The 41,745-nt window shown below is 46.1% G+C and carries 58 protein-coding genes and 1 other annotated feature; all 58 genes read right to left on the bottom strand.

Going from position 1 to position 41,745, the window contains the following annotated elements; translation table 11 throughout:
* Positions 1–142: 142 nt before the first annotated feature.
* A complete protein-coding gene (gene rpsI, locus ABMB67_RS21145) occupies positions 143–535 on the bottom strand; it encodes a 30S ribosomal protein S9 (RefSeq protein ID WP_251195055.1) in 393 nt (130 codons plus the stop codon).
* Between the two features lie 20 nt (positions 536–555).
* Entirely contained in the window at positions 556–993 is a 438-nt protein-coding gene (gene rplM / locus ABMB67_RS21140) for a 50S ribosomal protein L13 (RefSeq protein ID WP_251195056.1), read from the bottom strand.
* A 157-nt stretch (positions 994–1,150) separates the two neighbouring features.
* Complete coding sequence (gene truA, locus ABMB67_RS21135) at positions 1,151–1,942, bottom strand: tRNA pseudouridine(38-40) synthase TruA (protein ID WP_251224384.1); 792 nt, start codon at positions 1,940–1,942, stop codon at positions 1,151–1,153.
* A 24-nt stretch (positions 1,943–1,966) separates the two neighbouring features.
* Positions 1,967–2,767, bottom strand: coding sequence for an energy-coupling factor transporter transmembrane component T family protein (locus ABMB67_RS21130; RefSeq protein WP_354573219.1), 801 nt, complete (start codon positions 2,765–2,767; stop codon positions 1,967–1,969).
* Positions 2,767–3,627: an energy-coupling factor transporter ATPase gene (locus ABMB67_RS21125; RefSeq protein ID WP_354573218.1), complete on the bottom strand. Its 861-nt coding sequence runs from the start codon at positions 3,625–3,627 to the stop codon at positions 2,767–2,769. Before ABMB67_RS21125 ends, ABMB67_RS21130 begins: the two co-directional genes overlap by 1 nt.
* Positions 3,603–4,439, bottom strand: coding sequence for an energy-coupling factor transporter ATPase (locus ABMB67_RS21120; RefSeq protein WP_354573217.1), 837 nt, complete (start codon positions 4,437–4,439; stop codon positions 3,603–3,605). Before ABMB67_RS21120 ends, ABMB67_RS21125 begins: the two co-directional genes overlap by 25 nt.
* 120 nt (positions 4,440–4,559) lie before the next feature.
* Positions 4,560–4,922, bottom strand: a complete 363-nt coding sequence (rplQ, locus tag ABMB67_RS21115; protein ID WP_251195061.1) for a 50S ribosomal protein L17 — start codon at positions 4,920–4,922, stop codon at positions 4,560–4,562.
* 71 nt (positions 4,923–4,993) lie between these two features.
* A complete protein-coding gene (locus ABMB67_RS21110; protein ID WP_251195062.1) occupies positions 4,994–5,938 on the bottom strand; it encodes a DNA-directed RNA polymerase subunit alpha in 945 nt (314 codons plus the stop codon).
* A 163-nt stretch (positions 5,939–6,101) separates the two neighbouring features.
* Positions 6,102–6,494, bottom strand: a complete 393-nt coding sequence (gene rpsK / locus ABMB67_RS21105) for a 30S ribosomal protein S11 (RefSeq protein WP_251195063.1) — start codon at positions 6,492–6,494, stop codon at positions 6,102–6,104.
* A gap of 20 nt (positions 6,495–6,514) precedes the next feature.
* The gene (gene rpsM, locus ABMB67_RS21100) at positions 6,515–6,880 is read right to left on the bottom strand and encodes a 30S ribosomal protein S13 (protein ID WP_251195064.1); all 366 of its coding nucleotides are present in this window, start codon (positions 6,878–6,880) and stop codon (positions 6,515–6,517) included.
* A 22-nt stretch (positions 6,881–6,902) separates the two neighbouring features.
* A complete protein-coding gene (gene rpmJ / locus ABMB67_RS21095) occupies positions 6,903–7,016 on the bottom strand; it encodes a 50S ribosomal protein L36 (RefSeq protein ID WP_003322638.1) in 114 nt (37 codons plus the stop codon).
* Between the two features lie 104 nt (positions 7,017–7,120).
* Positions 7,121–7,339, bottom strand: coding sequence for a translation initiation factor IF-1 (infA, locus tag ABMB67_RS21090; protein ID WP_010896341.1), 219 nt, complete (start codon positions 7,337–7,339; stop codon positions 7,121–7,123).
* A gap of 4 nt (positions 7,340–7,343) precedes the next feature.
* A complete protein-coding gene (locus tag ABMB67_RS21085; protein WP_251195065.1) occupies positions 7,344–7,652 on the bottom strand; it encodes a KOW domain-containing RNA-binding protein in 309 nt (102 codons plus the stop codon).
* A gap of 18 nt (positions 7,653–7,670) precedes the next feature.
* Positions 7,671–8,417, bottom strand: coding sequence for a type I methionyl aminopeptidase (gene map / locus ABMB67_RS21080; protein ID WP_251224388.1), 747 nt, complete (start codon positions 8,415–8,417; stop codon positions 7,671–7,673).
* Positions 8,414–9,067: an adenylate kinase gene (locus ABMB67_RS21075; RefSeq protein ID WP_251224389.1), complete on the bottom strand. Its 654-nt coding sequence runs from the start codon at positions 9,065–9,067 to the stop codon at positions 8,414–8,416. Before ABMB67_RS21075 ends, map begins: the two co-directional genes overlap by 4 nt.
* A 78-nt stretch (positions 9,068–9,145) precedes the next feature.
* On the bottom strand, positions 9,146–10,438 hold the full coding sequence (gene secY / locus ABMB67_RS21070) for a preprotein translocase subunit SecY (protein ID WP_251224390.1): 1,293 nt from the start codon (positions 10,436–10,438) through the stop codon (positions 9,146–9,148).
* The gene (gene rplO / locus ABMB67_RS21065; protein WP_251224391.1) at positions 10,438–10,878 is read right to left on the bottom strand and encodes a 50S ribosomal protein L15; all 441 of its coding nucleotides are present in this window, start codon (positions 10,876–10,878) and stop codon (positions 10,438–10,440) included. Before rplO ends, secY begins: the two co-directional genes overlap by 1 nt.
* 31 nt (positions 10,879–10,909) lie before the next feature.
* Positions 10,910–11,098 carry a 50S ribosomal protein L30 gene (gene rpmD / locus ABMB67_RS21060; RefSeq protein ID WP_251195070.1) on the bottom strand — a complete coding sequence of 63 codons (189 nt, stop codon included), beginning with the start codon at positions 11,096–11,098 and terminating at the stop codon, positions 10,910–10,912.
* Positions 11,099–11,111: 13 nt separating this feature from the next.
* Complete coding sequence (gene rpsE, locus ABMB67_RS21055; RefSeq protein ID WP_251224392.1) at positions 11,112–11,612, bottom strand: 30S ribosomal protein S5; 501 nt, start codon at positions 11,610–11,612, stop codon at positions 11,112–11,114.
* A 21-nt stretch (positions 11,613–11,633) separates the two neighbouring features.
* On the bottom strand, positions 11,634–11,996 hold the full coding sequence (rplR, locus tag ABMB67_RS21050) for a 50S ribosomal protein L18 (protein ID WP_251195072.1): 363 nt from the start codon (positions 11,994–11,996) through the stop codon (positions 11,634–11,636).
* 30 nt (positions 11,997–12,026) lie between these two features.
* Positions 12,027–12,563 (bottom strand): 50S ribosomal protein L6, encoded by a 537-nt coding sequence (gene rplF, locus ABMB67_RS21045; protein WP_251224393.1) that lies wholly within the window; start codon positions 12,561–12,563, stop codon positions 12,027–12,029.
* A 33-nt stretch (positions 12,564–12,596) separates the two neighbouring features.
* On the bottom strand, positions 12,597–12,995 hold the full coding sequence (gene rpsH, locus ABMB67_RS21040) for a 30S ribosomal protein S8 (protein ID WP_251224394.1): 399 nt from the start codon (positions 12,993–12,995) through the stop codon (positions 12,597–12,599).
* 29 nt (positions 12,996–13,024) lie between these two features.
* Complete coding sequence (locus ABMB67_RS21035) at positions 13,025–13,210, bottom strand: type Z 30S ribosomal protein S14 (RefSeq protein WP_012957149.1); 186 nt, start codon at positions 13,208–13,210, stop codon at positions 13,025–13,027.
* Positions 13,211–13,234: 24 nt separating this feature from the next.
* The gene (gene rplE, locus ABMB67_RS21030; RefSeq protein ID WP_251224395.1) at positions 13,235–13,774 is read right to left on the bottom strand and encodes a 50S ribosomal protein L5; all 540 of its coding nucleotides are present in this window, start codon (positions 13,772–13,774) and stop codon (positions 13,235–13,237) included.
* A 26-nt stretch (positions 13,775–13,800) separates the two neighbouring features.
* Positions 13,801–14,112, bottom strand: coding sequence for a 50S ribosomal protein L24 (gene rplX, locus ABMB67_RS21025; protein ID WP_251195118.1), 312 nt, complete (start codon positions 14,110–14,112; stop codon positions 13,801–13,803).
* A 48-nt stretch (positions 14,113–14,160) separates the two neighbouring features.
* On the bottom strand, positions 14,161–14,529 hold the full coding sequence (gene rplN / locus ABMB67_RS21020; protein ID WP_251195076.1) for a 50S ribosomal protein L14: 369 nt from the start codon (positions 14,527–14,529) through the stop codon (positions 14,161–14,163).
* 33 nt (positions 14,530–14,562) lie between these two features.
* Positions 14,563–14,823, bottom strand: coding sequence for a 30S ribosomal protein S17 (rpsQ, locus tag ABMB67_RS21015; RefSeq protein ID WP_251195077.1), 261 nt, complete (start codon positions 14,821–14,823; stop codon positions 14,563–14,565).
* Between the two features lie 18 nt (positions 14,824–14,841).
* A complete protein-coding gene (gene rpmC, locus ABMB67_RS21010) occupies positions 14,842–15,045 on the bottom strand; it encodes a 50S ribosomal protein L29 (protein ID WP_003322618.1) in 204 nt (67 codons plus the stop codon).
* A complete protein-coding gene (gene rplP / locus ABMB67_RS21005) occupies positions 15,035–15,469 on the bottom strand; it encodes a 50S ribosomal protein L16 (RefSeq protein WP_251224396.1) in 435 nt (144 codons plus the stop codon). Before rplP ends, rpmC begins: the two co-directional genes overlap by 11 nt.
* 2 nt (positions 15,470–15,471) lie before the next feature.
* Positions 15,472–16,131: a 30S ribosomal protein S3 gene (rpsC, locus tag ABMB67_RS21000; protein ID WP_251195079.1), complete on the bottom strand. Its 660-nt coding sequence runs from the start codon at positions 16,129–16,131 to the stop codon at positions 15,472–15,474.
* 3 nt (positions 16,132–16,134) lie between these two features.
* Complete coding sequence (gene rplV / locus ABMB67_RS20995) at positions 16,135–16,476, bottom strand: 50S ribosomal protein L22 (protein ID WP_251224397.1); 342 nt, start codon at positions 16,474–16,476, stop codon at positions 16,135–16,137.
* A 26-nt stretch (positions 16,477–16,502) separates the two neighbouring features.
* Positions 16,503–16,781 carry a 30S ribosomal protein S19 gene (gene rpsS / locus ABMB67_RS20990; protein ID WP_251224398.1) on the bottom strand — a complete coding sequence of 93 codons (279 nt, stop codon included), beginning with the start codon at positions 16,779–16,781 and terminating at the stop codon, positions 16,503–16,505.
* Between the two features lie 65 nt (positions 16,782–16,846).
* Positions 16,847–17,677 carry a 50S ribosomal protein L2 gene (gene rplB / locus ABMB67_RS20985; protein ID WP_251224399.1) on the bottom strand — a complete coding sequence of 277 codons (831 nt, stop codon included), beginning with the start codon at positions 17,675–17,677 and terminating at the stop codon, positions 16,847–16,849.
* 28 nt (positions 17,678–17,705) lie between these two features.
* Positions 17,706–17,996 (bottom strand): 50S ribosomal protein L23, encoded by a 291-nt coding sequence (gene rplW / locus ABMB67_RS20980; RefSeq protein WP_251195083.1) that lies wholly within the window; start codon positions 17,994–17,996, stop codon positions 17,706–17,708.
* Positions 17,996–18,619 carry a 50S ribosomal protein L4 gene (rplD, locus tag ABMB67_RS20975; RefSeq protein WP_251224400.1) on the bottom strand — a complete coding sequence of 208 codons (624 nt, stop codon included), beginning with the start codon at positions 18,617–18,619 and terminating at the stop codon, positions 17,996–17,998. Before rplD ends, rplW begins: the two co-directional genes overlap by 1 nt.
* 25 nt (positions 18,620–18,644) lie before the next feature.
* On the bottom strand, positions 18,645–19,274 hold the full coding sequence (gene rplC / locus ABMB67_RS20970; RefSeq protein ID WP_251224401.1) for a 50S ribosomal protein L3: 630 nt from the start codon (positions 19,272–19,274) through the stop codon (positions 18,645–18,647).
* An 82-nt stretch (positions 19,275–19,356) separates the two neighbouring features.
* A complete protein-coding gene (rpsJ, locus tag ABMB67_RS20965; protein WP_144451543.1) occupies positions 19,357–19,665 on the bottom strand; it encodes a 30S ribosomal protein S10 in 309 nt (102 codons plus the stop codon).
* A 313-nt stretch (positions 19,666–19,978) separates the two neighbouring features.
* Positions 19,979–21,169, bottom strand: coding sequence for an elongation factor Tu (tuf, locus tag ABMB67_RS20960; protein ID WP_251224402.1), 1,191 nt, complete (start codon positions 21,167–21,169; stop codon positions 19,979–19,981).
* Positions 21,170–21,299: 130 nt separating this feature from the next.
* Entirely contained in the window at positions 21,300–23,378 is a 2,079-nt protein-coding gene (gene fusA, locus ABMB67_RS20955) for an elongation factor G (RefSeq protein ID WP_251224403.1), read from the bottom strand.
* 45 nt (positions 23,379–23,423) lie between these two features.
* Positions 23,424–23,894 (bottom strand): 30S ribosomal protein S7, encoded by a 471-nt coding sequence (rpsG, locus tag ABMB67_RS20950; RefSeq protein WP_251224404.1) that lies wholly within the window; start codon positions 23,892–23,894, stop codon positions 23,424–23,426.
* A 41-nt stretch (positions 23,895–23,935) separates the two neighbouring features.
* The gene (rpsL, locus tag ABMB67_RS20945; protein WP_251195089.1) at positions 23,936–24,355 is read right to left on the bottom strand and encodes a 30S ribosomal protein S12; all 420 of its coding nucleotides are present in this window, start codon (positions 24,353–24,355) and stop codon (positions 23,936–23,938) included.
* Between the two features lie 109 nt (positions 24,356–24,464).
* Positions 24,465–24,713, bottom strand: coding sequence for a 50S ribosomal protein L7ae-like protein (locus tag ABMB67_RS20940; RefSeq protein ID WP_251195090.1), 249 nt, complete (start codon positions 24,711–24,713; stop codon positions 24,465–24,467).
* 92 nt (positions 24,714–24,805) lie between these two features.
* Positions 24,806–28,429 (bottom strand): DNA-directed RNA polymerase subunit beta', encoded by a 3,624-nt coding sequence (gene rpoC, locus ABMB67_RS20935; RefSeq protein WP_251224405.1) that lies wholly within the window; start codon positions 28,427–28,429, stop codon positions 24,806–24,808.
* A gap of 121 nt (positions 28,430–28,550) precedes the next feature.
* Positions 28,551–32,084 carry a DNA-directed RNA polymerase subunit beta gene (gene rpoB / locus ABMB67_RS20930; RefSeq protein WP_251195092.1) on the bottom strand — a complete coding sequence of 1,178 codons (3,534 nt, stop codon included), beginning with the start codon at positions 32,082–32,084 and terminating at the stop codon, positions 28,551–28,553.
* Between the two features lie 337 nt (positions 32,085–32,421).
* Positions 32,422–33,024 (bottom strand): class I SAM-dependent methyltransferase, encoded by a 603-nt coding sequence (locus tag ABMB67_RS20925; RefSeq protein WP_354573216.1) that lies wholly within the window; start codon positions 33,022–33,024, stop codon positions 32,422–32,424.
* A 95-nt stretch (positions 33,025–33,119) separates the two neighbouring features.
* Positions 33,120–33,482 (bottom strand): 50S ribosomal protein L7/L12, encoded by a 363-nt coding sequence (gene rplL / locus ABMB67_RS20920; RefSeq protein WP_251195094.1) that lies wholly within the window; start codon positions 33,480–33,482, stop codon positions 33,120–33,122.
* 88 nt (positions 33,483–33,570) lie between these two features.
* Complete coding sequence (rplJ, locus tag ABMB67_RS20915; protein ID WP_251195095.1) at positions 33,571–34,068, bottom strand: 50S ribosomal protein L10; 498 nt, start codon at positions 34,066–34,068, stop codon at positions 33,571–33,573.
* A gap of 35 nt (positions 34,069–34,103) precedes the next feature.
* Positions 34,104–34,240: a sequence feature (ribosomal protein L10 leader region), on the bottom strand.
* 63 nt (positions 34,241–34,303) lie between these two features.
* On the bottom strand, positions 34,304–34,999 hold the full coding sequence (gene rplA / locus ABMB67_RS20910; protein ID WP_251195096.1) for a 50S ribosomal protein L1: 696 nt from the start codon (positions 34,997–34,999) through the stop codon (positions 34,304–34,306).
* A gap of 96 nt (positions 35,000–35,095) precedes the next feature.
* Positions 35,096–35,521, bottom strand: coding sequence for a 50S ribosomal protein L11 (rplK, locus tag ABMB67_RS20905; RefSeq protein ID WP_026673483.1), 426 nt, complete (start codon positions 35,519–35,521; stop codon positions 35,096–35,098).
* 156 nt (positions 35,522–35,677) lie between these two features.
* Entirely contained in the window at positions 35,678–36,211 is a 534-nt protein-coding gene (gene nusG, locus ABMB67_RS20900) for a transcription termination/antitermination protein NusG (protein ID WP_251224407.1), read from the bottom strand.
* A 95-nt stretch (positions 36,212–36,306) separates the two neighbouring features.
* Positions 36,307–36,501, bottom strand: a complete 195-nt coding sequence (gene secE / locus ABMB67_RS20895) for a preprotein translocase subunit SecE (protein WP_251224408.1) — start codon at positions 36,499–36,501, stop codon at positions 36,307–36,309.
* A gap of 216 nt (positions 36,502–36,717) precedes the next feature.
* The gene (gene rpmG / locus ABMB67_RS20890) at positions 36,718–36,867 is read right to left on the bottom strand and encodes a 50S ribosomal protein L33 (RefSeq protein ID WP_251224409.1); all 150 of its coding nucleotides are present in this window, start codon (positions 36,865–36,867) and stop codon (positions 36,718–36,720) included.
* A 132-nt stretch (positions 36,868–36,999) separates the two neighbouring features.
* Entirely contained in the window at positions 37,000–37,656 is a 657-nt protein-coding gene (gene sigH / locus ABMB67_RS20885; protein ID WP_251195100.1) for an RNA polymerase sporulation sigma factor SigH, read from the bottom strand.
* A gap of 79 nt (positions 37,657–37,735) precedes the next feature.
* Positions 37,736–38,245, bottom strand: a complete 510-nt coding sequence (locus tag ABMB67_RS20880) for an NYN domain-containing protein (RefSeq protein WP_354573215.1) — start codon at positions 38,243–38,245, stop codon at positions 37,736–37,738.
* A gap of 1 nt (position 38,246) precedes the next feature.
* Positions 38,247–38,996 (bottom strand): 23S rRNA (guanosine(2251)-2'-O)-methyltransferase RlmB, encoded by a 750-nt coding sequence (rlmB, locus tag ABMB67_RS20875; protein WP_251224411.1) that lies wholly within the window; start codon positions 38,994–38,996, stop codon positions 38,247–38,249.
* Positions 38,993–39,427 carry a Mini-ribonuclease 3 gene (locus ABMB67_RS20870; RefSeq protein WP_251224424.1) on the bottom strand — a complete coding sequence of 145 codons (435 nt, stop codon included), beginning with the start codon at positions 39,425–39,427 and terminating at the stop codon, positions 38,993–38,995. Before ABMB67_RS20870 ends, rlmB begins: the two co-directional genes overlap by 4 nt.
* 2 nt (positions 39,428–39,429) lie before the next feature.
* Entirely contained in the window at positions 39,430–40,827 is a 1,398-nt protein-coding gene (gene cysS, locus ABMB67_RS20865; protein ID WP_354573214.1) for a cysteine--tRNA ligase, read from the bottom strand.
* Between the two features lie 38 nt (positions 40,828–40,865).
* Positions 40,866–41,513 carry a serine O-acetyltransferase gene (cysE, locus tag ABMB67_RS20860; protein ID WP_251224425.1) on the bottom strand — a complete coding sequence of 216 codons (648 nt, stop codon included), beginning with the start codon at positions 41,511–41,513 and terminating at the stop codon, positions 40,866–40,868.
* Positions 41,514–41,745 lie beyond the last annotated feature (232 nt).

Genomic DNA, 41,745 nt, shown 5'->3' with positions numbered 1-41,745 from the left:
TGGACACCCTTGCTCTTGGCTAATGGTTGGCAACTGCCAGCCCCCATAGCGGACTTTCACCGCCTAGCTACGCGCCATGCGTGGCGCACTAAAAACAAACCCCCAACCATAAGCAGTTGGGGGTTTTGCAAGACGTAAAAACTTAACGCTTTGAGAACTGAGGTGCACGACGTGCTGCTTTAAGACCGTATTTCTTACGTTCTTTCATACGTGCATCACGAGTTAGGAAGCCAGCGCTTTTAAGCACCGGACGGTTGTCAGGATCTACTTCAAGTAGTGCGCGTGCCACGCCATGACGGATAGCGCCCGCTTGTCCTGTGTAGCCTCCACCTTCAACGTTTACGTGAACGTCATATTGACCTTCAACGCCAGTTTCAACAAGTGGCTGCTTTACGATAAGCTTTAATGTTTCAAGATTGAAATATTCGTCCATTTCACGACCATTAATAACGATACGACCGTCACCTGGCAGTAGGCGTACACGAGCAACAGAGTGCTTGCGGCGACCTGTACCGTAATATTGTACTTGTGCCAAAATTAATACCCTCCTATCAATTAACCGCGAAGTTCGTAAACTTCTGGTTTCTGAGCTTGATGTTTGTGTTCGCTGCCTGCGTATACGTGCAGCTTCATCCCTTGCGCGCGACCAAGAGTGTTCTTTGGAAGCATCCCTTTGATAGCAAGCTCAAGCATACGCTCTGGCTTGTTCGCACGCATATCGCCTGCTGTTGTCTTTTTCAGACCACCAGGGTGGTTTGAATGACGATAGTAGATCTTGTCATTTAATTTGTTACCTGTTAATTCGATTTTCTCAGCGTTAATGATGATCACGTGGTCACCAGTATCAACGTGTGGTGTGAACGTAGGCTTGTGCTTTCCGCGAAGGATAGAAGCTACTTCTGAAGCAAGACGACCAAGCGTTTGACCTTCAGCGTCTACTACATACCACTTACGCTCAACTTCGTTTGGCTTTGCCATATATGTTGTACGCATGAATTTCCCTCCTAAAAAGAACCATTGCTTTCATGTTTTATCAAATCAAGTTAACCATAGTCTCATGTAACATTCCGAAACCCGGGGCTAGTGGGTTTTTGAAATTACCATCTAACATCATATAACATTAAAAACCCATTGTCAACAACTTGTTACACTAGGCGTCGTTGTCATTTGACGCTGCTCCGTTATTTTGAAAAATCGGCTGCTCATAGAAGACCTGCCACAGAAACAAGCCGTGGCCCGGCGCTGTTTTTCCAGCTGCCGCCCTGTTGCGCGCATCGCGGATGCGGGCGATGTCTTCAGGCGCCCTTCTTCCCCCGCCAACTTCAAGCAACGTTCCAACAATGATCCGCACCATATTATGGAGGAAGCCGTCTCCGATTAAGTCGAAAATAATTTCATCACCTTGCCGGTTGACCTGCAAGGTATGTAATGTCCTCACCTTGCTTTTCACATCAGCGTTTGTCACGCAAAAAGATGAGAAGTCATGGGTGCCAAGCAAATGCGCGGCACCGGCGCGAATCAAATCAAGATCCATCTCATAGGGGACAAAAAACGCAAGATTGCGGCGAAAGACGTCCCGCTCCTTCCGATTCAGCACCCGGTAGCGATAATGCTTCCTAACTGAATCATAGCGGGTATGAAAGTCATCCGCCACACAGGCTGCTTCGACGATCCGGATATCGTTAGGCAGGCAGCCGTTCAGCGCCTGCGGCCAGCGCGCCGGATCAATGGAAAGCGGCGTGTCAAAATGAATCACCTGCCCCCGGGCGTGCACGCCGGTGTCAGTTCGCCCCGATGGGTGGATGCGAATAAACTCTCCTTTATGAATAATCGAAAGCGCCCGTTCGATTTCCCCTTGAATCGTCCGCTGGTTTTCCTGAACCTGAAAGCCGTAAAAAGCACTGCCATCGTATTCCACTAAAAGAGCGACTCTATTCAGCATGACGGTCACCTCCTCTCCTCGGTATTATAGAAGTCGTAGCGCGAGCACCGCAGCGCTCAGCCCAAGGCATAGAGCGACCGCCAAGGAATCCCGCCAGTTCCAGGCAAGAAGGCGGTATTTCGTCCGTCCTTCCCCGCCACGATAGCCTCTGGCCTCCATCGCCAACGCCAGGTCCTCCGCCCGTTTAAACGCGCTTATAAACAACGGTACGAGCAGCGGAACAAATGCCATTAACCGCTGGCGCCATGGCCCGCTCGTAAAGTCAACGCCGCGCGCCATTTGCGCCTTCATAATCTTTTCCGTCTCCTGCATAAAAGTCGGAATAAAGCGCAGCGCAATCGACATCATTAGAGCAAGCTCATGGGCAGGCAGCCTGACTTTTTTTAACGGACTGAGCAAATACTCCAGCCCGTCTGTTATATCAATCGGCTTCGTCGTCAGCGTAATCAGAGACGTAAAGACAATCAATGTTAACAGCCGCAATGCCATAAAAGCGGCCTGGCGTACGCCGTGCTCATAAATTGAAAAGGGGCCGGCCGTCCATAGCACCTCGCCCTCCCGCGTTAACAGGAGGTGAAAGAACACAGTAAACAGGACGAGCAGAAAGATCGGCTTCATCCCCCGATAAATAAAGGACAGGGGGACATTTGATAAAAAGATAAGGATGAGGGCAAAAGCAATCATCAATCCCCCGGCCACCCAGTTATCAACCAGAAAAATTATAATGACGAGAATCGCGACACTCACCAGCTTCGAGCGGGGATCAAGCCGGTGAAGAAGGGAGGCTACACCAACGTATTGACCGATAATGATATTTTGCAGCATTAGTCGCCCTCCACAAGTCTCGCCACGTAATCAGCCGCTCGCTCCAGCTCATAATATTTTGGGATGTCAGCGAGGGCAAAGCGTTGCTTGATTTGTTCAAGAAACCGGACCGGGGCCGGAAGATCGAGTCCAATCTCACGCAATCTCTCCGCCTGTTCAAAAATAATCTCGCGTCCCCCGGCCATTTCGACCTTGCCCTCATGCAGCACAATAATCTGATCGGCATACCGGGCCGCATCCTCCATATGATGCGTCACCAACACCGTCGTCGTCTGCTGCTGGTGATGATAGTCGACAAAAAGTCGCATGATCTGTTCATGCCCCTCAGGATCAAGGCTGGCCGCCGGCTCGTCCAGTACGAGCACCTTCGGCTGTGAAGCGAGCACGCCGGCAATCGCCACCCGCCGCATTTGCCCCCCGCTCAGTTCAAATGGGGAGGCCGTTAAAATCTCCTCGGGTAAACCGACCTGAGGCAGCAGCTCTTTTGCCCGCTTCAGCGCCCGTTCAAACGGTACGCCGAAGTTCATCGGACCGAAGCAAATATCTTTGGCAACTGTTTCTTCAAACAGCTGATGCTCAGGATATTGAAAAACAAGTCCGACCTGCTGACGCAAAGCTCTGATATCGACCTTTTTCTTTTCCGTCTTCAGCTCGTAAGGCCCGATCTGAACCGTCCCCTTCGTCGGCCGAAGCAGCCCGTTAATATGCTGAATAAGCGTTGACTTTCCTGAACCGGTATGGCCGATGACAGCTGTAAAAGAGCCTGAAGGGATTCTGATCGTACAATCCTGAAGCGCGACCTTTTCAAAGGGGGTTCCTTCCATATAACGATGCTCTACTTCGTTGAAGACAATCTCCATAATTCAGTAATCAACTCCTCTTCCCGCAAGCATGCCGTATGAAAGGATAGACCACGCTTTTCAAGCTGCCGCTGCATCTCCACCGCAAACGGAACCCGCAGACCGGCCTGGCGAACAAGCTCAGCGTTGGCAAATACCTGTTCAGGTGTGCCTTCCGCCAGCTTCTCCCCTCCGGCAAGCAGCAGGAGCCTGCTCGCCAACAACGCTTCCTCCATATCATGAGTAATGGAAATAATCGTTGAACCGCGCTGATGAAGCATGCTCATCGTTGCCAGCACTTCTTTTCTGCCGAGCGGGTCAAGCATCGAGGTCGCCTCATCAAAGACGATGATCTCCGGCTCCATTGCCATAATTCCGGCAATGGCCGCCCGCTGCTTTTGTCCGCCGGACAGACGGTGCGGCTCCATCTCTAAAAAGCGCTCAATTCCAATCAGGGCAGCATATTTCTCGATCCGTCTCTCCATTTCCGTTCGATCGAGTCCGATGTTTTCGAGACCAAAGGCGAGGTCGTCCCGGACCGTCGTCGCGACAAATTGATGGTCGGGATTTTGAAAGACCATTCCGACTTTCCGGCGGATCGTCCAGATCGCGTCTTCTTCCCCGGTTGATAGCCCTTCGACAAACACTTCCCCGCTCGTCGGCCGCAGCAGTCCATTGAGCAGACGTCCAAAAGTCGACTTGCCTGAGCCATTGCGTCCGAGGACCGTCAGCCACTCGCCACGTTCAATCTTCATCGTCAATTTTTTCAGGGCAACATGTTCGGTCTTCGGGTATTGATAGGAGACATCTGCTAAGGCGATCAGTTCAGACATAAGCCCCTCCTTTTCTAAAAACAGTAACCATTGCGACAAACAAAAAAGGGCTCAGAGTCGGAGCAGGCGTGCCCAGATCTGAATTGCCCTTTGTCGTCTCATCTATTCACTCATATCTGATTATACGAGTTCAATAATCACCATTGGTGCACCGTCTCCACGACGAGGTCCAACTTTAAGGATGCGAGTGTAACCACCTTGACGCTCCTCATAACGAGCTGCGATATCAGAGAACAGCTTTTGGATTGCGTCTTGTCCAGACTCTTCATCCGCTACTTCCCGACGAATGAAAGCCGCAGCCTGACGACGTGCGTGCAAGTCACCGCGCTTTCCAAGTGTGATCATTTTCTCAACGATTGAACGAAGCTCCTTCGCCTTAGCTTCTGTCGTTTCGATACGCTCATTGATAATAAGATCAGTCGCCAAATCACGGAATAAAGCTTTACGGTGTGCACTTGTGCGACCTAATTTTGCGTATGCCATGTTCATTCCCTCCTTTATAACAGTTCTTTACATCATTAGCGATTTCCAGAAACAAACTTGATCAATTTAGACTAGTCTTCTTTACGGAGGCCTAGCCCAAGCTCACCAAGCTTCTCTTGTACTTCCTCTAATGACTTCCGACCAAGGTTACGAACCTTCATCATGTCTTCTTCTGTCTTTTGCGTCAATTCCTGTACCGTATTAATACCGGCACGCTTCAGACAATTGTAAGAACGCACAGAAAGATCGAGTTCTTCGATCGTCATTTCCAGAACCTTTTCCTTCTGATCTTCTTCTTTTTCAACCATGATTTCCGCATTCTGCGCTTGGTCTGTTAATCCTACGAATATATTTAAATGCTCTGTTAAGATTTTGGCCCCTAATGAAACAGCTTCTTCAGGGCGAATGCTTCCGTCAGTCCAGACATCAAGGGTTAGTTTGTCGTAGTTGGTCACTTGACCGACGCGGGTATTCTCAACTTGATAGTTTACACGTGACACCGGCGTATAAATGGAATCAATAGGAAGAACGCCAATCGGCTGATCGTCATTCTTATTTCCTTCAGCTAAGACATATCCGCGACCGCGCTTCGCAGTCAGGCGCATGTGCAAACGGGCTCCCTTTGCGAGCGTAGCAATATGAAGATCCGGATTCAAGACCTCGACATCACTATCATGAGTCAAGTCATTCGCTGTTACTACACCTTCCCCCTGAACATCAATTTCAAGGGTCTTCTCTTCATCTGAATAGATCTTAAGGGCAAGCTTCTTCAAATTCAAAATGATTGTTGTCACGTCCTCTACAACACCTTCAATTGTAGAAAATTCATGAAGAACAGAATCGATTTGAACAGATGTCACAGCAGCACCTGGCAAAGAAGAGAGAAGAATGCGACGTAAGGAGTTTCCTAACGTGGTTCCATATCCACGCTCTAGTGGTTCCACAACAAATTTACCATACTTTGCGTCTTCACTTATCTCAACCGCTTCAATATTTGGCTTTTCGATTTCAATCATTAAACAAACCCTCCTTCAAAACGTCGAACTCCGGTAGACTGCAAGGATTGCCGACTGATCGACCCAGCAGGCAAATCCTGAGCTTATCACCTTTTTGTCAACAAGACACATCTCTTAGTCCATTATTGACAGTTTAGGGAAATCTATACAATGATTGATTCCATTACACTCTACGACGTTTTGGTGGACGGCATCCGTTATGCGGAACAGGAGTAACATCTTTGATCATGTTTACTTCAAGTCCAATCGCTTGTAGGGAACGGATAGCAGCTTCACGGCCGGCACCTGGTCCTTTAACTGATACTTCAACTGTTTTCATACCATGCTCCATTGCTGTTTTTGCAGCGGATTCAGCAGCCATTTGTGCTGCGAATGGAGTTGATTTACGAGAACCTTTAAATCCTAATGCACCAGCGCTTGCCCATGAAATAGCGTTACCGTGGACATCCGTAATTGTCACAATCGTATTGTTAAATGTAGAACGAATGTGAGCAATTCCGGCCTCTACATTTTTACGTTGACGACGTTTTGGACGAGTATTCGTTTTCTTAGCCATTTTTTATGCGACCTCCTTTACTACTTTTTCTTGTTTGCTACTGTACGACGAGGACCTTTACGCGTACGAGCATTGTTCTTAGAATTTTGACCACGAACAGGTAAACCACGACGGTGGCGGATGCCACGATATGAACCAATCTCAATTAGGCGCTTAATGTTAAGGGAAACTTCACGACGAAGGTCACCTTCAACCTTAAACTCTTCAATTGCTTCACGGATACGTCCTAATTCCTCTTCCGTAAGATCACGCACTCGTGTATCTTCAGACACACCTGCGTTTGCCAGAACTTCAGCAGCTTTTGATTTCCCGATTCCATAGACATACGTTAGTGCAATCACTATACGCTTATCACGTGGAATATCGACACCTGCAATACGAGCCATGTGCAGAGCACCTCCTTATAAATTATCCTTGCTTTTGCTTATGTTTTGGGTTTTCACAAATGACCATAACCGTCCCTTTACGACGGATGACTTTACACTTTTCACAAATAGGCTTGACTGATGGTCTAACCTTCATTTTCGTTTACCTCCTTATAGTACGGAGTGCACTGATTAAACATGTAATCAGGTCAAAGCAAAACAATCAACGATTATCTTGCTAGTCGCTCTCGCAACGTTTTTTTATTTGTATCGATATGTGATTCGTCCACGAGTCAGATCATAAGGTGATAATTCAACCGTCACCTTGTCGCCTGGCAGAATCCGAATGAAGTGCATGCGGATTTTACCGGATACGTGAGCGAGAATCTTATGACCATTTTCGAGTTCAACACGAAACATTGCATTGGGAAGGGGTTCAATGACCGTTCCTTCCACTTCAATAACATCCTCTTTCGCCATAGGTTTACTCTCCTTCCTTCAGCAAATCAGTGTGTTTTTCGAGAAAACTAGCAAGGGCATAACGTAGCTTTCCATTAGTAACACGTCCTGTTTCTATAAAGCTATTGCGAACTTCCTCAGCAATGTAATCAATAAGCTCAACATGATTGATGTTCTTTCTTTTTGAGCGGTCAACTTTGCGCTTGTCGCCATCGGCAATCCCTATAAAACGGTCATCGACCAGTTCAATGATGACACCGAACTGTCCCTGGTCACGTCCTTTGAGGATCTGTACAATTTGACCGAGCTCGGGACTCGGACCTGAGTCTTTCATGATTCCCATCACCTACATCTAAGCTTTTGTCAAGATTTCAAAACCTGATTCCGTTATTGCAATGGTATGCTCAAAGTGGGCACAATTCTTTCCGTCGACTGTCACAACCGTCCAGTCATCAGAAAGCGTGCGTACATAGCGTGACCCGGCATTGATCATTGGTTCTATCGCCAAAACCATGCCTGGTTTCAGCCGCGGGCCTTTGCCGGGTGGACCATAATGAGGAATTTGCGGGTCCTCATGCAAGTCTTGCCCAACTCCATGGCCGACATACTCGCGAACGATCGAATATCCTAATGGCTCGGCATATGTTTGGATCGCGTGAGAAATATCTGAGAGCCTGCCGCCAGGCTTTGCTTCCTCAAGCCCTTTATAGAGGGCCGTCTCCGTCACATCCAGTAACTCCTGATCCTTTGCGCTGATTTCGCCAACTGCATAGGTCCAAGCAGAATCACCGTGATAGCCATTATAATATGCGCCAATGTCAACGCTGATGACATCTCCTTCTTTAAGCACTCGCTTACCAGGAATGCCGTGCACCAATTCCTCATTTACTGAAGCACAGATACTGCCTGTAAATCCATTATAGCCTTTGAATGAGGGAGTTGCACCATGCGTACGAATCAACTTTTCTGCAATCTCATCCAGTTCCTTTGTTGATATGCCAGGTTGAATATGTTCCTTTAAAGCTTGATGCGTTAAGGCAACAATCTTTCCAGCTTCCCGCATGATCTCGATTTCTCGTTCCGTCTTACAAATGATCATGCACGAAGTCCTTTCAAGAGGCCATCAATATCAGCAAATACTTTATCAATGTCTTGATCCCCATTTATATTGCGCAAATAGCCTTTTTCGCTATAGAAGTCAAAAAGCGGCTTTGCTTGCTTCTGGTTTACTTCAAGACGTTTCTTAACTGTTTCAGGCTTGTCGTCATCCCGCTGGATTAAGTCACTGCCGTCGATGTCACATTTCCCTTCCACTTTAGGCGGATTGAAAATAACATGATAAGTCCGGCCCGAACTCGGTGACACGCGACGCCCTGTCAACCGATCCATGAGAAGCTGCTCCGGAACATCAATATTGAGCACATAATCCAGCTTACGCCCCATTGAGTCAAGCAGTTCTTCCAGTGCTTCCGCCTGGGCGACCGTACGTGGAAACCCATCAAGGAGAAATCCTTTTTGGCAATCATCCATAGAAAGACGTTCCCGTACAATACCAATCGTCACTTCATCAGGAACAAGCTCTCCTGCATCCATAAATGACTTTGCTTTGACCCCAAGCTCTGTTTCACCTTTAATCGCTGCGCGAAACATATCCCCAGTCGAAATATGAGGGATCTCATATTTCGAAACAATCCGCTCAGCTTGCGTGCCTTTCCCGGCACCAGGCAATCCCATCAAAATAAGGTTCATTCCCTAATCCCCTCCATCGTTCCGAATTAACACACAGAAGGCGAACGGGAAGATCACATACCTTCCCTGCTCCCCTTACTACTTAATAAATCCTTTATACGAACGTTTAATGAGCTGACTCTCGATTTGTTTCATCGTGTCTAATGCTACACCAACCACGATTAATAATCCAGTACCCCCAATTTGGATGGCTGGAGGTAAATCCATGAAACGAGTAAAGAAAACTGGAATTATGGAAACAGATGTTAAGAAGAGCGCCCCAACAAACGTTAACCGATAGAGGATTCGTGTTAGGTAAATCTGCGTTGTCTTACCCGGACGAATACCTGGAATATAGCCACCTTGCTTTTTAAGGTTCTCTGCCATTTGCTCTGGATTAACTTGAATAAACGTATAAAAGTACGTAAACCCAATAATTAAAAGTGCGTATACAACCATTCCCACTGGATGAGTATAATCAAACACCCTTATAATCCAAGCGGCAATCTCATTATCCGTTCCAAAAAAACCAGCTACAGTTGGCGGGAAGATAAACAGAGAAAGAGCAAAGATGACAGGAATAACCCCTGCAGCATTAACTTTCAAAGGTAAATGCGTTGATTGTCCACCAACTGGACTACGACCTACCAGACGCTTCGCATATTGAACCGGAACCTTTCTCAAGGCCTGTTGGATAAAGATAACACCAACGATGATCGCCAATACAGCAAGCGCCAGTAAAAGGACAGTGACAATGCTTAAAAACAGCTGTTCTCCTGCACTTTCAAGTTGCGTAGCGTAGATCTGGTTAATCCCGTTCGGAATCCCTGCGGCAATACCGGCAAAGATAATGATCGAGATCCCATTTCCGACACCTTTTGCTGTAATTTGCTCACCAAGCCACATAAGAAAAGCGGTACCGGCTGTCAACACTAAGGCGATAAACAGGTACGTAGGAATACTTGGATTTGGAATTAACCCAGTAAAGATTGTGTTAAAACCAACTGACATTGCTAAAGCTTGAAAGAAACCTAAAACGATCGTTCCATAACGGGTAAACTGAGCTAATTTACGTCGTCCAGCTTCCCCCTGCTTTGCCCACTCAGCAAACTTAGGTACGACATCCATTTGTAACAACTGCACAACAATCGAAGCAGTGATGTATGGCATGATACCCATTGCGAAAATAGAGAAGTTCCCCAACGCTCCACCACCAAACGTATTTAGAAACCCAAATGCATTTGCTTGGTCCATAAAATCAAGAGCGTCGCGGTTCGAACCTGGAATTGGAATAAAGCTCCCGATTCGAAACACAATGAGCATAAGGAGGGTGAAGATAACCTTACGGCGCAAATCACCCACTCGCATAATGTTGGAGATCGTCCGGAACATTAAATCACCTCAGTTTTTCCGCCAGCAGCTTCGATAGCTTCTACTGCAGAAGCAGAGAACTTATGTGCTTTTACAGTCAAGCTCTTTTCAACCTTACCATTTCCAAGGATCTTAATACCGTGCTTTACGTTTTTCACTGTTCCAGATTCAATCAGAAGTTCCGGAGTTACCTCAGTATTCGCATCGAAACGGTTTAATGTTTCAAGGTTAACTACGGTGTACTCTTTCCGAGTTGGATTAGTGAACCCGCGCTTCGGCAGACGACGGTATAGCGGATTTTGACCACCCTCGAAACCAGGACGAACACCGCCACCAGAACGAGCGTTTTGACCTTTATGTCCTTTTCCCGCCGTTTTTCCGTTACCAGAACCAATACCGCGACCTACACGGTTACGTACTTTACGAGATCCCTCTGCAGGTTTCAACTCATGAAGTTTCATGTCGACACCTCCTCATTTATGAAATAATCAATTATGCTTCAATTTCTTTTACTGTTAAAAGGTGAGATACCTTATTTACCATACCGCGAATCGCAGCGTTATCTTCCTGAACAACAGTTTGGTGCATTTTGCGCAAGCCAAGTGTCTTCACAGTAACGCGTTGGTTCTCAGGGCGTCCGATAAGACTACGAGTGAGGGTAATTTCTAATTTCTTAGCCATTTGCTTTCCCTCCTTATCCTAAAAGCTCTTCTACGGATTTGCCGCGAAGTTTCGCAACTTCTTCAGCACGCTTTAAGCCTTTAAGTCCTTCCATTGTTGCACGGACCATATTGATTGGGTTGTTTGAACCCAATGATTTAGAAAGAATATCGCCGATACCAGCCAATTCAAGCACCGCACGCACTGGACCTCCGGCAATAACTCCTGTACCTTCCGATGCATTCTTTAAGAAAACACGTCCAGCACCAAAGTGGCCAATCGTTTCATGTGGAATTGTTGTGCCAACGACCGGCACTTCAATTAAATTCTTCTTTGCATCTTCAATAGCCTTGCGGATCGCTTCCGGTACTTCTTGCGCTTTACCCATACCGAATCCGACATGACCATTTTTATCGCCAACAACAACCAAGGCAGCAAAGCGGAAACGACGTCCACCTTTAACGACCTTTGCTACACGGTTGACTGCTACTACTTTTTCTTCAAGTTCCAATGTATTAGGGTCAATACGACGCATTCATTTTCCCTCCTTTATTCTTTAGAATTGCAGACCAGCTTCACGTGCTGCATCTGCGAGAGTGGCTACACGGCCGTGGTATAAATATCCGCCACGGTCAAAGACCACAACTTTATGTCCATTTTCAATCGCACGTTTTGCGACGAGCTCGCCAACTAGCTTCGCTGCTTCCGTCTTTGCTACATTTTCCGCATCAATTTCTTTATCAAGAGTTGAAGCAGATGCAAGCGTTACGCCATTTACATCATCAATCAACTGAGCATAAATGTGCTTTGACGAACGGAATACATTAAGACGAGGACGTTCAGGCGTTCCTGTGATCGTGCGACGCACATGGGCATGTCGCTTCTTACGTGCCACGTTCTTATTAGCCTTCGTAATCATTGAACGTCATTCCTTTCCGTAGGTTAGTGATTATTTACCAGTTTTACCTTCTTTACGACGAACATATTCGCCTTCATAGCGAATACCCTTGCCTTTATACGGTTCAGGTAAACGTACAGAACGAATGTTAGATGCTAGTGCCCCAACGCGTTCTTTATCAATTCCTTTAACGATTACTTTCGTGTTAGAAGGAACTTCAATTTCCAGTCCCGCTTCAGGAACGATTTCCACTGGATGAGAGTATCCAACATTAAGTACGAGTTTCTGACCTGACTTAGAAGCACGGTAACCGACACCGATAAGTTCAAGTGCACGCTCATATCCCTTTGTTACACCTTCAACCATGTTATTAATTAAGCTACGAGTTGTACCGTGAAGAGCACGGTGCTCCTTCTGATCAGATGGACGCTCAACTGTAACCTGATTTTCTTCAATGTTGATCTTCATTTCAGGATGAAGCTCACGCTTAAGCTCACCTTTAGGACCTTTTACCGTCATTAGCTGGCCATCAAGCGTTACAGTCACTCCACCTGGAATTTCAACTGGCTTTTTACCAATTCGAGACATTCTCATACACCTCCGTTCATTTCAAGGATTCTATTACCAAACGTAAGCTAATACTTCGCCACCAACTTGCTGGTTACGCGCATCCTTGTCTGTCATTATACCTTTTGATGTAGAAACTAACGCAATTCCAAGACCTCCAAGTACACGTGGAAGCTCGTTTGCTTTTGCATAAACACGAAGTCCAGGCTTACTAATACGCTTAAGACCAGTGATTACACGCTCATTTGTTGAACCATATTTCAAGAAAATACGGATCACACCTTGCTTATTATCTTCAATATATTCGTAGTCACGGATAAAGCCCTCGCGCTTTAGAATATCTGCAATTTCTTTCTTTACCTTTGAAGCAGGTAGCTCAAGCTTCTCGTGGCGAACAGTGTTCGCATTACGAATACGAGTAAGCATATCTGCAATAGGATCTGTCATGACCATTTATATTTACCTCCTTCCCGTTCTTGGGATTACCAACTAGCTTTTTTCACGCCAGGAATCTGCCCTTTATGAGCAAGTTCTCTGAAGCAAATTCTGCAAAGTTTAAACTTACGTAATACTGAATGAGGACGACCGCAACGTTCACAACGTGTATATTCTTGAACTTTATACTTTTGTGTGCGCTTTTGCTTTGCAATCATTGATTTCTTTGCCAACGTGTTCCCTCCTCTTCGATTCGATTATTTTTGGAATGGCATTCCCATTTGTGTTAAAAGTTCACGAGCCTCTTCGTCTGTTTTCGCTGTCGTTACTAATACAACGTCCATACCACGAACTTTATCGACTTTATCGTAATCAATTTCAGGGAAAATTAATTGCTCCTTCACACCTAGTGTGTAGTTACCGCGACCGTCAAAAGCTTTCTTCGAAACACCGCGGAAGTCACGTACACGAGGTAATGAAATAGAAATTAATTTATCTAGGAAATCATACATACGCTCACCACGAAGTGTTACCTTCGCACCGATTGGCATACCCTCACGTAGTTTGAAACCTGCAATTGATTTTTTCGCCTTTGTAATAACTGGCTTTTGTCCCGTAATCTCAGTTAATTCTTCAACAGCTTTATCCAAAGCCTTTGCATTTGAAACAGCGTCACCTACACCCATGTTCACAACAATCTTTTCGAGTTTAGGAACCGCCATGACAGATGAATAGTTGAACTTCTCAACCAAAGAAGGAACGATTTCACTTGTATACTTCTCTTTTAAACGATTCATACGATTGACCTCCTTTCACACTCTGACTACTTATCTAACGCTTCGCCAGACTTCTTAGCAATACGTACCTTTTTTCCGTTCTCCACTTTATAACCTACACGAGTAGGTTCACCAGACTTAGGGTCGATAGGCATAACGTTTGAAGAATGAATTGGCGCTTCTTGATTTAAAATTCCGCCTTGCGGGTTATCTTGAGAAGGCTTGGCGTGTTTTTTCACGATATTCACACCTTCAACAAGGACACGGTTCTTCTTAGGGAACGCTTCAAGGATCACGCCTTGTTTACCTTTGTCTTTTCCAGAGATGACCTTTACAGTGTCACCTTTTTTGACATGCATCTTCGCCATGTTCGCACCTCCTTGACAGGGCCTTTCAATAATCTTCTATTAAAGAACTTCCGGAGCAAGTGATACAATCTTCATGAATTGATTATCACGAAGCTCACGCGCTACTGGTCCAAAAATACGAGTACCACGAGGGCTCTTGTCGTCACGGATAATAACCGCTGCATTTTCATCAAACTTGATGTATGAGCCGTCATTGCGACGAGCACCGCTCTTTGTACGGACGATAACTGCTTTAACAACGTCACCCTTCTTGACAACGCCTCCTGGTGTTGCTTGTTTCACCGAGCAAACAATTACATCACCAATATTAGCAGTTTTACGACCAGAACCACCTAAAACTTTAATACAAAGCACTTCACGCGCTCCAGAGTTATCAGCAACTTTTAAACGGGATTCTTGTTGAATCATTCGAACTTACCTCCCTTCAACACAAGGATTCTATTAGATGATTACCGCTTCTTCTACAATTTCGATCAAGCGGAAACGTTTATCTTTTGAAAGTGGACGAGTTTCCATAATTTCTACGATATCGCCAATTTTCGCTTTGTTCTCTTCATCATGCGCTTTGAACTTCTTCGAGTACTTTACGCGCTTACCGTAGAGACGATCTTTCTTATAAGTTTCGACAAGAACAGTGATTGTCTTATCCATCTTATCAGAAACAACGCGTCCTCTGTAGACCTTACGATGGTTGCGTTCCATTTAAGCAAACCTCCTTTTTTAGCCGTTGTTAATTCCAAGCTCACGTTCACGCAAAACTGTCTTTGCACGAGCAATTGCTTTACGAACTTCACGAATGCGGGCCGGATTATCCAATTGACCAGTCGCTAATTGAAAGCGAAGGTTGAACAACTCTTCTTTCAATGACTTTGTCTTTTGCTCAATTTCAGCAGTGGTTAAGTTACGAATATCATTAGCTTTCATTTGCGTCACCACCCACTTCATCGCGTTTTACGAACTTACATTTAACCGGTAATTTATGAGAAGCAAGACGTAACGCTTCACGAGCAACCTCTTCAGAAACACCAGCGATTTCAAACATAATTTTACCAGGCTTGACAACAGCTACCCATCCTTCAGGAGCACCTTTACCAGAACCCATCCGAACCTCTAGAGGCTTTGCCGTGTATGGCTTAGAAGGGAAAATCTTGATCCAAACCTTACCACCACGCTTCATATAACGAGTCATTGCAATACGAGCCGCTTCGATTTGACGGTTCGTAATCCAAGATGCCTCAAGAGCTTGTAAGCCATACTCACCGAAATGAACTTCAGTACCGCCTTTTGCACGTCCGCGCATGTTTCCACGGTGCTCACGACGATATTTAACACGTTTTGGCATTAACATGATTAGTTGCCTCCTTCCTCTTTGTTCGTTCCTTTCGTTGGAAGGACTTCACCACGATAAATCCAGATCTTAACACCTAACTTACCGTATGTTGTATCAGCTTCAGCTGTACCGTAGTCAATATCAGCACGAAGCGTGTGAAGTGGAACAGTTCCTTCATTGTAGTGTTCAGCACGAGCGATATCAGCGCCACCAAGACGACCGGATACTTGAGTTTTAATACCCTTAGCACCAGCACGCATTGTGCGTTGAATTGCCTGCTTCATTGCACGACGGAATGAGATACGATTTTCTAATTGACGTGCAATATTTTCTGCAACAAGCTTAGCATCAAGATCAGCTTGCTTAATTTCAAAAATATTAATGTGTACCCGCTTGCCAGTTAAATCATTAAGGGCTTTACGTAACGCTTCAACTTCCGAACCGCCTTTTCCGATCACCATACCTGGCTTAGCAGTAGAAATTGTAATGTTTACGCGGTTAGCCGCACGTTCGATTTCTACTTTAGACACAGATGCGTCTTTTAAACGTTTTTCAATGTACTCACGAATTTTGATGTCTTCGTGCAGTAAGTCTGCATAATCTTTATCAGCGAACCATTTTGACTCCCAGTCACGAATGACACCAACTCGAAGTCCGACAGGGTTGATTTTTTGACCCACGCGTTATCCCTCCTTCTTTTCAGTTACCACTAGTGTAATGTGGCTAGTACGCTTGTTAATACGACTCGCACGTCCCATCGCACGTGGACGGAAACGTTTAAGTGTAATACCTTCATTTACGTACGCTTCACTAATTACAAGATTGTTTGGCTCCATTTCATAGTTGTGTTCCGCATTCGCAATTGCAGAATTTAAAAGCTTTTCTACAACAGGAGAAGCAGCTTTCGGAGTGTGGCGAAGAATCGCAATCGCCTCACCAACCTGCTTACCACGAATCAAGTCAACAACTAGACGTACTTTGCGAGGAGCAATACGTACTTGTTTTGCTACGGCTTTAGCTTGCATGGGATTGACCTCCTCTCTACCTTACATTAACGTCTTGTTTTCTTATCATCAGCTGCGTGACCTTTGTACGTACGAGTTGGCGCAAACTCACCAAGCTTATGACCAACCATGTCCTCAGATACGTAAACAGGCACGTGCTTGCGGCCATCATAAACAGCGATTGTATGACCGATAAACTCAGGGAAAATCGTTGAACGACGAGACCATGTCTTAATGACTCTCTTGTCATCCTTTTCATTCATTGCTTCGACTTTCTTCATTAAATGATCATCGACAAAAGGTCCCTTTTTCAAACTACGACCCATGAGAAAACCTCCCTTCGCGATTAGCGCTACGGTTCTAACTGCTTAGAACCGCAGGTTAATCCCGTTTATTTTTTACGACGACGTACAATATACTTATCAGACGCCTTGTTCTTCTTACGAGTTTTGTAACCAAGAGTTGGTTTACCCCAAGGAGACATTGGTGACTTACGTCCGATAGGAGCTCTACCTTCCCCACCACCGTGTGGGTGATCGTTCGGGTTCATAACAGATCCACGAACAGTAGGACGCTTGCCTAACCAACGTGAACGACCTGCTTTACCAATGTTAACAAGCTCATGCTCAAGGTTTCCAACTTGACCGATTGTTGCGCGGCATGTTGAAAGAATGTAGCGAGTTTCGCCAGACTTCAGACGTACTAATACATAGTCGCCTTCCTTACCAAGCAACTGGGCTTGCGCGCCGGCAGAACGGGCAATCTGTCCACCCTTACCAGGCTTTAGCTCAATGTTATGAATCACAGTACCGACAGGGATGTTCTGAAGCGGTAATGCATTCCCTACTTTAATATCTGCATTCGGTCCAGACTCAATTGTTGTACCGACTGTAAGACCTTTTGGTGCAAGAATATAGCGCTTTTCACCATCTGCATAGTTAATTAGTGCGATATTTGCTGAACGGTTTGGATCATATTCGATCGTAGCAACGCGTCCTGGAATTCCATCTTTTGTGCGTTTAAAGTCAATAACGCGGTATTGACGCTTATGTCCGCCACCTTGGTGACGTACAGTTAGTTTACCTTGGTTGTTGCGTCCGCCTTTTTTGTGTAAAGGGGCAAGCAACGACTTTTCCGGTTTATCCGTTGTGATTTCTGCAAAATCTAATACAGACATACCACGACGACCGGCACTGGTTGGTTTATACTTCTTAATCGCCATCTTTTAGTTCCCTCCTTCTCTAATAGGTTTAAACACCTTCAAAGAATTCAAGTTCTTTGCTGTCAGGTGTTAAGGTAACAATCGCCTTCTTGCGACGAGCTGTAAAGCCTGTGTAACGGCCAAAACGCTTTGACTTACCTTTATAATTCATTGTGTTTACTTTTTCAACTTTCACTTCAAAGATCTCTTCAATCGCATCTTTGATCTGTGTTTTGTTTGCACGAACGTCTACTTCAAACGTATACTTCTTATCACCCATTAGGTCAGTTGAACGTTCAGTAATCACGGGGCGCTTAATGATATCACGAGCGTTTGACATTATGCAAGCACCTCCTCTACCTTTTCAACGGCCTCTTTCGTGATGACTAGCTTATCATGCTTAAGTACATCGAGTACGCTAACGCCGTCTGCTGTAACAAATGTCACACCAGGCAGATTACGCGCAGAAAGAGCAACCGCTTCATTATAATCAGCTGTTACAACCAGCGCTTTGCTATCTACAGAAAGACCGGCAAGAACAGCAGCCATTTCCTTTGTCTTTGGTGCATCAAATGCTAAGTTCTCAAGCACAACAATTTCCTCCGACTGTACCTTTGATGATAGAGCCGATTTAATTGCCAGGCGGCGAACTTTTTTAGGCAGCTTGTAGCTGTAGCTGCGAGGTGTTGGTCCGAATACGACTCCACCACCTACCCATTGCGGTGAACGGATTGAGCCTTGACGCGCACGGCCAGTTCCCTTTTGGCGCCATGGCTTACGACCACCACCACGAACTTCAGAGCGTCCTTTTGTTTTATGCGTTCCTTGGCGTAATGATGCCTGCTGCATCACGACAGCTTCGTGAAGCACACTTTCGTTTGGTTCAATTCCAAAAACCGATTCTGCTAACTCGATATCTCCTACTTGTGAACCTGATTGGTTAAATAATGCTACTTTCGGCATGATGTGTCCTCCTTTCTTTCAATCTTTATTTTACTTTGATCGCGCTTTGTACAGACACATAGCTCTTTTTAGCTCCAGGAACATTTCCTTTTACTAATAGAAGATTACGTTCTGCATCGACTTTTACGATCTCAAGATTTTGAACTGTAACTGTTTCTCCACCCATACGTCCTGGAAGCATTTTTCCTTTGAATACGCGGTTTGGAGCTACAGGTCCCATTGAACCTGGGCGACGGTGGTAACGAGAACCATGTGACATCGGGCCACGGGACTGGTTGTGACGCTTAATCGCACCTTGGAAACCTTTCCCTTTTGATGTTCCTGTTACATCTACTACATCGCCAGCAGCGAAAGTATCTACCTTAACTTCTTGACCAACTTCAAATTCGTCAAGATTTACGTTACGGATTTCCTTGATGAAGCGCTTAGGGGCCGTGTTTGCTTTAGCAGCATGGCCTTGAGCTGGTTTGTTTGCATTTGCCTTCTTTTGGTCAGCAAACCCGATTTGGATTGCTTCATAACCATCCGAGTCAACAGTTTTCTTTTGAAGAACGACGTTTGGTTCCGCCTCGATTACTGTTACAGGGATGACTTCACCATTTTCAGCGAAGACTTGAGTCATACCAATTTTTCTACCTAAGATTCCTTTGGACATCCGTTACACCTCCTAGTATAATTTCATATTTTGTTTGCCATTTTCATATCATATAAATGAAGAATCTTTTCTTCATTACGGTTTAAAGTTTGATTTCGATATCGACGCCTGATGGTAAATCCAAACGCATTAACGCATCCACAGTTTGTGGTGTTGGATTGACAATATCAATCAAGCGCTTATGTGTACGCATTTCAAACTGCTCACGAGAATCTTTATACTTGTGAACCGCACGTAAAATTGTGTAGACAGATTTTTCAGTTGGAAGCGGGATTGGACCCGAAACACTTGCACCTGAACGTTTTGCCGTGTCAACAATTTTCTCTGCAGATTGATCAAGGACTCTGTGATCATAAGCTTTCAAACGAATGCGAATCTTTTGCTTTGCCATTATAGCCCCTCCTTTATCGTCCATTTTTAGAAACAGACATACTCCGCGAAAATTTCCTACACCCTGCCATGGCAAAGGGGCCTGGTGTGTCAGCAACCTTTCGCATCATCGCTGTCAATGACTAACATTCAACATTATACTGATACATTGCGAACAATGCAAGCCTAATGCCTATCTTAGCCACACTCATACTATTATATAGATAACCATAACGGATTTCAAGCCTTTTTTGCCCCAGTACTGAAATTCAATAAAATACCAGCGAAAAAAATAAGAGGCTGTCACCGGGACAGCCTCTTACTGATAAAACGAATTACTTTTGGATTGAAGCAACAACGCCGGCACCAACAGTACGTCCACCCTCACGGATAGAGAACTTCGTACCTTCTTCGATCGCGATTGGCGCGATAAGCTCAACCGTCATTTCGATGTTGTCACCAGGCATTACCATCTCAACGCCTTCTGGAAGTTGAACAATTCCAGTTACGTCAGTTGTACGGAAGTAGAACTGAGGACGGTAGTTTGAGAAGAATGGAGTGTGACGTCCACCTTCTTCTTTAGAAAGAACATAAACTTCAGCTTTGAAGTTCGTGTGTGGAGTGATTGTACCTGGCTTAGCAAGTACTTGTCCGCGTTGAACTTCATCACGGGCTACACCACGAAGTAATGCACCAATGTTGTCGCCAGCTTCTGCATAGTCAAGAAGCTTACGGAACATTTCTACTCCAGTACAAGTAGTAGATTTAGGCTCTTCAGTGATACCGATGATTTCAATTGTGTCACCAACGTTTAATTGACCACGCTCAACACGGCCAGTTGCAACTGTACCACGACCAGTGATTGAGAATACATCCTCAACTGGCATCATGAATGGCTTTTCTTTATCACGCTCAGGAGTTGGGATATAGCTATCAACCGCATCCATTAGCTCGATAATTTTTTCTTCCCAAGCAGCGTCTCCCTCAAGAGCTTTAAGAGCAGACCCGCGGATAACTGGTACATCATCACCAGGGAAGTCATATTCAGATAGAAGATCACGAACTTCCATTTCTACTAGCTCAAGAAGTTCTTCGTCATCTACCATGTCACACTTGTTTAAGAAAACAACAAGATAAGGTACACCTACTTGACGAGATAATAGAATGTGCTCACGAGTTTGTGGCATTGGACCATCAGCAGCAGATACTACTAGAATTCCGCCGTCCATTTGCGCAGCACCAGTGATCATGTTCTTAACGTAGTCAGCGTGTCCTGGGCAGTCTACGTGTGCATAGTGACGAGAATCAGTTTCGTACTCAACGTGTGCAGTTGAGATTGTAATTCCACGCTCGCGCTCTTCTGGAGCACCATCAATTGCGTCATATGCCATTGCAGTACCTTTACCAGAACGCTTAGCAAGTACAGTTGTAATTGCAGCTGTTAACGTTGTTTTACCATGGTCAACGTGTCCAATTGTACCAATATTGGCATGTGTTTTGGAGCGGTCAAATTTTTCCTTAGCCATGATTCATTTCCTCCCTTAATTGAACAAAGTTAATTGAATTTTTATGGGTTGAAAGGTGCTTTACCCATCGATAAATATCACCTTTCTTAGCTTACAACAAAATATTACACGAAACAATTAGAAAGAAAAATTATTCTCCTGTTTGTTTCTTAATAATTTCTTCGGCAACACTCTTAGGCACTTCCTCGTAGTGATCGAAGAACATTGTGTATGTTCCGCGGCCTTGTGTACGAGAACGTAATGAAGTTGCATAACCGAACATTTCAGCTAATGGAACAAACGCTTTAACGATTTGAGCGTTTCCGCGAGCTTCCATACCGTCAACACGTCCACGGCGAGCTGTAACGTCACCCATTACATCACCCATGTACTCTTCAGGTACAACAACTTCAACCTTCATAAGCGGCTCAAGAAGAACTGGATTACATTTTGATTTTGCGTTTTTCACAGCCATTGATGCAGCGATCTTAAACGCCATCTCACTTGAGTCGACATCATGGTAAGAACCATCATAAAGCTTCGCTTTTACATCAATTACCGGATAACCGGCAAGCATTCCGTTTTGCAATGCTTCCTCTACACCCTGCTCAACAGAACTAATGTATTCACGAGGAACCGATCCACCGACGACTGCATTTTCGAATTCGAAGCCAGCGCCTTCTTCATTCGGGCTGAATTCAATCCAAACGTGACCGAATTGGCCGCGTCCACCAGATTGACGGACAAACTTACCTTCAACCTGTGCAGATTGGCGAATTGTTTCACGGTAAGATACTTGAGGAGCACCTACATTCGCTTCAACTTTAAACTCACGCTTCATCCGGTCAACGATAATATCAAGGTGAAGCTCACCCATACCAGAAATAATCGTTTGACCTGTTTCTTCGTTTGTTTCCGTACGGAACGTTGGATCCTCTTCAGCTAGCTTCGCTAATGCCATACCCATCTTATCTTGGTCAGCCTTTGACTTAGGCTCAACAGACAAGGAGATAACAGGCTCAGGGAATTGCATGGATTCAAGAATAACAAGATTCTTTTCATCACATAGCGTATCACCAGTTGTTGTATCTTTCAAACCAACAGCAGCCGCAATATCCCCGGCGTATACTGTTGAGATTTCCTCACGAGAGTTCGCATGCATTTGCAGAATACGACCGACGCGCTCACGCTTGTCTTTCGTCGAGTTCTTTACATAAGAACCGGAATTAAGAGTACCTGAGTAGACGCGGAAGAATGTCAGCTTACCAACGTAAGGGTCAGTCATAACCTTAAACGCAAGCGCAGAGAAAGGCGCTTCGTCGCTGGATTCACGAGTTACTTCTTCGTCAGAATCAGGCACAACTCCTTTAATCGCAGGAACATCTACAGGTGATGGAAGGTAATCAAGAACCGCATCCAGCATTAGCTGAACACCTTTGTTCTTAAATGCCGATCCACAAAGCACCGGATAAAATTCAACGTTAACCGTACCTTTACGAATAGCGGCTTTGATTTCATCCTTAGTAAGCTCTTCACCTTCTAAGTATTTCATCATTAATTCTTCATCAAGCTCAGCAACAGCTTCAACTAATGATTCGTGAAGCTCTTGAGCTTTGTCCTTGTACTCATCAGGAATTTCTCTTGCATCAGTACGTGTACCAAGGTCATCTTCATAGAAGTATGCAACCATGTCAACAAGATCAATAATTCCATCGAACTGATCTTCAGCGCCAATCGGCAATTGAATCGGATGGGCGTTTGCTTGAAGACGGTCACGAAGCGTTCCTACTGAGTAAAGAAAGTCTGCACCTGTTTTGTCCATTTTGTTAATGAAAACAATACGCGGTACACCATATGTTGTGGCTTGACGCCAAACTGTTTCAGTTTGCGGCTCAACCCCAGATTGAGCATCAAGTACTGCGACAGCTCCATCCAATACACGTAAAGAACGTTCTACTTCAACTGTAAAGTCTACGTGTCCAGGCGTATCGATGATGTTGATCCGATGACCTTTCCAAGCAGCTGTTGTCGCAGCAGATGTGATCGTGATCCCACGTTCTTGCTCCTGCTCCATCCAGTCCATTTGGGAAGCACCTTCATGCGTTTCACCAATCTTATGGATACGTCCAGTATAAAAAAGTACACGTTCAGTTGTTGTTGTTTTACCGGCATCAATGTGAGCCATGATGCCGATATTACGTGTATCTTTTAAGGAGAACTCTCTTGCCATAGGGTATTTCTCCTTCCTCTTTCGAACATTTTATTTAATAGAATCTTACCAACGATAGTGAGCAAACGCTTTGTTCGCTTCCGCCATCTTATGCGTATCTTCACGCTTCTTAACAGCTGCACCTGTGTTGTTCGCAGCATCAAGAATTTCGTTAGCTAAACGCTCTTCCATCGTTTTTTCTCCACGAAGGCGAGAGTAGTTTACTAACCAGCGAAGTCCTAATGTCGTACGACGCTCAGGCTTTACTTCGATCGGCACTTGGTAGTTTGCACCACCGACACGACGAGCTTTAACTTCAAGAACAGGCATAATGTTCTTAAGCGCTTGATCAAACACTTCCATTGGATCGTTTCCACTGCGCTCTTTCACTAGTTCAAACGCATTATATAGAATCGTTTGCGCGATACCACGCTTTCCATCAACCATAATACGGTTAATTAAACGAGTGACAAGCTTAGAATTATAAATAGGATCTGGTAATACATCGCGACGGGCGACTGGTCCTTTACGAGGCATTGTTTCCCCTCCTTTCAACATTTAAACCGAATTTTTTTAGATTACTTTTTTTCCTTTGGACGCTTCGTACCGTATTTAGAACGGCCTTGCATGCGGTTTTGAACTCCCGCAGTATCAAGAGCGCCACGAACGATATGGTAACGTACCCCCGGTAAATCTTTTACACGTCCACCACGGATAAGAACGACACTGTGCTCTTGCAAGTTGTGTCCGATACCCGGAATGTAAGCTGTTACCTCAATTTGGTTCGTTAAACGAACACGCGCATATTTACGAAGAGCTGAGTTCGGCTTCTTCGGTGTCATCGTACCAACACGCGTACAAACACCGCGCTTTTGTGGAGATGAAAGATCTGTCTGCACCTTCTTGAAGCTGTTAAAGCCTTTGTTAAGTGCTGGAGAGTCAGACTTCTTCACTTTAGCGACGCGTCCTTTACGAATTAACTGATTAATTGTAGGCATGTTATTTTCCTCCTCTCTCTCAATTATTAAGACCACCGATCCTGGTGGTTCATCGCTAGGCAAAAGGAAAATTTTTGCCAGACGGCTTGCGCCGAATGGCAAAAATCGATCACTTTTTTAAAGCGACAGCAGCTGCGCTGACTTCAATGCCGCAAGCTTTTCCAAGCTTCTTCATCGAGTCAACATATACAAGTGGTATATTCTTGGTTTTCGCTAATGCTTCAACTTTGTAAATTACTCGGTACTCCGCATCAATCGCGATTATGACCTCAGAAACAATACCCTCATCAAGCGCCTTAAGCGTTTGTTTCGTACCTATAATTAGGTCATCAGCCTGTAAAACTTTTTCATAAGACATAAATCATCCTCCAAAGCAACAGGTAGTATCTTAGGCACACTTTGATATCTTATCATCCTCATATGCCACTGTCAACATCTCTTGAAATAAATTTATTCGTGAGTGAGAACCTCATCAGCAAGCGGAGCTTCTACCTCTTCCGCCGCCTGTTCATCATACTTCGAATAAATGTTCAAATCACGATAGCGCGCCATTCCCGTTCCTGCCGGGACAAGCTTACCGATGATGACATTTTCCTTCAGGCCGAGAAGCTCATCGCGCTTCCCTTTGATCGCGGCATCTGTCAACACGCGCGTCGTCTCCTGGAAGGAAGCGGCTGATAGGAATGAATCGGTTTCGAGTGATGCTTTTGTGATCCCGAGTAAAACCGGCTTGCCTGTCGCCGGACGCTTCTTCTCTAACAGCACTTTCTTGTTTTCATCATTAAACTGTTGAATTTCGATAAGGGAACCTGGAAGCACGGTTGTTTCACCGGCATCGACAACACGAACTTTACGAAGCATCTGTCTAACCATAACTTCAACGTGCTTATCGCCAATTTCTACCCCTTGCATCCGGTATACTTTCTGCACTTCACGCAGCAAGTACTCCTGAACATCGTTCATTCCTTTAACCTTCAACAATTCTTTCGGATCAATTGAACCTTCTGTAAGCGGCTGCCCGGACTCGATGATGTCACCGACAGCAACTTTGAGCCGCGCCCCATATGGAATCGTATAGTTCTTCGTCTCCATTTCACTTTTAATCGTGACTTCGCGCTTATCGCCATCTTTAAAGTCGATAACTTCACCGTCAATTTCCGAGATGACTGCCTGCCCTTTCGGATTACGCGCTTCAAAAATCTCCTGAATACGCGGTAAACCTTGGGTAATATCATCCCCGGCTACCCCACCGGTATGGAACGTACGCATTGTAAGCTGTGTACCCGGCTCCCCGATCGATTGGGCAGCGATAATACCAACTGCTTCCCCAACTTCGACGTCGCTTCCTGTCGCCAGGTTACGACCGTAGCACTTCTTACAAACGCCGTGACGCGTGTCGCATGTAAAGACGGAACGAATCATCACTTCTTCAATACCCGCATCCACAATCTGCTTCGCGATATCCTCAACGATCAGCTCATTCTTTCGAATTAAGACTTCTCCTGTTTCCGGATGCTTGAGCGTCTTAAAGGCAACACGCCCGACAAGACGGTCGTACAAGCCTTCAATCACTTCATTACCTTCCTTGATCGCTTTCACTTCTAATCCGCGGTCTGTGCCACAGTCATCTTCACGAACGATGACATCCTGGGCCACATCGACAAGACGGCGAGTCAGATAACCTGAATCGGCTGTCTTCAGGGCTGTATCAGCAAGACCTTTCCGCGCACCATGCGTCGAAATAAAGTACTCCAATACAGTTAGCCCTTCACGGAAGCTTGATTTGATCGGAAGCTCGATAATCCGGCCTGACGGGTTGGCCATCAAGCCGCGCATTCCGGCAAGCTGAGTGAAGTTCGAGGCGTTACCACGAGCTCCGGAATCACTCATCATAAAGATCGGGTTGCTTGTATCAAGCGTACCCATCAGCTTATTCTGAATGACATCCTTCGCTTCACTCCAGACAGAAATGACGCGATCATAACGCTCTTCTTCCGTGATCAAACCACGTCTGAATTGCTTGAGAATCTTTTCGACCTTCTGTTCTGCCTCTTCTAAAATTTCCTTTTTCTCGGCAAGAACGACAATGTCGGCTACCCCAACGGTAATACCCGCTTTCGTCGAGTATTTAAAGCCAAGGTCCTTCATTCGGTCAAGCATTTTTGATGTTTCTGCAATCGCGAATTTCTTAAATACTTCCGCAATAATATTACCGAGGAAGCCCTTCTTAAATGGCGGAACGAGCTCACTATTTGCAAAGTGCTCCTTCACATTAGCTGAGCTTGAAATAAGATATTTATCCGGCGTTGCAATTTCCAGGTTCGACATTGTCGGCTCATTCATATAAGGGAATGACTCCGGCAAGATCTCATTAAAAATTAGCTTCCCGACAGTTGTAAGCAGCAGCTTATCTGTCTGATCCTCACGGAACGTTGTCTTTCCAAGGGAGGCTACCGGAATCGCAACACGGCTGTGCAAATGCACATATCCGTTCTGATATGCAATCAATGCTTCATTTGTATCTTTAAAGATCGATCCTTCACCAAGCGCGCCTTTACGCTCAAGCGTTAAGTAGTAGTTACCAAGAACCATATCCTGAGACGGGGTAACAACCGGCTTTCCGTCCTTCGGATTCAAAATGTTCTGCGCGGCAAGCATTAAAATCCGTGCTTCGGCTTGCGCTTCAGCTGAAAGCGGAACGTGGACGGCCATTTGGTCACCGTCAAAGTCCGCATTGTATGCTGTACATACGAGTGGATGCAGCTTGATCGCGCGCCCTTCGACAAGGATTGGTTCAAACGCCTGAATACCGAGTCTGTGCAGCGTAGGGGCACGGTTTAACAGCACCGGATGCTCGCGGATGACTTCCTCAAGCACATCCCACACTTCCGGCTGAATCCGTTCGACCTTGCGTTTTGCGCTCTTGATGTTATGCGCAAGCCCTTTGCTGACAAGCTCCTTCATCACAAATGGCTTGAACAGCTCTAACGCCATTTCTTTCGGCAGGCCGCACTGATACATCTTCAAGTTCGGCCCTACAACAATAACGGAACGACCTGAATAGTCAACACGCTTCCCTAGCAGGTTTTGACGGAAGCGACCTTGCTTCCCTTTCAGCATATGGGAAAGTGATTTTAACGGACGGTTCCCCGGCCCCGTTACAGGACGGCCGCGGCGACCGTTATCAATCAACGCATCGACAGCCTCCTGAAGCATACGCTTCTCATTTTGAACGATAATGTTAGGCGCTCCTAAATCAAGCAGACGCTTCAGACGGTTGTTCCGGTTAATCACACGACGGTATAAATCATTTAAGTCAGATGTAGCAAAACGTCCCCCGTCAAGCTGAACCATCGGGCGAAGCTCAGGTGGAATGACAGGAAGAACATCTAAGACCATCCAGGATGGTTCATTGCCGGAGTTCCGGAAAGCTTCCAACACTTCAAGACGCTTGATCGCCCGTGTCCGACGCTGTCCTTGAGCGGTAATAAGCTCTTCCTTCAGCAGTCCGACTTCCTTTTCAAGATCGATATCAGCGAGCAGCTTGCGAATCGCCTCCGCCCCCATTTGGGCTGTGAAAGAGCGACCGTACTTATCACGATACGTCCGGAATTCCTTCTCGGAAAGCAGCTGTTTCTTCTCTAATGGCGTATCGCCGGGATCTGTGACGACGTAAGAAGCAAAGTAAATAATTTCTTCTAACGAACGAGGCGACATATCAAGCACTAGACCCATCCGGCTAGGGATGCCTTTGAAGTACCAAATATGCGAGACAGGTGCGGCAAGCTCGATATGACCCATACGTTCACGACGAACCTTGGCACGTGTCACTTCAACGCCACAGCGGTCACAGACGACCCCTTTATAGCGGACGCGCTTGTATTTACCGCAATGGCACTCCCAGTCCTTTTGCGGTCCAAAAATACGCTCGCAGAAAAGACCATCCTTTTCCGGCTTTAATGTACGGTAGTTAATGGTTTCAGGCTTTTTAACTTCCCCTCTTGACCAAGAACGAATTTTGTTCGGTGAAGCGAGGCCGATTTTCATATATTCAAAGTTATTTACATCTAACAAGGGGCTTACCTCCCTTTTGTTTTCCATGACTTATTCAACCAAGTAATGTCTGTAACGATCCAAGAGGACAGAAAGCTGGAGGGAACCAGCTTACACCAGCTCCCAACCGCTTCATTTCGAGCTATACTTTTGATTCGAAGTTAAGATTCAGCTTTTCGCTCGTCTGATCCTCTTCGTCATCAAGCTCCCTCATTTCAATTTCTTCTTCATTGCTCGATAGCATCTTCACGTCCATGCCAAGCGATTGAAGCTCCTTAATCAGAACCTTAAACGATTCCGGCACTCCAGGCTCAGGCACATTTTCCCCTTTGACGATCGCTTCGTATGTTTTCACACGTCCGACGACATCATCGGATTTAACGGTAAGAATTTCCTGCAGCGTATAAGCCGCGCCGTATGCTTCGAGCGCCCATACTTCCATTTCTCCAAAACGCTGTCCGCCAAACTGAGCCTTTCCGCCCAGCGGCTGCTGCGTAACAAGAGAGTAAGGTCCCGTCGAACGGGCATGGAGCTTATCATCGACCATGTGGGCAAGCTTGATCATATACATGATCCCGACCGATACACGATTATCAAACGGCTCACCTGTCCGTCCGTCGTAAAGCACCGTTTTCCCGTCACGGGCAAGACCGGCTTCTTCAAGCGTATCCCACACATCATCCTCAGTCGCTCCGTCAAAAACCGGAGAAGCAACGTGAATGCCCAGCTTACGCGCCGCCATTCCGAGGTGAAGCTCAAGCACCTGACCGATGTTCATCCGCGAAGGTACCCCAAGCGGGTTCAACATGATATCGATCGGTGTTCCGTCTGGGAGATAAGGCATATCCTCTTCCGGAAGAATACGGGAGATAACCCCTTTGTTTCCGTGACGACCGGCCATTTTATCGCCTTCATGAATTTTACGCTTCTGAACAATATAGACACGGACTAGCTGATTGACACCCGGAGGAAGCTCGTCGCCATCCTCACGGTTGAAGATCTTAACATCAAGAACAATTCCGTCCCCGCCGTGAGGGGCACGCAATGACGTATCACGAACCTCGCGCGCTTTCTCACCGAAAATCGCATGGAGCAACCGCTCTTCAGCCGTAAGCTCCGTCACTCCTTTAGGCGTTACTTTACCGACGAGGATGTCACCATCCTTCACTTCGGCCCCGACGCGGATAATGCCGCGTTCATCAAGGTTTTTCAGCGCATCTTCCCCAACGTTCGGGATGTCACGCGTAATCTCTTCAGGCCCAAGCTTTGTATCACGGGCTTCTGATTCATATTCTTCAATATGAACCGATGTATACACATCGTCTTTCACAAGACGCTCGCTTAAAATAATCGCATCCTCATAGTTATATCCATCCCAAGTCATGAAGCCGACAAGGACATTCCGTCCAAGCGCCATTTCGCCTTTTTCCATCGAAGGGCCGTCAGCGAGAATTTCACGCTTCTCGACTACGTCACCTTCAGAGACGATCGGACGCTGGTTGTAGCTTGTTCCCTGGTTTGAGCGGACGAACTTTTGCAGGCGGTACTTGTCAAGATCACCCTTGACTTCCTTGCCATCGACTTCTTCAAGACGACGGACCCAAATTTCCTTCGCTGTTACACGTTCAACGATACCTTTCGTCTTTGAGACAATCGCCGCACCCGAATCCTTCGCTGACACGTGCTCCATCCCCGTTCCGACGATCGGCGCTTCCGGTACAAGCAATGGAACTGCCTGACGCTGCATGTTCGCCCCCATCAGTGCACGGTTCGAGTCATCGTTTTCCAAGAAAGGAATACATGATGTCGCAGCTGATACGACCTGCTTCGGTGATACATCCATGTAATCAAGACGCTCACGTGGCACGACCGTGTTTTCTCCCCGGAAACGGGCAATAATATTCTCATCGACAAACGATCCATCTTCAGCAAGACGGGCATTCGCCTGAGCGACAACATAGTTGTCCTCTTCATCCGCTGTTAAATAATCGATTTGTGAAGTCACCTTCCCTGTATCAGGGTCAACACGGCGATACGGTGTTTCCATAAAGCCGAATTCATTGACCTTCGCATAGGAAGAAAGCGAGTTAATCAGCCCGATGTTCGGACCTTCCGGCGTTTCAATCGGACACATCCGCCCGTAGTGGGAGTAATGAACGTCACGAACTTCAAATCCGGCACGCTCTCTCGTTAAACCACCCGGTCCAAGCGCCGAAAGACGGCGTTTATGCGTCAATTCAGCTAATGGGTTCGTCTGGTCCATAAATTGCGAGAGCTGTGAGCTGCCAAAAAACTCTTTAATGGAGGCAATCACTGGACGAATATTAATCAACGCTTGCGGCGTAATCATATTAGGGTCCTGAATTGACATCCGTTCACGCACGACGCGCTCCATCCGCGATAAGCCGATACGGAACTGATTTTGTAAAAGTTCACCGACAGAACGAAGACGGCGATTGCCGAGGTGATCAATATCATCTGTATCACCAACACCGTGCAGCAAATTGAAGAAATAGTTAATAGAAGCAATGATATCAGCCGGTGTAATATGCTTTACATCGCGCTCGACCATTGCGTTTCCAATAACGCGGATCGTTTTTTCCCCGTCGTGGTCCTCCGGCGAATAAATAAGGATCGATTGCAATTCAATTTCGGCATCCTCGACAACGCCGCCTGAAGCACGGACATGTCTGAAGCCGACATTGTTTTCAAGATAAGGCAAAATACGATCCAATGTCCGGCGGTCAAGAAGAGTTCCCTCTTCGGCAATCACTTCTCCCGTTTCCGGATCTACTAATGTTTCAGCTAAGCGCTGGTTAAACAAACGGTTTTTTATATGAAGTTTCTTATTAATCTTATAGCGGCCCACATTGGCTAAATCATAGCGCTTCGGATCAAAAAAGCGTGATTCCAACAGGCTTTTCGCATTGTCAACGGTAGGCGGCTCCCCGGGACGAAGACGCTCGTAAATTTCCAGAAGCGCTTTTTCCGTACCGTCCGTATTATCCTTTTCAAGCGAATTACGAAGGTACTCATCTTCTCCGAGTAAATCAATGATCTCTTGATCAGATCCAAAACCTAACGCACGCAAAAGAACCGTCACAGGGATTTTTCTGGTGCGGTCTATACGAACATAAACGATATCTTTGGCATCTGTCTCAAGCTCCAGCCATGCCCCGCGATTCGGGATGACCGTAGCCGTAAAGCCTTTTTTACCGTTTTTATCCGTTTTTTCACTGTAATAGACACTAGGTGAACGAACAAGCTGAGAAACAATTACACGCTCGGCTCCATTGATCACAAACGTTCCTGTCTCTGTCATCAATGGGAAATCTCCCATGAAGACCTCTTGCTCTTTTACTTCCCCAGTTTCCTTGTTAATGAGACGAACCTTAACCCGAAGTGGCGCTGCATAGGTCACATCGCGTTCCTTTGATTCATCAACCGGGTACTTTGGCTCTCCTAGACTATAGTCTATAAACTCTAAAACCAAGTTCCCCGTGAAATCTTGGATTGGAGAAATATCCTGGAACATTTCTCTCAGGCCCTCATCAAGAAACCATTGGTAGGAGGCTGTTTGAATTTCAATTAAATTCGGCAGCTCCAACACTTCATTAATTCTTGCATAGCTTCTCCGCTGGCGGTGGCGTCCATACTGAACTAGTTGACCTGTCAACTGATTCACCCCTCAAATCTCGCGTTATAGTATCTAAAAATGCATCACCCCCGCCCCTCGTCACGAGGCACAAGACTAGATGACGCACCTTTATAGATTGAGCAAAACCTTTAAAACCGTGCAAGGCAGCAGAAGAATGTCGTAACTTTCTATCTAACCACCAAAAAGAAAACGGGTTTTCGGTAACCAATTTTCTTATTCGACCATTCGATTATTTCAGTATAACCACTTTTCCACACCATTATTCAACAATTCCCACTTGACATTTGCCAAAATGGCGTTCTAAAAATAGGTAGTTATACGCATTAAATAACAATACCACAAAAGCAAGGCTCGGTCAAACTTTTTTTGCTTTTATAATAAAGTAACCTTTTTTCTTCTCAACGACGTCTACTTGGGCAAAGAGAGTCTCTAATTTTTCTAGCGCCGATGGAGCCCCCTGCTTTTTTTGAATAACCACCCATAATTCTCCGCCCGGTTGCAGATGCTGAACCGCCTGCTCGAAAATAAGATGAACGATTTTCTTGCCAGCCCGGATTGGCGGATTCGTAACGATCGCAGCAAAGTCCCGCTTTTCCACCCGGCTAAAGCCATCGCTTTCGTAAACGAGGCAGTTGGCAATCCGGTTTTCCTCACCGTTTTTTTTCGCCAACGCAAGTGCTCTCTCATTCACATCAATCATATGAACCATTCGGCTTTCATCTTCTTTGGCAAGCGTCAAACCGATCGGCCCATACCCGCAGCCGACATCGAGAAGATCTCCAGCCTGCTCCGGAAAGGAAAATGTCTCTATTAACAGCTTACTGCCAAAGTCAACTTCTCGTTTCGAGAACACTCCACTGTCCGAGGCGAAATGCAGCTTATGGCCGCGAAGCTCAAAGCTCCACTTTCGTTCCGCGCTTTCGACAGAAGGGTTTTTTGCGTAATAATGTTCCGACATCCTTCCTTACTCCTTTCTAAATAAGAAAAACGCCACAGGCGTCTTTTCTGTGAAAAAAAGGACCCGCCTGCTGCGAGCCCTTTTCCCACTATCAATTACTTAAGTTCAACAGAAGCGCCTGCTTCTTCAAGCTTAGCTTTCATTTCTTCAGCTTCTTCTTTCGCTACGCCTTCTTTAATTGGAGCTGGAGCACCGTCAACAAGTGCTTTTGCTTCCTTAAGACCAAGGCCAGTGATTTCACGTACAGCCTTGATAACGTTGATTTTAGATCCGCCAGCAGATTCTAAAATAACGTCGAATTCAGATTGCTCAGCACCGCCAGCGTCTCCGCCGCCTGCAGCTACAGCAACTGGAGCAGCAGCTGTTACTCCGAATTCTTCTTCGATTGCCTTAACAAGGTCATTTAGTTCTAAAACTGTCATTTCTTTAATCGCTTCAATGATTTGATCTTTACTCATGATAAATCCTCCCTATTTCGTTTTTTTAAAGTATCTTACTAGCTCACGTATCTGAAACCCAGCGTAGTGCCGGGCGGGTCAACATACATTAAGCGCCTTGCTCTTCCTTCTGATCCGCAACGGCTTTTGTCGCCAATGCAAAGTTGCGCATTGGAGCTTGAAGCACGCTGAGAAGCATAGATAGAAGTCCTTCGCGTGATGGTAGCTCAGCAAGAGCCTTGATTTCTTCCACGCTTGTGATGCGGCCTTCGATGACACCAGCTTTGATTTCAAGAGCTTCGTGTTCTTTCGCAAAGCTGTTAAGAACCTTCGCAGGAGCAACAACATCTTCATCGCTAAATGCGATTGCTGTTGGACCAACAAGCTGTGCATCCAGCTCAGAAAGGTTTGCCTCAGCTGTTGCGCGGCGCGCAAGTGTGTTCTTGTATACCTTGAACTCGACTCCAGCCTCACGAAGCTGCTTACGAAGCTCAGTTACTTCTGCAACATTCAGTCCGCGGTAATCGACAACAATCGTCGCTTTGCTTGCATTAAGCTTTGCAGCGATATCAGCTACAACCTGTTTTTTCTGTTCTAATACGCTCATCCTTACACCTCCCATAGTTTTATCCATACCGTCCGAAAAGCATGTAAAAAGCCCTCATGCAGACATGAGGGCAGACAAACACAGAGTTGTTCTTCTGTATCTATTGCTTACCTCGGTAGGAAGTTTAAGCGGTGTACGCCCCTACTGTCTACGGTATGACATTTTATTTTGATGTACCCGTATCAGGCACTCTTAAGAGTATATACAGGGTACAGGAAAAAGTCAATCGTTTGTTTTATTTGGCAAATGCAGATGCATTGACGCGAATACCAGGCCCCATTGTTGAAGCAATCGCAACGTTTTTCATGTACGTTCCTTTTGCTGCAGCAGGCTTCACCTTCACAAGCGTCTCAATGATCGTTTTCAAGTTTTCAGCAAGCTTCGCTGATTCAAATGAAACTTTACCAATCGGCACGTGGATGTTACCGGCTTTATCAACACGGTACTCTACTTTACCAGCCTTGATTTCATTGACAGCCTTCTCTACGTCGAAGGTAACTGTTCCTGTTTTCGGGTTTGGCATTAAGCCTTTCGGTCCGAGTACCCGGCCGAGCTTACCAACTTGAGCCATCATATCAGGAGTCGCAACGATCACATCAAACTCGAACCAACCTTGGTTGATTTTGTTAATAAGATCTTCTTCTCCTACATAATCAGCGCCAGCCGCTTCAGCTTCCTTCGCTTTATCGCCTTTCGCAAATACAAGCACACGTTGTGTTTTACCAGTTCCGTTAGGCAGAACAACAGCGCCACGAATTTGTTGATCGGCTTTCTTAGGGTCAACCCCAAGGCGAACAGCCACTTCGACTGTTTCGTCAAATTTAGCTGTAGCTGTTTTCTTCACTAACTCAATTGCTTCTTCAACTTGATAAACCGTATCGCGGTCAACAAGCTTAAGAGCTTCTTGATACTTTTTACCTTTTTTAGCCATGCTATTTCCTCCTCGATTGTGGTTTTAGCGGTAGTACCTCCCACTTATGAAAGGTTGCGACCTTAGATCAGGTTGCAACCTCCAAGAAACTTACAATTAGTCTTCAATCACGATACCCATGCTGCGAGCAGTACCTTCCACCATACGCATAGCAGATTCAACATTCGCTGCGTTTAGATCAGGCATCTTCGTTTCAGCAATCTCGCGCACCTTATCACGCTTTACTGTCGCAACTTTATTGCGGTTCGGTTCACCAGAACCTGACTCGATTCCAGCAGCCTTCTTAAGAAGAACAGCAGCCGGCGGAGTTTTCGTGATGAATGTAAACGAACGGTCTTCAAATACCGTAATTTCTACCGGGATGATAAGACCCGCTTGGTCTGAAGTACGAGCGTTAAATTCCTTACAGAAACCCATGATATTCACACCTGCTTGACCTAATGCAGGACCTACCGGTGGCGCTGGGTTTGCTTTCCCAGCAGGAATTTGCAACTTAACCATTTTAATTACCTTTTTAGCCACGTGACACACCTCCTTAGTCCGTGATGTGGTTATCGGACGTTCGTCGCCCTCCCACTCAAAAAACGGATGCACTCATGCACCCGATGGCTCATGTAATGAAACCATATCAAACATGAAGATTTTATCACCTTCGCTGTCAGATATCAAGTTATTTCGCTAAATCTTTTCAACTTGGTTAAAATCAAGCTCCACTGGAGTCTCACGGCCAAACATGTTGACGTGCACTTTCAGCTTCTGCTTGTCCATTTGAATTTCCTCAATTGAGCCGACAAAATTAGCGAACGGCCCTTCCTTCACTTTGACCGATTCTTTCAGCTCAAAGTCAACATCAGCTTTTGGCTGTTCAACGCCCATCTGCTTCAGAATCGCTTCCACTTCCTCTTCCAGCAGCGGTGTCGGTTTGGAACCGGCGCCGGCAGAACCGACAAATCCAGTTACCCCCGGCGTGTTCCGAACCACATACCAGGAGTCATCCGTCATCACCATTTCGACAATGACATACCCTGGAAAAACTTTCTTTGAAACCGTTTTTGATTTCCCGTTCTTCACTTCCGTCTCTTCTTCCACCGGGACGAGGACACGGAAGATCTTATCGGTCATTTCCATTGATTCCAGACGCTTTTCCAAGTTCGTCTTCACCTTATTTTCATAGCCTGAATACGTGTGAACCACATACCAATTTTTTTCCATGTTATCTAGGACGGTGTTGTCCTTCCCTCCTCTGTGCTATAAGAAAACCGCAAAGCGGCTTTTCAAAGTTACTCAACCAAGCTTACGCTTAGACATTATCCGAGCAGGACACGAACAAGTTCAGAAATCCCATAATCAACAATTGCGAAGAAAACCGAAATAAACGCTACCGTACCGATAACAACCAAAGTATAACGAGTCAGTTCCTTGCGCGTAGGCCAAGACACTCGTTTCATTTCCTGAACGACATCACGAAAAAACTTTCCAATACCTTTCACTCCGCCAGCCACGGCTTGACACCTCCAGCACCAATCAATATAGACAAACAAGCTCTTATCTATTCGAAATCAGCATTTGTTTTTTAGTTTTTGACAAAAAGCAGCTTCACACGCAACATGTCCAAGGTTTAAAACCGTTCAATGAGAAAGCAGCTCATTGAACGGTCCGATCATTTTCCGAAAGACCATTACCGGTTATATGCTTGCGAACCGGACATTCCCGCCCGATCACTTTGTTTCACGATGAAGGGTGTGTTCTTGACAGCTCTTGCAGAACTTTTTCACTTCGATACGGGCGGGGTTGGATTGCTTATTCTTTTCGGTTGAATAATTACGTGAATGACAAATCTCACAAGCCAGTACCACCTTACTCCGCATCATACACCTCCAACGATTCATCAAATACACACACTCTTTCACTCTATCACAGGGGAAGAAGGGTGTCAATTGTCCCAAAATCAGCAAACAGGAAAAAGCGGCATCTATCATCATCTTTAGACGCCGCTTTTGTTACGTTAAGGAAACCCCTTTAAGCTCTACATAACGCTCGAGTTTCCGCTTTACCCGCTGCAAGGCATTATCAATCGATTTGACGTGGCGATTCAAGTCCACCGAAATCTCCTGATACGACCGGCCATCGAGGTATAAGGTGAGTACTTGTCGCTCCAGATCGCTAAGAAGTTCACCCATTTTCAATTCAATATCTTCAAATTCTTCCTGATTGATCAACAGCTCTTCTGGATTGGTGACGCGTGTTCCGCAAATGACATCTAGCAGGGTCCGATCCGACTCTTCATCATACAATGGCTTGTCCAATGAGACATATGAGTTTAACGGAATATGCTTCTGTCGCGTCGCCGTCTTAATGGCCGTAATGATTTGCCGCGTAATACACAGTTCAGCAAATGCTTTAAAAGAAGACAGTTTATCCCCGTTAAAATCACGGACAGCTTTATACAGGCCGATCATTCCTTCTTGAACAATATCTTCATGGTCAGCCCCTATTAAAAAATAAGACCTAGCTTTGGCACGAACGAAATTCTTGTATTTGTTAATTAAAAATTCAAGCGCGGCGCTGTCCCCATTTCTTACAAACATGACCAAATCGTCGTCATTCACTTTGTCATAACTCGGCTTAAATACGGTTTCTTGAAGGTCTATGCTCACGACAATCCCTCCGACCTTTGCTGTTGTCTCCATTATACGAACATTATATAGCACAGTTTTCCAGCAGGTCAACCACACATCAGCGCTCTCGACGCCATCTTTCAAAAATTTCAGCCATTTCATCCGAAAGCGGAATTTTTGTCGAACGCTGCTTTTTTCGCGTTTTTTCGACTTCCTTGTCAATCCCTTTTTCAATGACTTCCATCTCAATCAGCAGCTCTCTCGCCGACTTCCGCAAAGCCCCGCTTCCAAATGTCAACGACTGCTCCATGAAGTCTGAGGTGGCGACATGAATTCGTGTATCAATTCTTTTCAAGTCATGGACGAGCTTTTCGATCCGTTCATCCGCCGTTTCATTTTTCCTTGTGTAGATCACATCAATACGGTGATGATATTCCTTTTTCCCGCTCCCTTGCACCATGTGTGCATCAAACACGACTTTCACCTGGTGGCCGGTGTAAGCCTGATATTCAGCCAGCATTTCCACAAGGCGGTCCCGCGCCGGACCGAGATCCTTATCCTTCAAAGCGCGCAGCTCCGGCCATGCCCCGATCATGTTGTAGCCGTCCACGAGCAGAATGTCTTTCATGCTAGGATCGACCCACTTGGTTGCGTCTCCGGTACACTTCATACATCAGCAGGCTTGCTGCCACAGAAGCATTTAAAGATGTTACATGACCGACCATTGGAATCCTGATCAAAAAATCACATTTTTCCTTGATCAGCCGGCTGATGCCTTTGCCCTCACTTCCAATCACAAGTCCAATCGGCATATCGAAAGCCGCCTGGCGATAATCTTCGGTTCCCTTGGCATCTGTGCCTGCAAACCATAACCCCCGCTTCTTTAACTCCTCCATCGTCCGCGCCAAATTCGTTACGCGCGCAACCGGCACATATTCAATTGCTCCTGTTGAAGCTTTGGCGACAACCTGCGTCAACCCCACAGCCCGCCGCTTCGGGATGATTACCCCATGAGCCCCGGCTGCATCCGCCGTCCGGAGAATCGACCCTAAATTGTGAGGGTCCTCGACTTCATCCAATAAGAGAAAAAACGGCTCTTCTCCTTTCTTCTCCGCCGCGGCAAACAAGTCATCAATTTCGGCGTATTCATAGGCGGCAACCGAGGCGACAACGCCCTGGTGATTGTCGCTGTCCACAAGCTGCTGCAGCTTTTTCTTTGGCGCATGCTGCACGAGGACGCCGCGCTCCTTAGCGAGCTGCAGCACCTTTGTCATCTGCCCCTTCTGCGAACCTTCCGCCAGCCAAATTTTATTAATCGCATGGCCCGACTTGAGTGCCTCAATCACGGGGTTTTTTCCAATGATAAATTCTTGCGTCATCGAGGTGCTCCTTTCTCATCTTCTGATTCTTGTTCAATGATCGCCACTGCTTTTTTCACCAGTTCATCAAGCCGGCTCTGTCTGTCACATACATATAAATAGCCGAGCAGCGCCTCAAACCCGGTGGAATAGCGATACGTGTTCAGGTCGGTATTCTTTGGAATCGAGCCTGACTTTGCATTGCGGCCCCGCTTAAAGACCGCTTCTTCCTCTTCCGAGAATTCCTCCTGCTCAAGCAGGCGGCGCACGACCACGGCCTGCGCCTTCGCCGAGACAAAGCGCGTCGCCTCCAGGTGAAGACGCTGCGGGCGCACGGTCCCTTTCGCGATTAAATAATAGCGGATATACATATCAAGAACCGCATCCCCCATATAGGCGAGAGCCAGGGCGTTCAGTTGCTTAAAATCGGTTGCTGTTTCAATTAATTTCATCATTACCCCCGCTTCCAGCGCACACCTTGAGCGGTATCTTCCAATACAATGCCCTGCTCCTTCAGCTGATCGCGGATTTGATCGGCCAAGGCGAAATTCCGTTGCTTTCGCGCCTCATTGCGTTGCTCGATCAAGGCTTCAATCTCGTCATCAAGCAATTCCGTATCGGTATGCAAGGTGAGTCCGAGCACATCGGCAAACTCCTGGAACTGATCAAGGAAGGCCGTCAGTACCTTGATTGATGTTTTATCCTCACGGAGATAGCGGTTGGCTTCTTTTGCTAAATCAAACAACACGGTAATTCCGTTTGCGCTGTTAAAATCATCGTCCATCTCCGTAATAAAGCGCTCCTTTAATGCCTCAATCCGTTCAAGCCAATCGCCTATTTCCCCGAAATCAGCCGACTCCTCGCGGCGGTGCTCCAGGCTGGTCACGGCAGTTTTCAACCGCTCAAGACCGCTCTTGGCCCCTTCGAGCAGCTCGTCACTGAAGTTGATCGGACTACGGTAATGAGCGGTCAGCATGAAAAAGCGGACAACCTCTGCAGAATGCTGTCGAATTATTTCATTAGCCAAGACAAAATTTCCGAGCGATTTCGACATTTTTTCGTTGTTAATATTAATAAAACCGTTATGCATCCAATAATGAGCCATCGGCTTTCCAGTCAACGCCTCCGATTGAGCAATTTCATTTTCGTGATGAGGAAAAGCGAGATCCTGACCGCCGGCATGAATGTCGATCGTATCTCCTAAATATTTTTTGACCATAGCGGAGCATTCAATATGCCAGCCCGGACGTCCGTCTCCCCACGGGCTCTCCCAGGAAATTTCGCCTTCCTTTGCCGCCTTCCAGAGGACAAAATCAAGCGGATCCTCTTTGCGCTCATCAACTTCAATTCGCGCTCCCGAGCGTAAATCCTCAATCGATTGCGAGGAAAGCTTGCCGTACCCGTCAAACTTTCTCGTCCGGAAGTATACGTCGCCCCCCGCTTCGTACGCGTAGCCTTTTTCAATTAATGTCGCGATAAACGTAATGATCTCCGGGATTGTCTCCGTGACGCGCGGATGGAGATCCGCTTTCCGGACGCCAAGCGCACAGGTGTCCTGATGATAGGCCTCGATAAAGCGGTTGGCAACCGCAAAAACATCTTCACCAAGCTCATGGGCGGCGCGAATAATTTTATCATCAACATCGGTGAAATTAGAGATAAAGGTTACCTCATAGCCGCGGTATTCCAAATAACGGCGCACCATATCGTAAACGATCGGCGGACGCGCATTGCCGATGTGGATGTAATTGTAGACGGTTGGTCCGCATACATACATTTTTACCTTTCCCTCTTCAAGCGGCACGAACGGTTCTTTTTTCTTTGTTAAACTATTATAAATATGGATGGCCATCCTGCTCATCTACTCCTTCTTACTGTAATTTCTATACATTATGCGAAAGGCTTTTCCTTTGATGAAGTGTTCAGCAATTCTCTTTCCGAGCGCAATGCTTTAATTTCTTCCTCAAGCTCTTTTAATTTATCAGCAATCGGGTCAGGAAGATTATGATGGTCAAGCGTCTGTTCAACCCGCTGTCCGTCTTGAATGACAATTTTGCCTGGAATGCCGACTACCGTGGAATTAGGAGGAACCTCTTTTAAGACGACCGAGCCGGCTCCGATACGAGCATTCTCTCCAATTGTAAACGATCCTAGTACTTTGGCGCCTGAAGCAATTAAGACATTATCCTTTACCGTAGGATGGCGCTTGCCTTTTTCTTTTCCCGTCCCGCCAAGAGTCACACCTTGATAGATCGTCACATTGTCGCCAATTTCACACGTCTCCCCGATGACAACTCCCATGCCGTGATCGATAAACAGCCGCTGGCCGATGACGGCTCCGGGATGAATCTCGATACCTGTAAAAAAACGGCTCACTTGCGAAATGACCCGGGCGATAAAATACATCCGGCACCGTTTCCACAACCAATGCGCAAGCCGGTGCGCCCATAAGGCATGCACACCGGAATAGGTGAAAATCACCTCCAGTCGATTTCTTGCCGCCGGGTCTTGATCAAGCACGACATCAATATCATTCATCAATGTGCGGAAAACCTTTTTCACGATCTCCTTCCCCCTTTTACAATAGCTACTCTCTACTAACAAGCCTCTCCCAGTCCGTCTGATCCTCAGCTGACCTCTCTCCTAAAAAAGCTGTATTACGAGAGAGCCCTCATAATCGAGTAGGAGGGGGCGACTAACCCCCGACCTCTCACACCACCGTACGTACGGATCCGTATACGGCGGTTTCAGTTAAGTCTGACGAAGGGTT

Origin of the sequence: Halalkalibacter oceani, assembly GCF_040544555.1 — a bacterium.
Classification (GTDB): domain Bacteria; phylum Bacillota; class Bacilli; order Bacillales; family Bacillaceae_D; genus Halalkalibacter; species Halalkalibacter oceani.
Note: the sequence above shows the minus strand (reverse complement) of the source record. Positions and strands in the feature narration are given on the sequence as shown.

Coding starts and splice junctions, on each gene's coding strand:
- rplM (WP_251195056.1), bottom strand. CDS start 993: ATGCGTACAACATATATGGCAAAGCCAAACGAAGTTGAGCGTAAGTGG.
- truA (WP_251224384.1), bottom strand. CDS start 1,942: ATGCTGAATAGAGTCGCTCTTTTAGTGGAATACGATGGCAGTGCTTTT.
- ABMB67_RS21130 (WP_354573219.1), bottom strand. CDS start 2,767: ATGCTGCAAAATATCATTATCGGTCAATACGTTGGTGTAGCCTCCCTT.
- ABMB67_RS21125 (WP_354573218.1), bottom strand. CDS start 3,627: ATGGAGATTGTCTTCAACGAAGTAGAGCATCGTTATATGGAAGGAACC.
- ABMB67_RS21120 (WP_354573217.1), bottom strand. CDS start 4,439: ATGTCTGAACTGATCGCCTTAGCAGATGTCTCCTATCAATACCCGAAG.
- rplQ (WP_251195061.1), bottom strand. CDS start 4,922: ATGGCATACGCAAAATTAGGTCGCACAAGTGCACACCGTAAAGCTTTA.
- ABMB67_RS21110 (WP_251195062.1), bottom strand. CDS start 5,938: ATGATTGAAATCGAAAAGCCAAATATTGAAGCGGTTGAGATAAGTGAA.
- rpsK (WP_251195063.1), bottom strand. CDS start 6,494: ATGGCTAAGAAAACGAATACTCGTCCAAAACGTCGTCAACGTAAAAAT.
- rpsM (WP_251195064.1), bottom strand. CDS start 6,880: ATGGCTCGTATTGCAGGTGTCGATATTCCACGTGATAAGCGTATAGTG.
- rpmJ (WP_003322638.1), bottom strand. CDS start 7,016: ATGAAGGTTAGACCATCAGTCAAGCCTATTTGTGAAAAGTGTAAAGTC.
- infA (WP_010896341.1), bottom strand. CDS start 7,339: ATGGCGAAAGAGGATGTTATTGAAGTGGAAGGAACGGTCATTGAACCC.
- ABMB67_RS21085 (WP_251195065.1), bottom strand. CDS start 7,652: ATGAAAGACTCAGGTCCGAGTCCCGAGCTCGGTCAAATTGTACAGATC.
- map (WP_251224388.1), bottom strand. CDS start 8,417: ATGATCATTTGTAAGACGGAACGAGAAATCGAGATCATGCGGGAAGCT.
- ABMB67_RS21075 (WP_251224389.1), bottom strand. CDS start 9,067: ATGAACCTTATTTTGATGGGATTGCCTGGTGCCGGGAAAGGCACGCAA.
- secY (WP_251224390.1), bottom strand. CDS start 10,438: ATGTTCCGGACGATCTCCAACATTATGCGAGTGGGTGATTTGCGCCGT.
- rplO (WP_251224391.1), bottom strand. CDS start 10,878: ATGAAACTTCATGAGTTGAAACCTGCAGAGGGATCTCGTAAAGTACGT.
- rpmD (WP_251195070.1), bottom strand. CDS start 11,098: ATGGCTAAGAAATTAGAAATTACCCTCACTCGTAGTCTTATCGGACGC.
- rpsE (WP_251224392.1), bottom strand. CDS start 11,612: ATGCGTCGTATTGACCCTAATACATTGGAACTTGAAGAAAAAGTAGTA.
- rplR (WP_251195072.1), bottom strand. CDS start 11,996: ATGATTACGAAGGCTAATAAGAACGTGGCACGTAAGAAGCGACATGCC.
- rplF (WP_251224393.1), bottom strand. CDS start 12,563: ATGTCTCGAATTGGTAAAAAGCCAGTTGAAATTCCAGGTGGAGTGACT.
- rpsH (WP_251224394.1), bottom strand. CDS start 12,995: ATGGTCATGACAGATCCTATTGCAGATATGCTTACTCGTATTCGTAAT.
- rplE (WP_251224395.1), bottom strand. CDS start 13,774: ATGAATCGTTTAAAAGAGAAGTATACAAGTGAAATCGTTCCTTCTTTG.
- rplX (WP_251195118.1), bottom strand. CDS start 14,112: ATGCATGTCAAAAAAGGTGACACTGTAAAGGTCATCTCTGGAAAAGAC.
- rplN (WP_251195076.1), bottom strand. CDS start 14,529: ATGATTCAACAAGAATCCCGTTTAAAAGTTGCTGATAACTCTGGAGCG.
- rpsQ (WP_251195077.1), bottom strand. CDS start 14,823: ATGGAACGCAACCATCGTAAGGTCTACAGAGGACGCGTTGTTTCTGAT.
- rpmC (WP_003322618.1), bottom strand. CDS start 15,045: ATGAAAGCTAATGATATTCGTAACTTAACCACTGCTGAAATTGAGCAA.
- rplP (WP_251224396.1), bottom strand. CDS start 15,469: ATGTTAATGCCAAAACGTGTTAAATATCGTCGTGAGCACCGTGGAAAC.
- rplV (WP_251224397.1), bottom strand. CDS start 16,476: ATGCAAGCTAAAGCCGTAGCAAAACAAGTACGTATTGCTCCTCGCAAA.
- rpsS (WP_251224398.1), bottom strand. CDS start 16,781: ATGGGTCGTAGTTTGAAAAAGGGACCTTTTGTCGATGATCATTTAATG.
- rplB (WP_251224399.1), bottom strand. CDS start 17,677: ATGGCGATTAAGAAGTATAAACCAACCAGTGCCGGTCGTCGTGGTATG.
- rplW (WP_251195083.1), bottom strand. CDS start 17,996: ATGTCAAACGCTCGTGATATCATTAAGCGCCCCGTGATTACTGAACGT.
- rplD (WP_251224400.1), bottom strand. CDS start 18,619: ATGCCGAAAGTAGCATTATTTAACCAATCAGGTTCACAAGTAGGAGAT.
- rplC (WP_251224401.1), bottom strand. CDS start 19,274: ATGTCCAAAGGAATCTTAGGTAGAAAAATTGGTATGACTCAAGTCTTC.
- rpsJ (WP_144451543.1), bottom strand. CDS start 19,665: ATGGCAAAGCAAAAGATTCGCATTCGTTTGAAAGCTTATGATCACAGA.
- tuf (WP_251224402.1), bottom strand. CDS start 21,169: ATGGCTAAGGAAAAATTTGACCGCTCCAAAACACATGCCAATATTGGT.
- fusA (WP_251224403.1), bottom strand. CDS start 23,378: ATGGCAAGAGAGTTCTCCTTAAAAGATACACGTAATATCGGCATCATG.
- rpsG (WP_251224404.1), bottom strand. CDS start 23,894: ATGCCTCGTAAAGGACCAGTCGCCCGTCGCGATGTATTACCAGATCCT.
- rpsL (WP_251195089.1), bottom strand. CDS start 24,355: ATGCCTACAATTAATCAGTTAATTCGTAAAGGACGCGTCGCTAAAGTG.
- ABMB67_RS20940 (WP_251195090.1), bottom strand. CDS start 24,713: ATGTCTTATGAAAAAGTTTTACAGGCTGATGACCTAATTATAGGTACG.
- ABMB67_RS20925 (WP_354573216.1), bottom strand. CDS start 33,024: ATGTCGGAACATTATTACGCAAAAAACCCTTCTGTCGAAAGCGCGGAA.
- rplL (WP_251195094.1), bottom strand. CDS start 33,482: ATGAGTAAAGATCAAATCATTGAAGCGATTAAAGAAATGACAGTTTTA.
- rplJ (WP_251195095.1), bottom strand. CDS start 34,068: ATGAGCGTATTAGAACAGAAAAAACAGGTTGTAGCTGATATCGCTGCA.
- rplA (WP_251195096.1), bottom strand. CDS start 34,999: ATGGCTAAAAAAGGTAAAAAGTATCAAGAAGCTCTTAAGCTTGTTGAC.
- nusG (WP_251224407.1), bottom strand. CDS start 36,211: ATGGAAAAAAATTGGTATGTGGTTCACACGTATTCAGGCTATGAAAAT.
- rpmG (WP_251224409.1), bottom strand. CDS start 36,867: ATGCGGAGTAAGGTGGTACTGGCTTGTGAGATTTGTCATTCACGTAAT.
- ABMB67_RS20880 (WP_354573215.1), bottom strand. CDS start 38,245: ATGAAAGACATTCTGCTCGTGGACGGCTACAACATGATCGGGGCATGG.
- rlmB (WP_251224411.1), bottom strand. CDS start 38,996: ATGACGCAAGAATTTATCATTGGAAAAAACCCCGTGATTGAGGCACTC.
- ABMB67_RS20870 (WP_251224424.1), bottom strand. CDS start 39,427: ATGAAATTAATTGAAACAGCAACCGATTTTAAGCAACTGAACGCCCTG.
- cysS (WP_354573214.1), bottom strand. CDS start 40,827: ATGGCCATCCATATTTATAATAGTTTAACAAAGAAAAAAGAACCGTTC.
- cysE (WP_251224425.1), bottom strand. CDS start 41,513: ATGAATGATATTGATGTCGTGCTTGATCAAGACCCGGCGGCAAGAAAT.